This is a genomic window from Sphingomonas sp. Marseille-Q8236 (genome assembly GCF_965112005.1).
In genome coordinates this window covers 1089661-1145475 of the sequence record NZ_CBCOPO010000001.1, presented here as the reverse complement: position 1 = coordinate 1145475, position 55815 = coordinate 1089661, and the positions used below count along the sequence as shown (strand labels likewise).

General features: G+C 67.0%; 55 protein-coding genes (2 of these 55 cut by a window edge). 33 read left to right on the top strand and 22 right to left on the bottom strand.

Translation table 11 applies throughout. The annotated features are described in order from the left end of the window. From ACWPWT_RS05400 to flgB, 13 genes are all read right to left on the bottom strand, one after another. Positions 1 to 888 carry the 5' portion of a flagellar motor protein MotB gene (locus ACWPWT_RS05400; RefSeq protein WP_454278851.1) on the bottom strand. It extends 3 nt beyond the left edge of the window, so 888 of the gene's 891 nt are visible here — the first part of the coding sequence; the start codon lies at positions 886 to 888; the stop codon falls past the left edge of the window. 3 nt (positions 889 to 891) lie between these two features. After that, entirely contained in the window at positions 892 to 1755 is an 864-nt protein-coding gene (gene motA / locus ACWPWT_RS05395) for a flagellar motor stator protein MotA (RefSeq protein ID WP_261268577.1), read from the bottom strand. A 114-nt stretch (positions 1756 to 1869) separates the two neighbouring features. After that, positions 1870 to 2760 carry a flagellar hook-associated protein FlgL gene (flgL, locus tag ACWPWT_RS05390; protein WP_454278850.1) on the bottom strand — a complete coding sequence of 297 codons (891 nt, stop codon included), beginning with the start codon at positions 2758 to 2760 and terminating at the stop codon, positions 1870 to 1872. A 5-nt stretch (positions 2761 to 2765) separates the two neighbouring features. Further along, positions 2766 to 4109, bottom strand: a complete 1344-nt coding sequence (gene flgK, locus ACWPWT_RS05385) for a flagellar hook-associated protein FlgK (RefSeq protein ID WP_261268575.1) — start codon at positions 4107 to 4109, stop codon at positions 2766 to 2768. A 15-nt stretch (positions 4110 to 4124) separates the two neighbouring features. Then, positions 4125 to 4433, bottom strand: a complete 309-nt coding sequence (locus ACWPWT_RS05380; RefSeq protein ID WP_454278849.1) for a rod-binding protein — start codon at positions 4431 to 4433, stop codon at positions 4125 to 4127. Between the two features lie 8 nt (positions 4434 to 4441). Then, positions 4442 to 5539, bottom strand: a complete 1098-nt coding sequence (locus tag ACWPWT_RS05375) for a flagellar basal body P-ring protein FlgI (RefSeq protein WP_454278848.1) — start codon at positions 5537 to 5539, stop codon at positions 4442 to 4444. 11 nt (positions 5540 to 5550) lie between these two features. Continuing rightward, on the bottom strand, positions 5551 to 6210 hold the full coding sequence (locus ACWPWT_RS05370) for a flagellar basal body L-ring protein FlgH (RefSeq protein ID WP_454279888.1): 660 nt from the start codon (positions 6208 to 6210) through the stop codon (positions 5551 to 5553). Between the two features lie 74 nt (positions 6211 to 6284). Then, a complete protein-coding gene (gene flgG / locus ACWPWT_RS05365) occupies positions 6285 to 7073 on the bottom strand; it encodes a flagellar basal-body rod protein FlgG (RefSeq protein ID WP_261268572.1) in 789 nt (262 codons plus the stop codon). Positions 7074 to 7086: 13 nt separating this feature from the next. Beyond that, positions 7087 to 7842, bottom strand: a complete 756-nt coding sequence (locus ACWPWT_RS05360; RefSeq protein WP_454278847.1) for a flagellar basal body rod protein FlgF — start codon at positions 7840 to 7842, stop codon at positions 7087 to 7089. 32 nt (positions 7843 to 7874) lie between these two features. After that, positions 7875 to 9161, bottom strand: coding sequence for a flagellar hook protein FlgE (locus tag ACWPWT_RS05355; protein ID WP_454278846.1), 1287 nt, complete (start codon positions 9159 to 9161; stop codon positions 7875 to 7877). 38 nt (positions 9162 to 9199) lie between these two features. Beyond that, on the bottom strand, positions 9200 to 9901 hold the full coding sequence (locus ACWPWT_RS05350) for a flagellar hook assembly protein FlgD (protein ID WP_454278845.1): 702 nt from the start codon (positions 9899 to 9901) through the stop codon (positions 9200 to 9202). Between the two features lie 2 nt (positions 9902 to 9903). After that, positions 9904 to 10314, bottom strand: a complete 411-nt coding sequence (gene flgC / locus ACWPWT_RS05345; RefSeq protein WP_261268568.1) for a flagellar basal body rod protein FlgC — start codon at positions 10312 to 10314, stop codon at positions 9904 to 9906. Between the two features lie 3 nt (positions 10315 to 10317). Next, positions 10318 to 10674, bottom strand: coding sequence for a flagellar basal body rod protein FlgB (gene flgB / locus ACWPWT_RS05340; RefSeq protein WP_261268567.1), 357 nt, complete (start codon positions 10672 to 10674; stop codon positions 10318 to 10320). 245 nt (positions 10675 to 10919) lie between these two features. Here flgB and ACWPWT_RS05335 point away from each other — a divergent pair, with 245 nt between their 5' ends. From ACWPWT_RS05335 to ACWPWT_RS05295, 9 genes are all read left to right on the top strand, one after another. Then, a complete protein-coding gene (locus ACWPWT_RS05335) occupies positions 10920 to 11609 on the top strand; it encodes a MotA/TolQ/ExbB proton channel family protein (RefSeq protein WP_261268566.1) in 690 nt (229 codons plus the stop codon). After that, positions 11606 to 12154: a hypothetical protein gene (locus ACWPWT_RS05330; RefSeq protein ID WP_454278844.1), complete on the top strand. Its 549-nt coding sequence runs from the start codon at positions 11606 to 11608 to the stop codon at positions 12152 to 12154. Before ACWPWT_RS05335 ends, ACWPWT_RS05330 begins: the two co-directional genes overlap by 4 nt. Beyond that, positions 12151 to 12648 (top strand): flagella basal body P-ring formation protein FlgA, encoded by a 498-nt coding sequence (locus ACWPWT_RS05325; protein WP_454278843.1) that lies wholly within the window; start codon positions 12151 to 12153, stop codon positions 12646 to 12648. Before ACWPWT_RS05330 ends, ACWPWT_RS05325 begins: the two co-directional genes overlap by 4 nt. Positions 12649 to 12741: 93 nt before the next feature. After that, entirely contained in the window at positions 12742 to 13041 is a 300-nt protein-coding gene (flgM, locus tag ACWPWT_RS05320; RefSeq protein ID WP_454278842.1) for a flagellar biosynthesis anti-sigma factor FlgM, read from the top strand. After that, the gene (locus tag ACWPWT_RS05315; protein WP_261268562.1) at positions 13028 to 13339 is read left to right on the top strand and encodes a flagellar protein FlgN; all 312 of its coding nucleotides are present in this window, start codon (positions 13028 to 13030) and stop codon (positions 13337 to 13339) included. Before flgM ends, ACWPWT_RS05315 begins: the two co-directional genes overlap by 14 nt. Before the next feature lie 231 nt (positions 13340 to 13570). Then, positions 13571 to 14428 carry a lytic transglycosylase domain-containing protein gene (locus tag ACWPWT_RS05310; RefSeq protein ID WP_261268561.1) on the top strand — a complete coding sequence of 286 codons (858 nt, stop codon included), beginning with the start codon at positions 13571 to 13573 and terminating at the stop codon, positions 14426 to 14428. 3 nt (positions 14429 to 14431) lie between these two features. Then, a complete protein-coding gene (flhA, locus tag ACWPWT_RS05305; protein WP_454278841.1) occupies positions 14432 to 16513 on the top strand; it encodes a flagellar biosynthesis protein FlhA in 2082 nt (693 codons plus the stop codon). After that, positions 16510 to 17319 (top strand): sigma-70 family RNA polymerase sigma factor, encoded by an 810-nt coding sequence (locus ACWPWT_RS05300; RefSeq protein WP_454278840.1) that lies wholly within the window; start codon positions 16510 to 16512, stop codon positions 17317 to 17319. The genes flhA and ACWPWT_RS05300 overlap by 4 nt, the downstream gene beginning before the upstream one ends. Before the next feature lie 101 nt (positions 17320 to 17420). Further along, a complete protein-coding gene (locus tag ACWPWT_RS05295) occupies positions 17421 to 18650 on the top strand; it encodes an ABC transporter permease (protein ID WP_454278839.1) in 1230 nt (409 codons plus the stop codon). 144 nt (positions 18651 to 18794) lie between these two features. Here ACWPWT_RS05295 and ACWPWT_RS05290 read toward each other — a convergent pair whose 3' ends face one another. Further along, the gene (locus tag ACWPWT_RS05290; RefSeq protein WP_454278838.1) at positions 18795 to 19631 is read right to left on the bottom strand and encodes a flagellin N-terminal helical domain-containing protein; all 837 of its coding nucleotides are present in this window, start codon (positions 19629 to 19631) and stop codon (positions 18795 to 18797) included. A gap of 200 nt (positions 19632 to 19831) precedes the next feature. Continuing rightward, positions 19832 to 20674 (bottom strand): flagellin N-terminal helical domain-containing protein, encoded by an 843-nt coding sequence (locus tag ACWPWT_RS05285; protein ID WP_454278837.1) that lies wholly within the window; start codon positions 20672 to 20674, stop codon positions 19832 to 19834. Between the two features lie 297 nt (positions 20675 to 20971). Here ACWPWT_RS05285 and ACWPWT_RS05280 point away from each other — a divergent pair, with 297 nt between their 5' ends. The 18 genes from ACWPWT_RS05280 (at position 20972) to ACWPWT_RS05195 (ending at position 37074) form a co-directional block, all read left to right on the top strand. Then, on the top strand, positions 20972 to 22255 hold the full coding sequence (locus ACWPWT_RS05280) for a sigma-54 interaction domain-containing protein (protein WP_261268555.1): 1284 nt from the start codon (positions 20972 to 20974) through the stop codon (positions 22253 to 22255). Further along, positions 22252 to 22629, top strand: a complete 378-nt coding sequence (gene fliE, locus ACWPWT_RS05275) for a flagellar hook-basal body complex protein FliE (protein WP_454278836.1) — start codon at positions 22252 to 22254, stop codon at positions 22627 to 22629. Before ACWPWT_RS05280 ends, fliE begins: the two co-directional genes overlap by 4 nt. A gap of 1 nt (position 22630) precedes the next feature. Then, positions 22631 to 24487, top strand: a complete 1857-nt coding sequence (gene fliF, locus ACWPWT_RS05270; protein WP_454278835.1) for a flagellar basal-body MS-ring/collar protein FliF — start codon at positions 22631 to 22633, stop codon at positions 24485 to 24487. Next, on the top strand, positions 24484 to 25512 hold the full coding sequence (gene fliG, locus ACWPWT_RS05265; RefSeq protein WP_454278834.1) for a flagellar motor switch protein FliG: 1029 nt from the start codon (positions 24484 to 24486) through the stop codon (positions 25510 to 25512). Before fliF ends, fliG begins: the two co-directional genes overlap by 4 nt. Further along, positions 25505 to 26329, top strand: coding sequence for a FliH/SctL family protein (locus ACWPWT_RS05260; protein ID WP_454278833.1), 825 nt, complete (start codon positions 25505 to 25507; stop codon positions 26327 to 26329). Before fliG ends, ACWPWT_RS05260 begins: the two co-directional genes overlap by 8 nt. Continuing rightward, a complete protein-coding gene (locus tag ACWPWT_RS05255) occupies positions 26323 to 27660 on the top strand; it encodes a FliI/YscN family ATPase (RefSeq protein WP_454278832.1) in 1338 nt (445 codons plus the stop codon). The genes ACWPWT_RS05260 and ACWPWT_RS05255 overlap by 7 nt, the downstream gene beginning before the upstream one ends. 10 nt (positions 27661 to 27670) lie before the next feature. Further along, a complete protein-coding gene (locus tag ACWPWT_RS05250) occupies positions 27671 to 28111 on the top strand; it encodes a hypothetical protein (protein ID WP_454278831.1) in 441 nt (146 codons plus the stop codon). A gap of 13 nt (positions 28112 to 28124) precedes the next feature. Then, positions 28125 to 29534, top strand: coding sequence for a flagellar hook-length control protein FliK (locus ACWPWT_RS05245; RefSeq protein WP_454278830.1), 1410 nt, complete (start codon positions 28125 to 28127; stop codon positions 29532 to 29534). Between the two features lie 3 nt (positions 29535 to 29537). Continuing rightward, positions 29538 to 30242, top strand: a complete 705-nt coding sequence (locus ACWPWT_RS05240; RefSeq protein WP_454278829.1) for a flagellar basal body-associated FliL family protein — start codon at positions 29538 to 29540, stop codon at positions 30240 to 30242. Between the two features lie 3 nt (positions 30243 to 30245). Next, positions 30246 to 31226 carry a flagellar motor switch protein FliM gene (locus tag ACWPWT_RS05235; protein WP_454278828.1) on the top strand — a complete coding sequence of 327 codons (981 nt, stop codon included), beginning with the start codon at positions 30246 to 30248 and terminating at the stop codon, positions 31224 to 31226. Continuing rightward, positions 31223 to 31513 carry a flagellar motor switch protein FliN gene (gene fliN, locus ACWPWT_RS05230; protein WP_007406148.1) on the top strand — a complete coding sequence of 97 codons (291 nt, stop codon included), beginning with the start codon at positions 31223 to 31225 and terminating at the stop codon, positions 31511 to 31513. Before ACWPWT_RS05235 ends, fliN begins: the two co-directional genes overlap by 4 nt. 8 nt (positions 31514 to 31521) lie before the next feature. Further along, on the top strand, positions 31522 to 31875 hold the full coding sequence (locus ACWPWT_RS05225; RefSeq protein WP_454278827.1) for a FliO/MopB family protein: 354 nt from the start codon (positions 31522 to 31524) through the stop codon (positions 31873 to 31875). After that, complete coding sequence (gene fliP, locus ACWPWT_RS05220) at positions 31872 to 32768, top strand: flagellar type III secretion system pore protein FliP (protein WP_454278826.1); 897 nt, start codon at positions 31872 to 31874, stop codon at positions 32766 to 32768. The genes ACWPWT_RS05225 and fliP overlap by 4 nt, the downstream gene beginning before the upstream one ends. A gap of 146 nt (positions 32769 to 32914) precedes the next feature. After that, a complete protein-coding gene (fliQ, locus tag ACWPWT_RS05215; protein ID WP_261268543.1) occupies positions 32915 to 33184 on the top strand; it encodes a flagellar biosynthesis protein FliQ in 270 nt (89 codons plus the stop codon). A gap of 1 nt (position 33185) precedes the next feature. Then, a complete protein-coding gene (gene fliR, locus ACWPWT_RS05210; protein WP_454278825.1) occupies positions 33186 to 33959 on the top strand; it encodes a flagellar biosynthetic protein FliR in 774 nt (257 codons plus the stop codon). Next, positions 33959 to 35086, top strand: coding sequence for an EscU/YscU/HrcU family type III secretion system export apparatus switch protein (locus tag ACWPWT_RS05205; protein WP_454278824.1), 1128 nt, complete (start codon positions 33959 to 33961; stop codon positions 35084 to 35086). The genes fliR and ACWPWT_RS05205 overlap by 1 nt, the downstream gene beginning before the upstream one ends. Positions 35087 to 35189: 103 nt before the next feature. Then, a complete protein-coding gene (gene fliD / locus ACWPWT_RS05200) occupies positions 35190 to 36653 on the top strand; it encodes a flagellar filament capping protein FliD (protein ID WP_454278823.1) in 1464 nt (487 codons plus the stop codon). Between the two features lies 1 nt (position 36654). Beyond that, entirely contained in the window at positions 36655 to 37074 is a 420-nt protein-coding gene (locus ACWPWT_RS05195) for a flagellar export chaperone FliS (RefSeq protein WP_261268539.1), read from the top strand. A gap of 45 nt (positions 37075 to 37119) precedes the next feature. On the opposite strand, the gene ACWPWT_RS05190 is transcribed toward ACWPWT_RS05195, so the two are convergent. From ACWPWT_RS05190 to argH, 5 genes are all read right to left on the bottom strand, one after another. After that, complete coding sequence (locus ACWPWT_RS05190; protein WP_454278822.1) at positions 37120 to 38073, bottom strand: zinc transporter ZntB; 954 nt, start codon at positions 38071 to 38073, stop codon at positions 37120 to 37122. After that, complete coding sequence (locus tag ACWPWT_RS05185) at positions 38070 to 38843, bottom strand: precorrin-2 dehydrogenase/sirohydrochlorin ferrochelatase family protein (RefSeq protein ID WP_454278821.1); 774 nt, start codon at positions 38841 to 38843, stop codon at positions 38070 to 38072. Before ACWPWT_RS05185 ends, ACWPWT_RS05190 begins: the two co-directional genes overlap by 4 nt. A 124-nt stretch (positions 38844 to 38967) precedes the next feature. Then, a complete protein-coding gene (lysA, locus tag ACWPWT_RS05180; RefSeq protein ID WP_261268536.1) occupies positions 38968 to 40230 on the bottom strand; it encodes a diaminopimelate decarboxylase in 1263 nt (420 codons plus the stop codon). Then, positions 40230 to 40466, bottom strand: a complete 237-nt coding sequence (locus ACWPWT_RS05175) for a hypothetical protein (RefSeq protein ID WP_042487426.1) — start codon at positions 40464 to 40466, stop codon at positions 40230 to 40232. The genes lysA and ACWPWT_RS05175 overlap by 1 nt, the downstream gene beginning before the upstream one ends. Next, positions 40463 to 41830: an argininosuccinate lyase gene (argH, locus tag ACWPWT_RS05170; protein WP_454279887.1), complete on the bottom strand. Its 1368-nt coding sequence runs from the start codon at positions 41828 to 41830 to the stop codon at positions 40463 to 40465. The genes ACWPWT_RS05175 and argH overlap by 4 nt, the downstream gene beginning before the upstream one ends. Before the next feature lie 16 nt (positions 41831 to 41846). On the opposite strand from argH, the gene ACWPWT_RS05165 reads away from it, so the two are divergent. Beyond that, positions 41847 to 42461, top strand: coding sequence for a TlpA family protein disulfide reductase (locus ACWPWT_RS05165; RefSeq protein ID WP_261268535.1), 615 nt, complete (start codon positions 41847 to 41849; stop codon positions 42459 to 42461). A gap of 156 nt (positions 42462 to 42617) precedes the next feature. Here ACWPWT_RS05165 and ACWPWT_RS05160 read toward each other — a convergent pair whose 3' ends face one another. Further along, entirely contained in the window at positions 42618 to 45611 is a 2994-nt protein-coding gene (locus ACWPWT_RS05160; protein WP_454278820.1) for a TonB-dependent receptor domain-containing protein, read from the bottom strand. A 141-nt stretch (positions 45612 to 45752) separates the two neighbouring features. Here ACWPWT_RS05160 and ACWPWT_RS05155 point away from each other — a divergent pair, with 141 nt between their 5' ends. Then, positions 45753 to 47327: a glucan biosynthesis protein gene (locus ACWPWT_RS05155; protein WP_454278819.1), complete on the top strand. Its 1575-nt coding sequence runs from the start codon at positions 45753 to 45755 to the stop codon at positions 47325 to 47327. Then, a complete protein-coding gene (mdoH, locus tag ACWPWT_RS05150; protein WP_454278818.1) occupies positions 47324 to 49123 on the top strand; it encodes a glucans biosynthesis glucosyltransferase MdoH in 1800 nt (599 codons plus the stop codon). Before ACWPWT_RS05155 ends, mdoH begins: the two co-directional genes overlap by 4 nt. A gap of 115 nt (positions 49124 to 49238) precedes the next feature. Here mdoH and ACWPWT_RS05145 read toward each other — a convergent pair whose 3' ends face one another. Continuing rightward, entirely contained in the window at positions 49239 to 50237 is a 999-nt protein-coding gene (locus tag ACWPWT_RS05145; RefSeq protein WP_454278817.1) for a ligase-associated DNA damage response exonuclease, read from the bottom strand. A gap of 19 nt (positions 50238 to 50256) precedes the next feature. Between ACWPWT_RS05145 and ACWPWT_RS05140 the strand changes: the two genes are divergently transcribed. The 3 genes from ACWPWT_RS05140 to ACWPWT_RS05130 form a co-directional block, all read left to right on the top strand. Further along, positions 50257 to 52668, top strand: coding sequence for a ligase-associated DNA damage response DEXH box helicase (locus ACWPWT_RS05140; RefSeq protein WP_454278816.1), 2412 nt, complete (start codon positions 50257 to 50259; stop codon positions 52666 to 52668). 92 nt (positions 52669 to 52760) lie between these two features. Further along, positions 52761 to 54860, top strand: coding sequence for a RelA/SpoT family protein (locus ACWPWT_RS05135; protein ID WP_454278815.1), 2100 nt, complete (start codon positions 52761 to 52763; stop codon positions 54858 to 54860). 380 nt (positions 54861 to 55240) lie between these two features. After that, on the top strand, positions 55241 to 55815 hold the 5' portion of the coding sequence (locus ACWPWT_RS05130; RefSeq protein ID WP_454278814.1) for a M48 family metalloprotease. It continues 841 nt past the right edge of the window; 575 of the gene's 1416 nt are visible here — the first part of the coding sequence; it begins with the start codon at positions 55241 to 55243; its stop codon lies off the right edge, out of view.

Sequence of the window (55815 nt, the reverse complement as noted above, 5' to 3'; positions counted from 1 at the left end):
CTGCCCGAAACTTCCCTTGCGATAGAGCAGCGTGATCGCGACGCGGCGGTTGCGCGGGTCGGACGGATTGTCGGCGATGATCGGCTCGCGATCGGCGACGCCCTCGATCCGCTCGAAGCGCGACTCGGGGATGCCTCCGGCGGCCAGGCGACGACGGGTCGACTCGGCGCGGCTGGACGACAGCATCCAGTTGTTCATCGCACGCGGATCGCCATAGCTCACCGCATCGGTATGCCCGCGGATCATGATCGTGTTGGGCAGGTCGGAAATCGACTTGGCGATGGTACCGATCAGGGTCGACGCCTCGGGCTCCAACTGGGTCGTGCCGCTGGCGAACATCGAATAATCGGCATTGTCGACCAGATCGATGCGCAGCCCGTCCTGGGTCGGTATGAAGCGGACCTGTCGCGCCAGCTTTTTGAGGCTGGGCGTCGATTCCATCTTCTGTTGCACCGCCTTTTGCAGTTCGGCGAAGCTCTTGCGATCCTGCGCCATCGCATTGGGATTGCGCAGCGACCCCTTGGGGCCGGTACCGACCTGCTCGCCGCCCTCGCCCGAAACCTTGGGTACGATCAGCTGCACGAGGCCGGAGGAGCCGCTCTGTCGCTCGCCCGCCCCCGGTCCGCCCGACAGGACGCCGCCGCCGATCCCCATCGAACGGGTATCGAGCAGCGTCGGCGCGAAATAATCGGCAATGCCCTTGCGCTGCTTTTCGGTCGTCGCGCCCAGCAGCCAGAGCAGCAGGAAGAAAGCCATCATCGCGGTCACGAAGTCGGCATAGGCCACCTTCCACGCGCCGCCATGATGCCCGCCATGACCATCCGCAATGATCTTCTTGACGATGACGATCTTGGGCGGCTCGTTCTTGCCGTGCGGTGCGCGCGCCATGGCTTACTTGCCCCGCAGACCGTCGAACACCTCGGCGAAACCGGGCTGGTCCTTGTGCTTGATGCCCGAGCGCGCGGCTTCGATGACCAAAGGCTGGGGATGGCCGTGGAGCGAGGCGATGATGATCTGCTTGACCACGTGATAGATGGCGGCGTCGGCGTCGATCACCTGCTTCAACCGGCCCGCAAACGGGTTGACGATGCCATAGGCGAGCAACACGCCCATGAAGGTGCCGACGAGCGCCGAGCCGATCATCCCGCCCAGCACGCTCGGCGGCTTGTCGATCGAGCCCATGGTCTTCACGATGCCGAGCACGGCGGCGACGATGCCCAGGGCGGGCAGCGAGTCGGCCAGACTCTGCAACGTGCCCTGCGGCCCTTCGACCTCGTGATGATGGGTCTTGATCGCGTTGTCCATGACCTCCTCGACCGCATGCACGTCGAGCGTACCCGACGACACCACGACCAGGCGCAGCGTGTCCGCGATCAGGTTGACCAGCGTATGGTCGGCGGCCAGGCGGGGATATTCGGCGAAGACCGAGGAGGACTTGGGGTCCTCGACATGCGGTTCCAGCGCGATCGGGCCCTCGGTGCGCAGCATCTTCATCAGCTTGGAGACGAGGAAGATGACGTCGAGATAATCCTGCTTCTTGTATTTGGGCCCCTTGAAGATCTTGCCCATCGCGCCGCCCAGCGCCTTCAGCTCGGCGCCGGAGTTGCCGATGACGAGCGCACCGACGGCCGCACCGCCGATGATGAGCATTTCATGGGGAATCGCCTCGAACACGGGCCCCAGCGCGCCGCCAGTGATGGCGAAGCCGCCGAAGACCATGCCGAGCAGAATGACAAGGCCGATGGCAGGAAACATGGTGAACCGATTCTCCAGCAGGGACCGGCACGGAGGCCGTCAGATGTCTGAATTAACCGGATTTGGTCACCATAGGGTTACCGCGCGGAAAAGGAGGCGCGGACCCCATGGCGATTATTTCAGATAATCGAACAGCGACAGGCCCGACAGCTTCGTAAAGCTGGCCTGGGTCGCCTGAAGCACGGTCATGGTCTGTTGCAACTGCGCGATATTGGTCGCGATGTCGACATCTTCGACGCTCGAGCGAAGCGTGGCACGATCGGTGCTGGCGGTCTGCAGCATCGTCTCTTGCAGTTCGACCCGCGTGCCGCGCGCACCGACCGAGGCCTGCACCGCGCCGACATTGTCGTTGGCCGCGTTCAACTGGTCGATCGCGCTGCTGATCGTGGAGGTGGCGCTGCCCGGCGTCTTGAGCGCGGTGATCAGGTTGTTCAGCACCGAGAAGGTGTCGGTGCTGCCCGACTTGAAGACGCGCTCCGCCCCGACCGTGATCTCGACCGACTGGTCGCTGTCGATCGGTATCGCCGACGTCTTGGGATCGGCATAGCTGTAGCTGCCGTTGGACACCTGAACGGGATTGGTGCCGTCGACCGTGCCGAACAAGGGCTGGCCGCGCATGTCGCGCGTATTGCCCAGCGTCACGAGCTGGTCGCGAATGGCGGTCAACTGATCGCCGATCACCGAACGGTCATAGTCGCTGAGCGTGCCGTTGGCCGCCTTGGTCGCCAGTTCGATGGCATTCTGCAACTGGCCGGCGATCGAGCCCAGCGTGGTATCGACCTGCTGGAGCACCGATTTGGCGACCGACACATTGCTCTTATACACCTCGGCATCGGCGTCGGCGCGGTTAAGCTGCGCGACCTGTGCCGAGGCGGCGGCATCGTCGGACGGCTTGAGCAGTTTCTTGCCCGTCGCGTTCTGCGTCATCAGCTCGTTGGCCTTGCTTTGCAGGGCCGTCATGCGACGCGTGGCGCTTTCATACAGGGTGGAGGTCGAAATCTGCATCGCCGTCACCGAATCTCGAGAATGGATTGAAGGGTCTCGCGCGCGACCTGGATGACGCGGCTCGACGCGGAATAGGCCTGTTGGAAACGCATCAGCGACACCGCCTCATCGTCCAGCGTGACGCCGGTCGCGCCGGTCAGGGCGGCATTGGCCCCGTCGCGGATCGCGGTCTGCGCATCCGCGATCGTCTGCCGCTGTTTGAGCGCGGAGGCGTTTTCGGTGATGATCTGGGTGACGCGGGTTTCGAACTGGCCGCTGTTGCGCGCCGATTCCAGCGCGGAAAGATTGTCGGTATTGCGCGGTCCCTGACCGACCCCTGCCGCCGCGATCTTCGAGGCATCGGTCAGCGCGACCGTCATCGATGCGGTGCCTGAGGTCAGGCTGAACATGGCCGTGCCGGTCGCGCCATCGGCATCCTGCCCCTGACGCTGGATCGCGTTGACCGTGTCGGTGAAATCCTTGGCGACCGCGTTGAAACTGTCGCGCATCGTCGCGATTCGCTCCGCCCCGTCGACCAGGCCGCCCAGCGTGCCCCCGGCCGGCACCACCTCGGTCGCCTTGCCCAGCGAAACGACCGTGAAGCTGATCCCCCCGCCGCTCTTCCGAGAATAGCTGACCGAACCGAGCGAATCGGGCGAGGCGAGGACCGGCCCGGCGCGATCGCCCATCCGCACCGTCGCCCGGCCCAGTTCGTCGGTGGTCACGCTGATGTCGGACAGGGCGCTCATCTGAGACAGCAACTGATCGCGCTGATCGGCAAGCTGGGCAGCGGCAGAGGTGCCCGCCTGGGTCCGGCTCAGGCCGTCATTGACCTTGGTGAGCGAGAGCGCGAGCGAAGACAGCCCACGCGCAGCATCGCGTGCCTGGCCGTCGAAATCGGCCTGCATCGAATCGAACGCCTTGTCGGTCGCGGTAAACGCGAAAGCCGCCGAATTGGCGGCTTCCAGCATCGTGGTACGCAGTGCGGACGAGGTCGGGTCCGCCGCCAGGGCGCGCGAGGCGGTAAAGAATGATGTCAGGCGACTGGAAACCTCGTCCCCGGTCATCACGTCCTGGATACGGCTGAGCCAGACTCCACCCGCTTCGGTCCGCTTCAGGTCGGAGGTCGCGGATCGCACCGTCGCCGAGGCATAGGCGTCGCTTGCGCGGACGATGCCGGTGACGGTCACGCCCGCCCCGCCCGACAATCTGTTGGCGGTCAATCCACCAGCGGACGCGACCTCGCTCAACCCGGCCGAACGACGCGAATAGCCGTCCGTGCCGGTGTTGGCGATATTCTCGCCAACCGCCGTCAACGCGGTCTGATACGCGCGGACGCCCGAAGCGCCGATGGAGAGCAGATCGCCCATGCGACTCGGACTACGTTATCCGTGGTTAAGATCGGGTTTCGATTTGGCGAGGAAGGTGGTTACCGCCTTGCCGATCCCCATCGGGGCATGGGCGGCCATGGTCTGTGCCACCTGCTGGTCCTGCATGTCGCGGAAGGTGTCGAGCGCCTTGGACTCGAACAAGGTGTCGCCCAGCTTGGTCTGGCGCATCGCCTTCAGCATCATGCCGTTGAAGATCGCCTCGAACTGGGTGCCCGCCTTGTCCAGATTGGCGCCATTGGCCAGCCGTTTGGTATCGGTGGAAACCGTCCCCGTAATGGGCGAGGTCGATGGGATGGATGACATGCTCTGGGTCACAGGACGATCAACTCCGCCTTGAGGGCACCGGCTTCCTTCAGCGCTTCAAGGATCGCGACCAGATCGGACGGGGCCGCGCCGATCGCGTTCACCGCCTTGACCACATCGGCCAGCTTGGGTCCGGGGTTCAGCAGGAACATCGGGCGACGTTCCTCCTCGACGGCGACGCCCGATTTCTGGGTCACCGCGGTCTGGCCGCCGCTCAGGGGACCGGGCTGGCTGACCCGCTGATTCTCGTCGATCTTGACGGTCAGCTTGCCGTGGGTGACGGCGGCGGGGCCGACGCGGACCGCCGAGTTGATGACGACGGTGCCGGTGCGCGCGTTGACGATCACCTTGGCGGGCGGTTCGGCCGAGGCGACGTTGAGATTCTCGATCTCCGACATCAGCGTGGCGCGGACATCGGCACCCATCGGCGCCCGCACCGCGACCGACACGGCGTCCATCGCCTGCGCGGTGCCCAGCCCCAAGCGCGCATTGATCGCCTGCGCGACATTCTGCGCGGTGGTGAAGTCGGCACGCGCCAGATTGAAGGTCAGCGCCGGCGCGGTGTCGAAACCGGTGGCGACCGCCCGCTCGACAGTCGCCCCCTCGGGGATACGGCCGGTCGAGGGGACGTTGACGACGATCTTCGATCCGTCGGCACCCTCCGCGCCCAGACCGCCGACCGCGAGATTGCCCTGCGCCATCGCATAGATCTGGCCATCGGCACCCTGGAGCGGGGTGAGGATCAGACTGCCACCGCGAAGCGACTTGGCCTTGCCCATCGAAGAGACGGTGATGTCCAGCTTCTGCCCCGGCTTGGCGAAGGGCGGCAGCTCGGCCGTGACCATCACCACCGCCGCATTCTTCATGCCCGGATTGGCGTTGGGCGGCAGTTGCAACCCGAAGCGCGAGACCACGGCCTTCAGCGACTGGACGGTATATTCCAGATTGTCGTCACCCGTGCCCGGCAGACCGACGACGACGCCGTAACCGGTCAGCTGGTTGGTGCGGATGCCCTGGAACCCGCCCAGGTCCTTGATCCGATCGGCCGAAGCCGGAACCGCGATGGACAGGGTGACAAGAAGCGCGAGGAGGAAGCGGAGGATCATGTGCTATTGCCTCAGAACGGGCTGACGGCCTGGAAGAAACGGCTGAGCCAGCCCTGGCGGCTGGCGCGGGCGACGTCGCCGCGCCCGGTATAGGCGATCTGCGCATCGGCGACGCGGGTCGAGGGGACGCGGTTGTCGATGCCGATGTCCGCGCTGCGCACCAGCCCCTTGATCTGGATGAACTCGTCACCCCGATTGAGCGTCACGCGCTTCTGCCCCTGGACCAGCATGGTGCCGTTGGGGAACACCTGCGCCACCGTCACGCTGATCTCGCCCGACAGCGAGTTGGACTGGTCGGCGGCCCCCGAGCCGTTGAAGTTGCGGCTACCGCTCATGCCGAGGTCGGTCGACTTGAGCAGCGATCCCAGCGGCCCTGTGGTGGGCGGGGTCAGGCCGAAATCGCCCTTGGAGCCGAGCTTGGAGCCCGCCGACTTGGACGCCGCCGTCCGTTCGACGAGCACGATGGTCAGCGGATCGCCGACCCGGCGCGCGCGCCAGCCTTCGTACAGCGCGGCATAGCCGTCCGACGTCTGGAAGATCGAGCCCGTGGGCTGGGCGGCGGGCTGGGCGGGATAGGCGTCGGGGCGGGTGGTGGTGAAATCCTCGGCCGGCTTCTTCTTGCCGAAGATGCTGGCCTGTGCCGGGGCCGGAGCCAGCGCCGCGACGACCATCGCGCCTGCGGCAGCGGCCAGCGCCAGCTCGATCCCATAGCCGAAGCGCGGAGGGGAAAGGCGGGTGTCCATCGTCACAGATTCTGGTTCGCGTACTGGAGCATCTCGTCGGTCGACTTGATCATCTTCGAGTTGACCTCATAGGCGCGCTGGGTCTCGATCATGTCGACCAGTTCCTCGACGACATTGACGTTCGAGCCTTCGAGCATGCCCTGGCGGATCTGGCCGCGTCCTTCGAGGCCCGCGACACCCATGTTCGCGACGCCCGACGCGGCGGTCTCGGTCAGGTAATTGTCGCCCTTGGACTGAAGCCCGGCGGGATTGGGGAAGCTGGCGATCTGGATCTGCCCGATCTCGGCGGGTGCGGTCTGGCCCGCCAGCGTCGCCGACACGGTGCCGTCGGTGCCGATGGTGATCTGGGTCGTCCCCTCGGGCACGGTGATGCCCGGCATCACCTGATACCCCTCGGACGTGACCAGCAGCCCCTCGGCCGAGCGCGAGAAATTGCCCGCGCGGGTATAGCCCAGCGTGCCCCCCGGCATCTGCACCTGGAAATAGCCCTCGCCGTCGAGCGCGAGGTCGAGGCTGTTGTTGGTGGTCTGCATCGCCCCCTGGGTGTTGATGCGCGCGGTGCCCTGGACGCGGACGCCGGTGCCCAGGTTCAAGCCGGTGGCATATCTGCTCTCGGTCGAACTCGCCGCGCCGGGCGCGGTGACGACCTGATAGGCCAGGGTCTCGAACGCGGCGCGGTCGCGCTTGAACCCGGTCGTGTTGACGTTGGCCAGGTTGTTCGAGATGACCCGCATGCGCATATCCTGGGCATCGAGCCCGGTGCGCGCGACGTGCATGGCGGCGGAAGACATGACTTTCTAATCCTCAGCTCGGCAGCCGCATCAGCGATGCGCTGTTCTCGTCCATCGACTTGGCCTCTTTCATGAGGTTGGCCTGCACCTCGTAACTGCGCTGGTTCTCGATCATGTCGACCAGCGTCTGCGTCATGTTGACGTTGGAACCTTCCAGCGCGCCCGCCTGGACGGTGGCGTCCATGTCCTGCGGCAGGGCTCCCCCACCCTTGACCCGCAAGAGGTTGTCGAGGCCCTTGACCGTGGTCGACCCGCGCGTGTCGGCCAGCTTGATCCGGTCGATCACCTGCGGCTGCGTATCGGGGCCCGAGCCCAGCGGCACGATCGACACGGTGCCGTCAGGTGCCACGGTCAGCGAATTGTACGGCGGCACCGTGACCGGCCCGGTCTGGCCGATCACCGGATAACCGTCGCCCGTCTGGAGCACGCCGGAGGCCGTGACCTCCAGGTCGCCGCGCCGCGTATAGGCTTCCGACCCATCGGGGGCCTGCACCGCCAGCCAGGCGGTGCCGGTGGCGATCGCCACGTCCAGCGGATTGCCGGTCTGCTGCACCGTGCCCGGCGCGCGGTCGGCATCGGTCACTTCCTCGGCGGTGGGCATCCGCGCCTCGAACGCCGCGCCGCCGCCCTTCAGGTCGATGCGGTCGAACACGACGCGATCGGAGCGGAAACCGATCGTCGAGGCGTTGGCCATGTTGTTGGCGATCGCCGTCTGCGCCGCCATGTGCGCACGCAGACCGGTGGCCGCCGTATAGACCAGCTTGTCCATCGCTCTTTCCTGTCAGCCCCCGTGTCGCGCGCTTAGCTGCGGATGTTGAAGATGGTCTGCGAGATCTGGCTGGCGGTATCGAGCGCCTTGGCATTCGCCTGGAAATTGCGCTGCGCCGCGATCAGGTCGACCAGTTCCTCGGTGATGTCGACGTTCGATCCTTCGATGGTGCTCGACTTGATCGCGCCGTACGTGCCCTCGGCCGGCGAACCGATCGAGGGATTGCCCGACAGGCCGGTCGCCTGCCAATAGCTGTCGCCCGCCTGGCGCAGGCCCGGCATGTTGACGAAATCGGCCAGCGCGACCTTGCCCAGCTTGGCGGTCTCGCCGTTCGAGAAGGACGCGACGACCAGCCCGTCCTCGCCCACCGACACACCGGTCAGCGTGCCGATCGCCTTGCCGTCCTGCGAACGCGAGGCGACCGAGAAGACCGATCCCGCCTGCGACGTACCGGTATAGTCGACCGACAGCGGCTGCGACTTGGTCGAGTTGCGCGAGGTGAAATTGTCGAACGTGATCGGCTGGGTCGGCGCGGTCATGTTGCCGTTCTTGTCGAAGGTCAGCTCGGACGGAGCGGTGGAACCGACTACCTTCATCTGCTCGTCGTCGACGAAGCTATAGACCAGCCAGGTGCTGCTGCCGTCGGCAGGCTGGACCGCATTGCCATTGGCATCGACCGGCAGCGGCTTGCGGACATAATAGTTGGTCAGCGTCATGGCATTGCCCGACGGGTCGTAGATCTTGGTCTGGGTGGTGTTGTTGTAGGTGGCCATGTTGGACCGGTTGAACGCGATGGTGGGCGCGGTCGCCGATGCGGACAGGTTGAGGTCCATCGTCACCTTCGAGGTGGCGATGGGCTGGCCGCTGGTGGCGGGCAGCTGCAGCGACGCCAGGCCGTCGACGCCGGTGGCGGTGACGTTGCCGTCGGCATCGACCGGCAGGATCTGCAAGCGGGCACCGCTCGAATCGGTCACGTAATTCTGCTGATCGACCTGGAACGCCCCATTGCGGGTATATTGCAGCGGCCCCCTGCCCGGGGTCTGCACCGCGAAGAAGCCGTCACCCGAGATGGCGAGGTCCAGCGCGTTGGACGAGCTCTTGTAATTGCCCTCCTTGAACTCCTGGCGGTTCGCCTTGACCACCGTGCCCGATCCGACCTGCTTGGTCGGGTCGGTCGCGAAGTTCGACGCCATCACGTCGGCAAACTGGGCATGGCTCTTCTTGAAGCCATCGGTTCCGACATTGGCGATGTTGTGCGAGATCACGGACAGGTCGGTCTGCGAAGCCTGGAGACCGCTCAGCGAGGTGTAGAAGGACATGGGCGGGATACCTTAGGTAGGAATGGGATGGGGCGGGCTCAGCCGACCGAGCGGACGGCGGCGAGATTGATCTGGCCGAGGCCCGCGACGGTCAGGACGGGGTCGCCGCTGGTGGGCATCGACACCGACTGGACGGGCGCCCAGACCAGCGTGCGGCCCGACACGGCAGAGACGCCGTCATTGGCGTTGAGCGTCACGGTGAAGGGGCCGGTGCCCGCGTCCTCGCCATTGTCGGTCTTGCCGTTCCAGTCGAAGCTGGCGGTGCCCGCCTTCTGCGCACCGAGCGACAGCGTCTTGATCGGGTTGCCCTCCGCGTCGCCGATCGTGACCGAGACGTTCGCCGCCGCCTGATCCAGTTCGACCGCGCCGGCGAGGCCGCCGCTGGTCCGGCCATAGGCGACCGATCCCGGCGTCAGCACCGTCTTGCCGACATAGCTCATCGCGTCGGCCTTGGTCGTGCCGTTCATCTTGGCGGCCATCGCCGACAGGGTGGTGTTCATCTCGGAGATGCCCGCCACGCTGGAGAATTGCGCCATCTGGGCAACCATCTGGGTATTGTCCATCGGCGAGAAGGGGTCCTGGTTCTTCAGCTGCGCGGTCAGCAGCTTGAGGAAGGCGGACTGGTCCAGCGTGTCGGACTTCTTGGCGGCCGTGCTGGTGGAGGACGCGCCACTGGCGGTGCCGGAGCGACGCACGCCGAGCGCGTCGAGCGTCGAGTCCATGGAGGTGGAGGTGGTCATGATCAGCGGCCCAGCTTGAGGGTGTCGAGGATCAGCGACTTGGCCGTCTGCATCACTTCGACATTGTTCTGATAGGTGCGCGCCGTCTCCATCATGTCGACCAGCTCGCGGGTCTCGTCGACGGCGGCCTCGTAGATATTGCCGTCCTTGTCGGCCAAGGGGTTGTTCGGGTCGTGGCGCTTGGTGGGGTCCTCGCCCGCCGTGACGATCCTCTCGACATCCACTGTCGACAGGCCGGTCGCCGCGTCGAAGCTGGTGCGGAAGACCGGCTTCATCGTGCGGTACGCGGTGTCGGCCGATCCGGTGACGTCGCCCGCATTGGCCAGGTTCGACGCGGTGGTGTTCATCCGCACCAGCTGCGCCGACATGGCGCGCCCGGCGACCTGGAAGATGGAAAGGGGTGCGTTCGCCATGGATTACTCGCCCTTCAGCGCGCGGGTGATGGTGGCGATGCGACCGTTCAGGAACGACAGGGTCGTCTGATACTGGACCGCATTTTCGGCAAAGGCGGTCTGCTCCTGGTTCAGCTCGACCGTATTGCCGTCGAGCGAGGTCTGGATCGGCACGCGATACTTCATCGCGGCACCGATGCCCCTGCCCTGCTCCTGCCCCTGTTCTCCCTCGACCGCGGCGAGCGCGGCCTTAAAATCGATGTCGCGTGCCTTGAAGCCGGGCGTGGAGGCATTGGCGATGTTGGACGCCAGCACGCCCATGCGCTGCGCCCGCACCTCCAGCGCTGCTCCATGCACGCCGAACAGTGTTTCATTGGCCATCGTCGATCCTCCTTTCCGGCGCAAACAATCACGCCAGCGGGGATACGCAACCTCCATGCCAATTCCCCCGCCACGAAGGAGACCGCCCCCGGCGGCAGCGAACGGCAGGCGGCATCCGGCAATGGCTTGCCGCTTGCTTGCCGGGCGGCGGCAAAGGGCGGCAAGCCGTCCGGCGATTCCCGCAGAATTTCGCGTGTCGGGACGATGCTGGGCAAATTGGCCCGCCCCTTGCACAGCATGGGCGCATGAACGGATTGCCACCCCTCTCGCAGTTCCTCGACCCCGCCGCGCTGGCCATCGTGCTGGGCGGTACGTTGCTCGCGACGCTGTTGCGCACGCCATGGCGCGATGCGCGACGTGGCGTGCGGGCATTGGGGGTGCTGTTCCGCGCGCCCTATTCCGCCGATCCGCTGCTGGAACAGCTGACCCATCTTTCCCGCATCGCGCAGCGCCACGGCGTGGTGACGCTCGACCGCTCGGTGATCACCGATCCCGATCTGGCCGAGTCGATCGGTGCGATCGTCGATGGCGAACGGCCCGACACCGTCCTGGCGCGCACGCGACAGGCGCGGCTGGCGCGGGTAGAGCGGCATCTGGCGGTGGCGGAGATGTGGGCGGGCGCGGCGGAAGCGGCCCCGGCCATGGGCATGGTTGGCACGCTGATCGGCTTGGCCGCGATGTTCGCGACGATGAACGATCCGCAGCAGATCGGCGGCGCGATGGCAATCGCCCTACTCGCCACCCTTTATGGCGCGCTATTCGCCAATCTGGTGGCCCAGCCCATCGCCGCGCGCCTTCGCCGTGCGGCCCGGATCGAGGCGTTCGAGCGGGCGCGGATCGAGGTGCCCCTCGCCGCGCTGGCCGCGCGCGAGGCGCCGGTCGTGGCGGTCCGCGCGCCGACGCCGCCGCGTCGTCCGCTGGCGACCGTCGCATGACCGAGTTCGACTTTCCCACCCCGCCGCCGTCGCGACCGCTCTGGCTGATCACGCTGGCCGATCTGGCCTTGTTGCTGGTCGGCTTTCTGGTGCTGGTCCAGGCCATGGGGTCGGAGCGGCGGCCCGCGCTGCTCGATTCGCTGCGCGCCGAATTCGGAACCGGCGCTCCCCTCGCCAAAGCCGTCGCTCCCATGCCGGCTCCGTCGCCGGTCATGCCGGTCGCCGCCGCCGCGTTGACCTTCGCGATCGGATCGGCACAGCCGCTCGATCCCGATCCCGCCCTGGCGGAATGGGCGCGCGAGGCGCTGGCCGATCCGCGCGTCCGGCTGTCGATCGTCGCGGCGACCGATGGCAGCGCCGCCGATGTCGATTCGGTGACGCACAGCCCGGTCGTTCTCGCCGCGGATCGCGCGCGCGCCGCCGCCGCGCTGATCGGGCCGGCCGCCGCCAACCGCCTCACCCTGTCCACCGCCACGGCCCCCGGCCGACGAAGCGCGGTGGTCACCCTCGTCTTCTCCGGTGAATCCCAAAGGAAGTCCCGATGATCCTGTCCCTGTTGCTGGCCGGTGCCGCCGGTTTTCAGGATGTCGCCGCGCTCGACGCGGCGGTCACCGCCTTTACCGGCCGTCCGGTCGGGGTAGAGGGCGGGCCCCGATCCCCGATCGATGCGCGGTTGAAACTCGCGCAATGCCCGACCGTCTCGCTATCCTGGCGGACCGAGGCGCATGACGCGGTGGTCGTCGCCTGTTCGACTCCGCAATGGCGCATCTTCGTACCGGTGCTGGCACCCCCGCGCGCGGTGGCCGCCATCGCCGCCGCGCCCGCCGTCGCGGTGCGGCAGGAGCCGGTCATCCGGCGCGGCGATCCGGTGACGGTGGAGGCGGGATCGGACGGATTTTCGATCACCCGCGACGGAATCGCCATGGCGGACGCCGTGCCGGGCGCGCATTTCCCCGTGCGGATCGACGCAAGCCGCCAACCAATTCAGGCGGTTGCCCTGTCCAGCGGTCGTGCCACCCTGCCCGGCTGGACCGAATAACCGCATTGCTACGGGGTTGGGCCGAATTTCTTTCTAAAGAATTTCATCAAACGGCCGTTTCCATGGATGTCAGCGGGACCGATAGGTGCGGGCATGGTGGAAATAACAACTTCAAGGCTGAATGCCGGAGACACGAGGGTCGCGCGGATCGCGACGACCCGCGCGTCGGCGACACCCGAGGCAGCCTCTGCCCCGGCCAAGCTCGACACCGGCGATTCGAGCGTACTGAGCGGCCTGTCCGCCTCACTCGCCTCGCAGCCCCCGGTCAACTCAGAGCGCGTCGCCCAGATCAAGAAGGCGATCGCGGACGGTCACTTTCCGATCCTGCCGGCGACCATCGCCGACCAGATGATCGCCCTGAAGCTGAGCTGGAACAAAAATGACGCGGCGTGACGCCCTGATTCGGGTCATCGAGGCCCTTCATCGTGAAATCGCGGCTCTGAAGGTCAATGACGTCGCGGGTCTGGAACGCGCGACGTCCGACAAACTGGCTGCGATCGAAGAGGTCGCCGCACTGGGCACCGGCCCGGCGGGCCCCGAACTGCGCGAGCTGGCCGATGAAGCCAATCGCCTGAACGAGACCTGCCGCATCTATGTGAACCTGATGGCGGCCAATGTCCGTCGCCGGTTGCAGACCCTGACCGGCGAGTCCGGCGCGGGCTATCGCCCGCTGATGCGCGCCTTCGCCTGATTGCCGTCTGCCGGCGGCAATCGCTTGCCGCTTTGCCGGACCTATGCTTGCCGTGGCGACGCCGCCCACCGCCCCTGATGTTTCCACCGCATCGATGATGTGACGCAAAGCCCGGTTTTCCGGGCTTTTTCTATGCCCGAACCCCGTATCGGGCAGCGCCGGCCAAGCGCCGATCGGGATTGGCACGTCCCTTGCTAGTTATGGCCCGAACCAGGGCTTTAACCAGATAGCATGACCGTCCAACCCGTTTCCCACGCCAGAATTCAATCGGCCATCGCGCTGGCGTCCAGCCGCACGGGGGTCGATTTCGGCTATCTGCTGGGTCAGGCCAAGCTGGAGTCCGGGCTGAACGCCAATGCGCGTGCGGGCACCTCCTCGGCGTCCGGCCTGTACCAGTTCGTCGAGCAGAGCTGGCTTGCCGTGCTCAAGAAGCATGGCGCCGAACATGGTCTGGGCTGGGCGGCGGATTCGATCGGCCAGTCGGGCGGACGCTATTATGTGTCGGGCAATGCGCGCACGGCGATCATGGGGCTGCGCAACGATCCCACCGCCGCCTCGCTGATGGCGGCCGAACATGCCTCGGACAACAAGGCCGCGCTGGAGTCGACGCTGGGCCGCGAGGCAAACGGCACCGACCTGTACATGGCGCATTTCCTGGGGCTGGGCGGCGCCACCAAGTTTCTGGGCACGATGGCCGCCAACCCGCAGGCCAGCGGCGCGGCGCTATTCCCCGCCGCTGCCCGCGCCAACCGCTCGGTCTTCTACGCCGCGAACGGTCAGCCCCGCTCGCTTTCCGACATTTACGACCGTTTCGCCAACAAGCTGGCCGGGACCAGCGCCGACAGCGACGAGACGCGCGCCGCCAATCTCCAGTTCGCGGCGCAGGCGCTCGCGCTGAAGGCAATGGGCGACGACGCGACCGTGGTCACCGGCAACAATGAAAGCGCCGCCGATGCCATCGCCTGGGCGAACAGCACGATGAACCAGCTCGGGATGCGTGGTGCCGCCACCACCGGCGACAGCGTACTGCGCCCCAAACCCGATCATGCGCGCCTGGCGTATATGATGCTGGCGAGCATGGGAGGCTGATAGATGGGCAAGTTCCTCTCCAGCGGCCGCACCATGGCCCTGCCCGCAGCGATCCTGTTGCTCGTCCTCGTGATGGTCGTGCCGATCCCGCCGGCGCTGCTCGACATCTTCTTCGTGGCGAACATCGCAATCAGCCTGGCCGTGCTGATGGTCGCGCTGAACGCCGAAAAGCCGCTCGACTTCTCGGCCTTTCCGACCGTCCTGCTCTTCGCGACGCTGTTCCGTCTGGGCCTGAACGTCGCCTCGACCCGCATCGTGCTGGTGCACGGCCATGAGGGCGAGAGCGCGGCAGGTCACGTCATCGAGGCGTTCGGCACCTTCCTGATCGGCGGCGACTATGTCGTGGGTCTCTTCGTCTTCGCGATCCTGATGATCATCAACCTGATCGTCGTGACGAAGGGCGCGGGCCGTGTGTCGGAAGTGTCGGCGCGCTTCACTCTCGACGCGCTGCCCGGCAAGCAGATGGCGATCGACGCCGACCTGAACGCCGGCCTCATCACCCCGGACCAGGCCAAGGCCCGCCGTCTGGAAGTGTCGACCGAGGCCGATTTCTACGGCTCGATGGACGGTTCGTCCAAGTTCGTGAAGGGCGACGCGGTCGCCGCGATGCTGATCCTGGCGGCCAATGTGATCGGCGGCCTGATCCTGGGCCCGGTCAGCCATGGCATGGGCGTCGGCGACGCCGCCAAGACCTATATCCTGCTCGCCATCGGCGACGCGCTGGTCGCGCAGCTGCCCTCGCTGATGCTGTCGATCGCCGCCGCCGCCATCGTGACGCGCGTCTCGTCCGACAAGGATCTGGCCGGCCAGATCGGCTCGCAGTTCGGTGCGTCCAAGACATGGCTGCCGGTCGCGGTGATCCTGGGCCTGCTGGGCGTGCTGCCCGGCATGCCGCACCTCATCCTGCTGCCCGCCGCCGCCATCGCCGGCTTCACCGCATGGAAGCTGCGCCAGATCGAGAAGCGCCCGGTCGTCACCGCGCCCGCCCCCGTGGCCGAGCCGGTCGACCCGTCGCGCATCGCCTGGGAAGACGTGACCGACGGGATGCAGGTGCATATCGACATCGGTTACGGCCTGGTCCCGCTGGTCGACGAGCGTCGCGGTGCCCCGTTGATGGCGCGCATCACCGGCGTCCGGCGCCAGCTGTCCAAGGATCTGGGCTTCGTCGTGCCGCAGGCGCGGGTCCGCGACGACATCAGCCTTGCGCCCTATAGCTATCGCATCCTCATCAACGGCGTGGTCGCCGCCGAGGACCAGGTGTCGCCCGACGAGATGCTGGCGCTCGACACCGGCCAGGCGTTCGGCACGCTGAACGGCAAGCCGGTCAAGGACCCGACCTTCGGCCTGCCCGCCACCTGGATCATGAAGGGCGACGCCGATGCCGCCACCGGCATGGGTTATCTCGTGGTCGATCCGGGCACGGTGATGGCGACGCATCTCAACCATGTCCTGGGCTCCAACGCGTCCGAACTGCTCGGCCCCGACGAGGTGCAGGCGCTGCTCGACGGGCTGAAGGAGCGCGCGGCGCAACTGGCCGCCTCGCTCTGCCCGACGCCGCTGCCGCTGACCACGCTGACCCAGGTACTGAAGGGCCTGCTGGCGGAGAATATCTCGCTCAAGGAATTCCGTCGGATCGCCAGCGCGGTCGCGGTCGCCGCGCAGCGGACGGTCGATGCCGAAGAGATTATCGAGATGATCCGTCCCAGCCTGGGCGCGCTGATCATCCAGAAGCTGTGCGGCGTTCGCGAGCCGTTGCGCGTCATGACCCTGGACGGACAGCTCGAAGGGCTGCTGGGCCAGGCGATGCGCGCCGACGTATCGCGACGCCATGTCATCGAGCCCGATCTGGGCCAGCGCATCACCACCGCGCTGACCCAGGCCGCCCAACCGCTGATCGCCGAGGCCAAGCCCTTTGCCCTCGTCGTCCAGCCCGGCGTGCGTCTGGCCATGCGCAAGCTGCTCCGCACCTGCCTGCCCGACGTGCCCGTCCTCTCCTTCTTCGAAGTACCGGAAGACAAGCCGGTCGAAGTCGTCGCCGTCATCGGCGCCCCCCATCACTCCCAGCAACAGGCGATTGCTGCATGACCTCGCACCCTCTCAGCGGCGCTTTCATGAATGCCCAGCCGGTCAACCCGGTCAGCTTCGACCCCGCGCTCGTCAATCCGACGCTGGCGGACCAGCCCCTTACCTATCGCCCCGCCGCGCGCGGGATCGGCCGCGACACCAGCGCGCTGATCCGCCAGCACCTGCCGCTGGTCCGACGCATCGCGTGGCATGTCCACGGATCGATGTCGAACCTGGTCGAGATCGAGGATCTGGTTCAGGTCGGGCTGGTCGCGCTGGTCGAGGCCACCACCTCGTTCGAGGAGCGCGGCGTCGAGTTCGTCCATTATCTGCGGGCGCGGCTGCGCGGCGCGATGATCGACGAACTGCGGCGCCAGGCCACCACGACGCGCGGCGCGATGCGCCGCCGCCGCGACTATGCCAAGGCGGTCGCCGCGCTGGCCCAGTCGACCGGCCAGGTTCCGACCGACGAGGCGGTGGCGCAGAAGCTGGGCGTGCCGGTCGACCGTCTCCGCACCGAATACAAGACGGCCGAAGCGGTGCGGATGGAGGCGATCGACGATGTCTATTCGGACGATCTGCCCTGGTTCGCCGACGACACCCCCGATGCCTTTGAGCAACTGGCCGAAAGCGACCTTCGCGAGGCGTTGATCGCCGCCATCTCCGCCCTGCCCGAGCGCGAGGCGATGGTGATCCAGCTTTATTATGTCGAGGAACTCAACCTCGAGGAAATCGGCCAGGTGCTGAACGTCGGCGCCGCGCGCGTCTGCCAGATCAAGAGCGCTGCGCATGCCAAGCTGAAAAAGGCGCTCGCCGAACAGGCGTGACGCCGGGCGCGGCGGGGCTCGCCACCCCGCACGCGCCATGATTTCGCTTTAACGGGGCACGACCTTGCGCCTAAGCCTTCCCCCTAATCCGGGGGAAGAGCATGTTCGCGACCTACGAACGTCGACTGATCGCACGCTATCTCTGGCCCGGCGCCGGTGGGCGGCTGGTCCTGCTGGTGGGCGCGATCGGTTGCATCGGCGTCGCGATCGGCGTTGCGTCGCTGGTGTTGGTCGTCGCCGTCATGAACGGTGCACAGGCCAAGCTGGCCAGCAGCGTCGCACCGATCGACGGGCATCTCAGCATCACCGCCGCCGCGCATCAACGGATGGACGAGGCGCGGGTCGCCGCCATCGTCGCCCGCCTGCCCGGCGTCGCCCGCGCGGAACCGCTGCGCGAGATGACCGCCGCGCTCAGCATCGATGGGCGGGTCAGCCCGATTCGCTTGCAGGGCCTCTATCCCGATGGTCTCGCGCGCCATCCCGCGCTGGCGCACTTGGCGATGGGGCGCCGTCCCGATTTCCCCGACAGCATCGTGGTGGGCGAGAATGCGGCGCTGCAACTGGGGCTGCTCCCCGGCATGCCTGTCGCGATCGGGCGAGTGGAGGTCGCTCCAGACCAGGCGGTCGCGCTGCAGCTCTTCGACGCACGGGTCGCCGGGCTGTATCATGACGACGAGGCGTCGGGGGGCCAGCCGCCGGTCGTGATCGGCCCGGTCGAAGGATTGCCGGTCCTCAGCGAATCGGCCGCGGTGACCCGCCGCGTCGCCGTGACGCTGGCCCACCCCGCCGATGAAGCGCGGGTGGCGGGCGAAATTCGCGAACGGCTGGGCCCCGCTTATCGCATCACCAGCTGGACCCAGAGCAATCGCGCCCTGCTCTCCGCGCTGGCGATGGAGAAGATCGGCATGAGCATCGCGGTCGGCCTGGTCACGCTGGTCGCGCTGTTCAACATCCTGTCGTCGATGACATTGCTCGCCCGATCGAAGCGGCGCGAGATCGCGGTGTTGCGCAGCATGGGCGTGTCGGCGCGAAGCATCGCGCGCATCTTCACGACGGTGGGCACGGTGATCGCGACGATCGGCGCGTCGGCGGGGCTGGCCTTTGCCGGCGGCGTCCTGACCCAGCGCGCCCATATCACCGCGCTGGCGTTGTGGATCGCACCGTCGCGGGAGGCGGATCTGGACGTCTTCCTGTCCCTGCCGATCGGCATCGCCGCCCATGAGGTGGCGATCATCGCGGTCGTCGTGCTGGCGGGCGCGGTACTGGCCAGCCTCTATCCGGCCCGTCGGGCGGCGCGTGTGCCGCCCGCCCTGGTCCTGCGCGGCGAATGATCGTGTTCGCCGGACGCGAGTAAACCCCGGCGGCCCGAAGACCGCCGGGGTTTTTCCTGCAAACCGTGCCGCGCGCGAAGGCGAAGCCGGTTGGCCCCGGCACCCGAGTGGGGGCGCGGTGCCAGGGCGCTCAGGAAACCGGTGTTACTGTCCGAGCAGCTTGAGCACGCCTTGCTGCGACTGGTTGGCCTGGCTCAGCATGGCGGTCGACGCCTGGCTGAGAATCTGCGCCTTGGCGAGCGCGGTCGTTTCCGCCGAGAAATCGGTATCCTCGATGCGGCTGCGCGCGGCCGAAAGATTGGTGGCGTTCGACGTCAGATTGTTGATCGCCGACTGAAGACGGTTCTGCACCGCGCCCAGGCCCGACCGGAAATTCGCCACCTTGGCGATCGCCGTGTCGAAATCCTCGAGTGAGGGCGGCGTCGTCGCTTGCAGCTTTTGATTGGTGAAATCGATGATCGTGGTCAGGGTCGAGTCGGTCTTGAGATTGCCGAACGTCATGGTCAAGGCGTCCGTGGAATAGGCGCCCGCCTGGATCTGCACCGACCCGGCATTGCCCGCGGTGCCGTCGAACAGCTTCTGGCCGTTGAACGTGGTGTTGGTCAGGATGGTCGAAATCTGCGCCGACAGGGCGTCCTGCTCGACGGTGATGCTAGTCTTGTCCTGCGACGAATAGGTCGCGTTGGCCTTCTGCACCGCCAGTTCGCGCATCCGCTGCAGCATGTTGCTGACTTCCTGGAGCGCGCCTTCGGCCGTCTGCGCCATCGAGATGCCGTCATTGGCGTTGCGAACGCCCTGATTCATGCCCCGGACCTGTGCGGTCATCGAGGAGGTGATGGCCAGCCCGGCCGCGTCGTCCATGGCGGAATTGATCCGCTTGCCCGTCGAAAGGCGGTTCATCGAAACATCCAGCCCGGTCTGGGCGGCTATCGACGCATTGGCGGCGCGTAAGGCCGAGATATTGGTGGCGATCACCGTCATGGTTGTTCTCCAAAGCTGGAGCTCTCCGCCGCCCCCAAGGCGAAGGTCGAGCTGCCACAACGGAAAACGGCCGCCTTTCGCCGCACTTTAGGAAAAAAGTGCAGCGGGCGACGATTCTTTTTGACTGCCCCCTGCCATCTCTTTGAAATGGCAGGGGAACAGTTATCGGGGGTTCAGGGGATCAACCCCCGATCCGGGGGTTAGCCGAGCAGCTTGAGCACGCCCTGCTGCGACTGGTTGGCCTGGCTCAGCATCGCGGTCGACGCCTGGCTCAGGATCTGCGCCTTGGCGAGCGCGGTGGTTTCGGCCGAGAAGTCCGTGTCCTCGATGCGGCTCTTGGCTTCCGACAGGTTGGTCATGGTCGAGGTCGTGTTGTTGACCGCCGACTGAAGCTGGTTCTGCGTCGCGCCCAGACCGGCACGGGCCGTCGCCACTGCGCTGATCGCCGCATCATACTGGGCAAGCGTTACCGCTCCGACCGTAGTGGCAGTCGGCGCGGTGCCACCGACACCACCGGTGACCGCCTTCATCGCGGCATTGCCGGTCGAGGTGAAATCGGTCGACTTCAGCGTCACCGTGTCGCTGGAACCAGCACCGGTCTGGATGGTGTAGCCGGAGGCTGCAGTGGAGTCGAACAGGCCCTTGTTGTTGAACTTGGTGTTGCCCAACACACTGTTGATCTGGTTGGCCAGCGCCAGCTGCTCGTTGTTGATGTTGGCGGTGTCGGTGGTCGAATAGGTGCCGTTGGTCGCCTGGACCGACAATTCGCGCATCCGCTGCAGCATGTTGTTGACTTCGTCCATCGCGCCTTCGGCCGTCTGGGCCATCGAGATGCCGTCATTGGAGTTGCGGATACCCTGGGCCATGCCGCGGATCTGGGCGGTCATGGATGCCGAAATTGCGAGGCCCGCCGAGTCGTCGGCTGCCGAGTTGATACGCTTGCCGCTCGACAGGCGCTCCATCGAGGTGCTCAGCGCATTCTGGGCCAGGGCGCCGGCAGTGCTGGCGCGCATCGCATTCACGTTCGTCGCAATAACAGTCATCGTTCTTCCTCCGAGTAGCTCGACGGGTCCCTCGCTGTCCCCTGGGACCGTCGAGCCGTCGAAGTGGAGAACGGCCGCATTCCGGCAGGTTTTAGCCGCCGACCGGCAAATATCTGCCCTAAAGTTTTGCCGGTTTTGCCGTTTCGCGAGCGGGCGGGCGCGCGGGCCCGTGCCGGCGCGGGGGCGGGCGCCCGCGCTCGCCTGCGCCCGGAAAAAAGTTGCCGGTGCCGTTGCCGAATTAACCGCGGTTTTACCAAAGAGGCCGCATTGACGAGTCACGAAAGGACTTGTCAGCCGATGCCGTCGATTCTTCCCTCTCCTGCCCTGGTTAAGCAGAAATATGCGCTGATCTCGGCGCTTCGTGCCCAGGGTCTGGCGATTGCCGAACCGGGTGCCGCACCGCAGGCCGGCGACATGTTCCTGGTGACGCCGGAAGACGCGGTCACGCACCCGACACGTACCGTGATCGTCGGCGACGGGGCAGAGCCCGCCATCATCCCGATGGCCGATGGCCGCCCGACGACCGTCATCTATCCCGCCAGCGAGGCCGGTGTCGGCAACAGCTTCGTCCGGGCGCTGGTCGCCGGGCCGGAAATGCCGACCGCCGCCGATCCGGAGAGCCTGGCGCTGTTCACCCTGGCCGAGCGTGTCGCGCAGTCGGACATCACCGTCCTGATCAACGGTCCGACCGGCACCGGCAAGGAAGTGCTGGCCCGCGCCATCCATGCTCAGTCCACCCGCGCCACCAAGCCGTTCGTCGCAATCAACTGCGCCGCGCTGCCCGAATCGATGCTGGAGGCCTTGCTGTTCGGCCACCAGAAGGGCGCGTTTACCGGTGCGGCCCAGGCTGGCGAAGGTTTCTTCCGCGCAGCGGACGGCGGCACCCTGCTGCTCGACGAGATCGCCGAGATGCCGCTCCAGCTCCAGGCCAAGCTGCTCCGCGTGCTCCAGGAGCGCGAAGTGATCCCGCTCGGCGCGTCGATGCCGCAATCGGTCGATGTCCGCGTCATCGCCTGCGCCAATCGCGATCTCCAGGCCGAAGTGGCGGCAGGCCGGTTCCGCGCCGACCTTTACTATCGCCTGTCGGTCTTCCCGTTGACCACCAAGCCGCTGGCCGAGCGTCGCATGGACATTCCCGCGCTGGCCGCGACGATGATCCTGCGCCACGCCGCCGGTCGCACCGTGATGCCGTGGCCCAGCATGGCCACGATCGAAAAGCTGTCGATGCACAACTGGCCCGGCAATGTCCGCGAGCTGGAAAATGTGATCCAGCGCGCCCTGCTCTTTGCGGGTGGCGCGACCATCGAACCCGATCATATCGTGTTCGACCGCCCGATGGTCGCCAACGACACCGATGACACGCCGCTGACCGTGACGACCGCGGAAGCGACGCTGGGTAAGGTCGTACAGATGAGCGAATTCGCCGCGATCCGCGAGATGCTGGCGGCCTGTGGCGGCAATCGTTTGGAAACCGCCAAGCGCCTGGGCATTTCGGAGCGCACGCTGCGCTATCGCCTGGCCAAAGCCCGCGAGCAGGGTGAAGAGATCATCCGCCCGTCTAGCCGGGCCGTGATGGCATGAGCGTCGGCGGTGTCGGCGGCGCGATGAGCGTCGACCGGGTGATGGCGCTTCGCGCCCAGATCCTGGAACGTAATCAAGCGCTCAAGGCGGCAAGCCAAGCCGGTGCCAACCAGGCGGCACAGGCCGCCCAGACTCAAGCTCCGGCGGCCCCGGCGAACAGCTTCTCCGACACGCTGGAAACCGCGCTGAAGGGCGTGAACGAAGGCCAGCAACAGGCCGCCCGCCTGTCCGAAAGCTATGAACGCGGCGAAACGGTCGACATCGCCAAGGTGATGATGGCCCGCCAGCAGGCATCGGTCGGGTTCGAAGCGACGCTGCAGGTCCGCAACAAACTCCTGTCCGCCTATAAGGACATCATGAGCATGCCGGTGTAAGATGAGCACTGCCCTCACCCCCGCATCGACCAATCCCGCACCGGCCTTGCCGCCGTTGCCGGAAAAGTTCGCCAACCCGCTTCGCCAGATCAAGTCGGTGATGGCGCAGCCCGCCGTCCGCCGGTCCGCGCCGATGGCGCTGCTGATCGGACTGATCGCCGCCGCCGCGCTTGCCTGGATGGCGCTGTCCAGCCCGCCGCAAAAAACGCTGTTCGAGAATCTCTCGGACGCGGACAAGCAGGCGGTGACGACCGCGCTGTCCGCCGCGAACATCAAGAGCAAGATCAACGACGGCACCGGCGCGCTGACCGTCAACGAAGAGGATTATTCGCGGGCACGGATGCTGCTGGCGGGCCAGGGGCTCCCGAAGCAGGCGCCTGGCGGCTATGCGATCCTCGACCAGTTGCCGATGGGCGTCAGCCGCGCGGTGGAGGGCGAACGGCTTCGCCAAGCCCGCGAAAGCGAACTGGCCCGCTCGATCGAGGAGATCGACGCGGTGGCCGAGGCGCGCGTCCACCTCGCCATGCCGGAGGCTTCGGTCTTCGTGCGCGACCATGCCTCGCCGTCTGCCTCGGTGGTGCTCAAGCTCAATGCCGGACGCTCGCTGTCCGACGCGCAGGTCCAGTCGATCGTCAACCTCGTCGCCTCGTCGGTGCCGGGGATGAAGCCCGAGGATGTGACCGTCGTCGACCAGATGGGCGGCCTGTTGTCCAAGAAGGGTGCCGACGGCGCGAATGGCGACGATCGCCGCATCGATTTCCAGCGTCGCCTGGAAGAGAAATACCGCACCCAGCTCGTCCAGCTGCTGACCCCGCTGGTCGGCGCGGGCAATTTCACCGCGGAGGTGCAGGCCGAGGTCAATCTGGACGAAACCAGCGCGACCCGCGAAACCTATGACAAGGAAGGCGTGCTGCGCGCCGAAACCGGCAACTGGACCGGCAACCAGAAGGATCCGACCACTCCGGGCGGCATTCCGGGTGCGCTGTCCAACACCCCGCCGCCCGCCAGCACCCTGCAACAGCCGCAGCCGGCAACGGGTGCGCCGGGCACCCCGCCCGCCGACCAGAAGCCGGTCGCCGGTGGTCCGGGCGTGAACCCCGAAAAACAGTCCGACAGCTTCCAGCGCGCCTATGACCTGGGCAAGGAAGTCTCGGTCACCCGCGCCGCGCCGGGTTCGATCAAGCGGCTGACCGTCGCGGTCCTGCTGCGCGATCCCGCCACGGGCAAGCGCAGCCAGATGGAGATCGGCCAGATTTCCGATCTGGTGAAGTCGACCGTCGGCTTCGATCAGCAGCGCAACGACAATGTCACCGTCATCAGCCGCAAGTTCGCCGACGCGTCCATGGAGAGCAAGCCCGCCTGGTACGACAATAGCTGGCTGCCCATCGTCGCCCGCAACGCGACCGCGCTGATCATCGCGCTGCTCGTCCTGCTGCTGGGCGTGCGCCCGCTGCTGAAGGCGATCACGAAGAAGAAGGACGAGGACGCCGCCACCAGGGCGCTGCCCATGGGGGCTGCCGACGGCGCGAGGTCGGGCCAGTCCGGCCAGCCGGGGCAGATCGTGACCGGCCCCGACGGCACGCCGATGATCATCGGGCTGGACGGCGTGGCCGTGCCGATCGACGCGACCGTGCTGTCCGCACTGGCCGCCGCCGGGATCAGCGTGACCCAGGCCAACCCCGCGCTCGGTTCCAGCGATCAGATCGCGGTGAACCCGACCGTCACGCTGGACGAGATCGAGTCATCGACCGTGCTCGACGAACGGATCGGCAAGGTACGCGGCTTTACCCGCGACAATCCGGCCCGCGCCGCGCTCGCCATCCGTGACATGATCCGCACCCCGGAGGCTGCGGCGTGACGACTGCGACGGAATCTCCCCGCGCCTATTCGGGGGTGGAACGCGCGGCGATGCTGATGATGCTGGTCGGCGAGGAAGAAGCCGCCGCCATCCTTCAGAAGCTGGACCCGGATGAGGTGCGCGAACTGGGCAAGGCGATGTACTCCATCGCCGATGTCAGCGAGGACGATGTTGGTGCGGTGCTCGACAATTTCGTCGGCTGCGCACGCGCGCGGACCTCGATCGCGTTCGAGCCCAAGCCGCTCGTCGAAAATCTGATGAACCGTGCGCTCGGCCCCGAACGCGCCGACAGCGTGTTGTCGCGCATCGTGCCCCCCGAGGCGCAGTGCGAGATCGAGATGCTCGACTGGCTCGACGCCGCCGACATCGCCAAGATCGTCGAGAAGGAACATCCGCAGATCGGGGCGGTCCTGATCGCCAATTGCGATCCGGCGGTGGCGGGCCAGGTGCTCGAACTGCTGCCCGACGTGATGCAGCCCGACATTCTCCACCGCGTCGCGCGGCTGGGACCGGTGACGCCGCAGGCGATCGAGTCGCTGAACGCGATCCTGTCGCGTCGGGCGAGCGGCGGCAGTGGCGGCAGCGGCACGAGCAAAGGCCTGACCATGGGCGGTTCGCGCGAAGCGGCCAAGATCCTGTCGAGCGCCCGCAAGTCGACCGAGCAGCGGGTCATGCCCAAGCTGTTCAAGATCGACCGCGACGTCGCCAAGCAGATCGAGGAGGCCCTGTTCATCTTCGAGAATCTGCTGGAGATGGACGACAAGAATCTGGGCGCGCTCATCCGCAACGTCGATGGCGAAGTGCTTATCCGCTCGCTCAAGGGCGCGGACGAGGCGGCGCGCGAACGCTTCCTGGGCTGTATGTCGGCGCGGGCGGCGGCGGGTATCCGCGACGAGATCGACTCGCGCGGCCCGATGAAGCTGACCGAAGTGCTGGAAGCGCAGAAGGCAATGATCGCCGTGGCCCGCAACCTGGCCAAGGAAGGGACGATCATGATGGGCGGCGGGGAGGACGATTATGTCTGATTTCGTCGCCGGCTTTTCCGCGCGGCAAAATGCCGCCGCCGCCGCGCTGCAACAGGCGTTCGCCCCGCCGGGCGCCTTTGCCCGGTCGGACCTGTCGGGCATGGCCATGGCGCCGGGAACGGGGGCCGGGGTGGGATTCGACATGGGCGCCGATCCGGTGTCCTTCCGGCCCCGCTCGCCCATGCCCGGTGGCGATGCACCCCGCGATCCCGATATGCAGGCGCGGCCCCGCCACTTCCATCCGGCCAACCCCTCCCAGGACCCGACCCAGGGCTGGGACCCGTTCGCCGCGTGCGAGGAAAGTGCCGAACCCGCCGCCGACCCGATCGCCGCAGCGCGCGCCGCCGGCCATGCCGAAGGCTATGCCCAGGGTGTCGAGGATGCGACCCGCGAGTTCCAGGCGCTGACCGAGGCGCAGTCCCGCGACGAACAGTTGATCGGCGGCATCTCGCACGCGCTCTCCTCGCGGATCGACCGCGACATGATGGCCAACCAGTTGCGTCATACCGTGATGGCGCTCGTCACCCGTCTGGTGGGCGAGACCGGCATCGACGCCGACCGGCTGACCAGCCGGATCGAGGGCGCGATCGACCTGCTGGCCGAGGCGCATGAATCGGCGATGTTGCGCGTTCATCCCGATGATGTCGCCCCGCTCGAAGGGCGGCTGCCGCAGACGATCTTCCCGGTCGGCGATCCGACCGTCGAACGGGGCGGCTTCGTGCTGGAAAGCGCCTCCACCATCGTAGAGGACGGACCGCGCCTGTGGCTGGATCAGCTGGCGGCGGTCATCGACAAGGTGCCGGTCCCTTCATGCTGAGCCGCTTCACCGCCGATTATCTCGAAACGCTCGCCCAGGCCGATTTTGCGCCGCGCGCGACCGTGTCGGGGCGGCTATCCTCCTATGACGGCCTGTTGATGGAGGCGGTCGGCCTGTCCTTGCCGGTCGGCACCGTCTGCGCGATCGGCGATGCGGCGAGCGAGCGGGTGGAGGCCGAGGTGATCGGTTTCCGCAATGGCCGCACGCTGCTGATGAATCTGGGGGGCCCGGCGGCCCTTCTCCCCCGTGCGCCCGTCCGTCCGCTCGGACCTCCGGGCGAGGCGGAGGTCGGGGCGGCGATGCTGGGCCGCGTGGTCGACGGATCGGGCAAGCCGATCGACGGCCTGGGCCCCATTCGCGGTGCGGGCCGCTGGCCGCTGGCGGGCAAGATGCAGTCGCCGCTTGATCGCGGTCGGGTGCGCGAGCCGCTCGACGTCGGAGTCCGGGCGATCAACGGGCTGCTGACCATCGGTCAGGGGCAGCGCGTCGGCATCATGGCGGGATCGGGCGTCGGCAAGTCGGTGCTGCTGGGCATGATGGTCCGCGCCGCCCGCGCCGATGTCATTGTCATCGGCCTGATCGGCGAGCGCAGCCGCGAAGTCGCCGACTTTCTGGAAACCAAGGTCGCGGGCGAGGCGCGCGCGCGCTCGGTCGTCGTCGCGGTGCCCGCCAATCACTCGCCGGTGCTGCGTATCCGCGGCGCGCTTCGCGCCACCGCCATTGCCGAGGCCTTCCGGGCCGAGGGCAAGAAGGTGCTGCTTATCATGGATTCGCTGACCCGCGTCGCCCATGCCGGTCGCGAGATCGGACTGGCGCTGGGCGAGCCGGCCTCGGCGCGCGGGTATCCGCCGTCGGCCATTGCGATGCTGCCCAATCTGATCGAGCGTGCGGGGGCGGACGCCCATGGCACGGGGTCGATCACCGCCATCTACACCGTGCTGGCGGATGGCGACGACGGCAACGACCCGGTGGTCGATTCGGCGCGTTCGATCCTGGACGGCCATATCGTGCTCAACCGCCATCTGGCCGAGCGCGGCGTCTATCCGGCGATCGACATCGGCCCCTCGGTCAGCCGCGTGATGACCGACATCGTCGGCAAGCCCCATGCCATGGCGGCACGGACGTTGCGTCGTCATCTGGCGACCTATGAGGAAAATCGCGACCTGGTGTTGATGGGCGCGTACCGTGCGGGCGCGGATCCCGCGGTTGACGCCGCCATCGCCTGTCACCCGGCGGTGATGGAATATATCCGTCAGGATGCCGACGAGATCGTGCCGCTCGACCATGCGGTCGAGGAACTGGTCGGCGTGTTCGGCCAGCCTGGCGTCTGAAGGATAGGCCATGCCCAACCGGCAACAAGCTATGCTGAACCGGCTGCACCGGGTGCGCACGCTGCAACTCAACCTGACCATGGCCGAGGAATCGCGGGCGCAGCAGCGCGTGACGACCGAGCGGCAGCTATCCGATCGCATCGCGCAACTGGTCGAGGCGGTCGCCCCGACGCCCACCCCGCCGACATCGGCGGCGGCGCTGATGGCACGGGCGCATTTCCGCCACCGCCTGAACGAGTCATCGGACGCCGCCGCCAGCCGTGTCGCCGCCGCCGAGCATCAGGCGAGCCGCGCCGCGGAGCAGACTCGCGATGCCAAGCGCGACCAGACGGCGGTCGAAAAGCTGCTGGAACGCGCTCGCGCCGCCGCGATCCGCGCCGAAATGCGCGCGCTGGAGGATATGCCCGCCGCATCGCCGCGCCGTTCGCAAAACCGGCACGATCCTTGCTGACGGGTATCATGCCATGTCAGCCATCGCTTCATCCCTCTCGGTAGATACCCCGCATCCTCGCCGCAGCCTGTCCGCCAAGCCGCACGGTGCCGCGTCGGAAGGCGCCGGAAATCCCGGCAAATTCTCCGATCTCCTGGCGATAGGATTGCCGTCCGCCGACACGGGCCCGGTCTCGCTGATACCCGGCGACGAGGATGCCGCACCGGACATCGGCGACAAGGCGGCAGCGGACTCCGGCAATGTCTTGCCGACCGGCATGCCGATCGCCTTGCCGGCCTTTGCGGAACTCGTGGCACCGCCGATCCAGCCTGCGCCGACCATCGAAAACATCGTCGCCAGCCCGGCCATCGTTGCGAAGGCGACGACCCTGGTTGCGCTCTCACCAGACGGCATCCCGACGGTTCCGGTTCCGCAGGATGGCAAAGCGCAAGGCCAGGAGGCCATTGCCTTGCCGACGCTCGCCGCATCCGCATCAAGCGCGATCGTCCTGCCCCCGCCATCCGGTTCCGATACGGCCGCCGCACCGCAACCGGCCGGCAGCCCCGCACCGGATAGCCGCGTCGTACGCGCGGATTCGAACGCGACGCTGGTCAAGCCGATCGATACCGCGATGCTCGATGCATTAACCCGCGCCACCGCTCCGGCCGCGGGGACCACGCCCCCGGCACCGCAAGCCGCCGGCGGAGCGGGCTTTCGACTGGTCTTCGCCGACCCCCGGGTCGAGCCGATCGTCACAACCCCCGCCGCCCCTGCCCTGCCCAGCGGTCCACTGAGCGTGACGCAACCGGCGCAGGGCGCGGCGACGATCGGCCTGCTCGCGGGCGCGCTGCGCAGCCTATCGACCGCATCCGAGGATCGCGACGACGCGACCGAACCCCTCGCCCCCGGCGTGACGGGGCAGGTCGATCCGATCGCGCTGGCCGGCACCGACGGGGCGCGGCCGGTGGTGGCGACGACGGCCACCGCCGACCAGTCGCCGCTCGACATGACGCATCAGCATTGGCCGCAGGCGATGATCGACCGGATCGACCGGATGCGCGAGGATGCCGCGACCGCCGACACCCGGATTCAGCTTTCCCCCGACGCGCTTGGCGGGATCGCGGTCGCCATCAGGCGCGACGACGACCGGACTCATATCCACTTCACCGCCGAGCAGTCCCATACCGCCACGATGCTGGCCGACGCGCATGCGACGCTGGCCCGGCTGGCCGAGGACAAGGGGTTGCGGCTGGGCAGCATGGCGGTGAATGCCGGCGCCTTCAGCGGTTCCGATCTGGGCCAGTCGGCGCGGGATCAGCACCAGCCCACCCCAGCCGCCCCCATTCCGGCGGCCCCCCGCGCCCGATGCCGACCCATTCCGCGAAAGCGCGACGGGCATGCCCGCCGACGCCGCCGCTTCCACCCGAATCGCCTGAGGAACTGAGATATGAGCGACGCGAAAGACACGCCCGAAGCCGATGGTGCGTCCAAGAAGAAGAAGGGCAAGCTCGGCAAGATCATCGTCATGGCCGCCGGGGTCGTCGTCCTGCTGGGCGGCGGCGTCGGGGCCGGGCTCTATGCCGCCAATTCCGGCCTGATCGGCGGCCATGAAGCCTCCGCCAAGGACAAGGCCGCAGCGGAAGAGGCCGAGGCCGACGCCAGCCATCCCGGCCCCAAGCTGGTCCCCAAGTCCGAGCAGAAGCGCGCCGGTGAAGGGGGCGAGGGCGGCGAAGGCGGTCATGGCGGCGGCGAAGGTGGCGGCGAGGGCGGCGAAGGCGGCGAGCACCACGAGAATGTCGGCATGAAGACGCCGATCGGCGACGGTGGCGAACGCTATGCCAGCAATTACTACCAGATGCCCAAGGACTTCACGTCCAACATGCGCAACTCGGTCCACATCATCCAGGTCGGGCTGGCCGTATCGACCCCCTATGACGACACGGTCATCAACAATCTGAAGACCAACGACCTGGCGGTCCGTTCGGCGATCCTGATGACGCTGGGCGATGCCGATGAGGAAGCGGTCTTCTCCAGCGACGGCAAGCGCCAGCTGCAACGCAAGCTGGTCGACTCGATCAACGAGATTCTGCGGCAAAAGGAGGGATTCGGCGGCATCGCTAACGTCTACTTTACCAATTTCGTTGTTCAGTGAGGCATGGTTAACGCCGCCCCTCAGGCCGAACGACGCGAGCGCAATCGGGAACAGCCCGTCGCCGATCATGGCGTGCTGGGTTCGACGAACCTCAACCCGTTCGGCGATCTGCATACGATGCAGCATCTGTCCGCGCGCCTCGCGCGGACGCTGCGGGGGCTGTTCGAATCCCTTCTGCGCGAGGAACTGCGCTGCTGGGCGGAGCCGCTGGTCGTCCAGCGCTTCGCCGATTATCGCGCCGAGCGTGGCGACGGCCTGAGCGCCTGGCTGCCCATGGCGATGTCCTCGCCAAGCGGATCGCCTGCCGACGCACAGGCGCTGATCGTCATAGAGGGCGGCTTCGGCCTGTCGATGATCGACCTGTTCTTCGGCGGCACGGGCGCCGCGCCCGATACCCTTCCGGCCGAATTCTCGCCCGCCGCCGAGGTGATGATCTCGCAACTGGGCGATATGCTGGCCACGCCGTTGCGCAACGCCTGGGAATCGCTCGCCAAGCTGGACTTCCGCGCCGGTCGCCCCGAATCCTCGCCCGCCATGCTGTCGGGGGTCGAGGGCGAGGATGCGATGATCGTGACCCGTTTCGGGATCGCCGGACAGTCCCGCCGCCCGACCATGCTCGACATCCTCTATCCGGTCAGCGCGTTGAAGCCGCACGGCTCCGCCTTGACCGGCAAGGTCGTCGACCGGCAGGCGGAGGTCGATCCCACCTGGCGCGGCGACCTGACCCGCGCGGTGATGACGGTGCGCTTCCCGGTCCGCTCGGTCCTGGCCGAACCCGTCGTTTCGCTCAGCCGCCTGATGGACCTGAAGATCGGCGACGTGATCCCGATCAGTTTCGGGCCGGAAGTGCCAGTGATGGTCGGCGGCGATCTGCTCGGCATGGGCACGGTCGGCACCGCCAATGGTCGCGCCGCCGTCCAGCTTACCTCCCTCAACCGGTCCATCGACGGACTGGCCCGCGCTCACGAAGGATTCGAACAATGAACGATATGGCCGGGGGCTTCCCCGTCGACACATCGGTCGCCGCCAATTTCCGGCTGCTTCAGGATGTCGACGTCAAGCTGACCGTCGAGATCGGATCGACCCAGTTGTCGCTGCGCGAGCTGCTGGCGCTGTCCGAATCGAGCGTGATCGAACTCGACCGTCAGGCCAACGAACTGCTCGACGTGCTGGTCAACGGCACGCTGATCGGACGCGGCGAGGTGGTGACGGTCGGCGACCGCTTCGGCGTGCGCATGACCGAGCTGGTCAATCCCGACAAGCGCGGCTGAACCACCCCATGCTCTGGTCCTATATCCTGAAGCTCGTCATCCTGCTGCCGCTCATCTGCGGCCTGATGATCGGCTGCCTCTATCTCTGGCGGCGGCTGGAAAGCCGGATGCCGGGCCGCCCCGCCACGCGGCTGATCCATGTGCGCGAGACGATGATGATCTCGCCCGGCCTGCGTTTGGCGGTCATCGAGTTCGAAGGGCGCAACCTGCTCGTCTCGGTCGGGCGCGGTGGCGTTCAGCTGGTCGACAAGGTCGAGGGGCCCGCAGGCTCGCCGGTGCCGCCCGCCCCGGTGCCGCCGCCCCCGCCGCGCCGTCCCACCGATTTCGTCTCGCGCTTCGCGCCCAAGAAGTTCGATCAATGACCATCTCCGTGACCCGCCGGGGAACCGGCCCCGCGCTGATCCGGGCGCATGGCCGCGCCGCCAGCCCCGCCGGCCTGTCCGGGCGCAGCCTGAAGCCGCTGTGGATCGTCCTGGCCCTGCTGCTCGCGCTGATGATCGCGATGCCCGCCTTCGCCCAGGCGGCCCCCGCCGCCGCTCCGGCCGCCGCGCCCGCACCGGGGGTCGGCGATGCGGTCGACCGCGCGATCGGGCAGCTTGGCGGCGGCGGCAATGGCGGCTCGGGCTCGCTGAGCCTGTCGCTCCAGGTCCTGATCATCATGGGCCTGCTGACGATCCTGCCGGGCATCATCCTGATGATGACCAGCTTTACCCGGATCGTCATCGTGCTGGCCATCCTGCGCCAGGCGCTGGGCCTGCAACAGACGCCGCCCAACCAGGTGCTGATCGGCCTGTCGGTCTTTCTGTCGCTGTTCATCATGGCGCCGACGATCAGCCAGATCAACGCCAACGCGATCGAGCCCTATGCGCAGGGGCGTCTGCCCGGCACCGAGATGATCAAGGCCGCCGGTGCTCCGCTCCACGCCTTCATGGCCAAGCAGACGCGGATCAAGGACGTGACGATGTTCGCCGAAATGGCGAAGTCGGGCCCCTATGCCAGCCCCACCGACATTCCCTATTCGGTCCTGCTTCCTGCCTTCGTCACCTCAGAGCTGAAGACCGCGTTCCAGATCGGCTTCCTGATCTTCCTGCCCTTCATCGTCATCGATCTGGTCGTTGCGACCGTGCTGATGGCGCTGGGCATGATGATGCTGTCGCCGTCGATCATCTCGCTGCCGTTCAAGCTGTTGCTGTTCGTACTGGTCGATGGATGGGCGCTGACCATGGGCAGTCTGGCGAACAGTTTCGCGACGTAAGGACGGGGCGGGGGCTTCGACTTCGCTCAGCGGAATCGGCGGTCAGGACAGGCCTTCGTTAACCAATCTCGACCATATGATCCGTTCGGCCCGAGCGAAGTCGAAGGCCACGGGACACCCTTTCCCACGGAAAGCACGCGAGCATCATGGACGCCGATTATTTCCTGACGCTGGCCAACCAGACCATGTGGGTGCTGGCGCTCGCCGCCGCGCCGATCCTGTTGCCCGTGCTGGTCTCCGGCCTGGTGATCGGCATGGTGCAGGCCGCGACCTCGATCAACGAACAGACGCTGTCCTTCGTGCCCAAGCTGATCGTCGTCGCCTTTTCGATCCTGATCTTCGGCGGCCTGATCGTCGGGCTGCTGAGCGACTTCATGGTCAGCATGTTCGAGCGTATCCCGGATCTCGTGAAATAGCATGCTCGGCTTCGGCCTCTCGATCGAGCCGCAAGCCTGGGCGATCCTGTTCATCATGATCCGGATCGGGGCGGCGTTCATCACCGCGCCCGTGTTCGGCGCGGTGTCGATCCCCCTGCCCGTGCGCGTCAGCCTGGCCGGGGCAATCGCCTTTCTGGTCAACTCGGCGCATCCGGTGGTGCCGCCGCCGGTCATCTTCTCGGTCCCCACCATCATGTCGGTCGTGGCAGAGGCGATCGTCGGCCTGGCGCTCGGCCTGATCCTGCAGGTCGCCTTCACCGCGCCGCTCGTCGCCAGCGAGCTGATCGGCGGGTCGATGGGGATCAACTTCGCCGCGACCGTCGATCCGCTCAACGGCCGCTCCACCCAGGCGCTGGGCCAGTTCTTCACGGTCATGCTGACCCTGTTGTTCCTGTCGGTCGACGGGCACCTCGTCCTGGTCGACACGATCGTGAAAAGCTATGAGGCGCTGCCGCCCGGACAGGCCTGGATGGCGCCGGCGCAGTTCCGCGCCATCGCGCTGTTCGGCGGCTATGCCTTCCTTGCCGGGCTCCTGCTGGCGCTGCCGGTCGGGTTCCTGCTGCTCTGCCTCAACCTCGTCATGGGCATGATGAGCCGCGCCGCGCCCTCGCTCAACCTCTTCTCGGTGGGTCTGCCCGCCGCGCTGTTCGTCGGCGTCATCGCCATCGCGATCGCCTTCCCCGCCATGGGGGACTATATGCTCGTCATCATCCGCGAGGCATTGGCCGCCACCGAAACGCTGGTGCTCGGCTGATGTCGGAGGGCGGCGAAAAGACAGAAGCCCCAACCCAGAAGCGCCGCGACAAAGCGCGCGACGACGGGCAGATCCTGCGCAGCCGCGACCTGGCGGCCGCGCTCGTCATGATGGCGGGTATCGCCTGGCTGATCTTCGCAGGCCCCACGCTGCTGGGCGCGTGCAAGGCGGTGATGGCCGCCAGCTTCCAGTTCAGCCATGCCGATGTCGAGGATTTCGAACCCTTCCGCCCGTTGATGGAGGCGGGGTGGAAGCTGGCCCCCTCGCTCGCCTCGCTCTTCGCGGTGACCATCGTTGCCACCGTCGCGTCGCAGGCGGGGCTGGGTTCGCTCCACTTCAATCCCAAGGCGATCGCGCCCAAGCCGTCCAAGCTCAACCCCGCCTCGGGCCTGAAGCGCATCTTCGGGATGCAGGGCTGGACCGAACTGGGCAAGTCGCTGCTCAAGGTCGTGCTGCTCGGCGCGATCGGCGCCTATATGCTGTGGAAATCGTCGCGCACCACCATGGGGCTGGCGCAGAGCGACCTGAACAGCGCGATCGGGTCGCTGGGCGGCACCTTCATCTCGGTGTTGCTGGTCATGGGCATGGGGCTGGTGCTGATCGCGGGCTTCGACGTGCCGCTCCAGATCTTCCAGCTGCTCTCCAAGCTCAAGATGACCAAGCAGGAGGTCAAGGACGAGCATAAGGAAAGCGAGGGCAATCCCGAGGCCAAGGCGCATATCCGCGCCAAGCAGCGCGAAATGTCGCATCGCGCCGTGCGCGCGGCGGTGCAGGAGGCGCATGTCATCCTGACCAACCCGACCCATTTCGCGGTCGCGCTCCGCTACGAACGCGGGCAGGACGAGGTGCCGGTCGTCGTCGCCAAGGGGCGCGGTGCGACCGCGCTGGCGATCCGCGAGATGGCGGGCGAATATGCCAAGCCGGTGCTGGAATATCCGCAGCTCGCCCGCGCCGTCTATTATACCAGCCGCGAAGGACAGGAAGTCCGCGCCGATCTGTATCAGGCGATCGCCGTCGTGCTCGCCTTCGTCTTCGGCCTGAATGCAGGGGCGGGCGGCACGTCGCAGCCGCCGGTCGAGGTTCCGGTCGGCGCCCGCTTCGACGAAAACGGCATGCCCCAGCCGTGAACGCCACCATGAATCGCGCCGCCGCGATCGGTTGGTCGCATATCGTTAAATATTCCCGGCACCCCGCCGTTAAGGATGACGAACGCGTGCCGGAGTCCCGTCGATGACGACCATATCCTCAACCTCATCGACGACGGCCAGCACCACGTCGACCCAGTCGACCGCGGACGCGACCAAGACCGCGGCGCAGGCGCTGTTCACCTCGCTTCAGACCGGCTCCGGCATCGACCTGTCCTCGCTCGTCCCCTCGTTGGTGCAGGCGCAGTTCGCGGCCCGCACCGCTGCGCTGAAGGCCAAGGCGGAAACCCTGACCACGCAGATTTCGGCGACCTCGAAGATCATGAGCTCGATCACCGATTTCGCCAGCTCGCTCGCCACGCTCACCAAGGGCGGGACGCTGGCGACGCAGGCGACCAGCAGCAATGCGGCGGTGTTCAGCGTGACGACGGCGGCGGGCGCAAAGCTTTCCGGGCTGAACAAGTCGATTACCGTCAACGCGCTGGCCACCGCGCAGACCAGCGTCACGAGCACCAGCTATGACCGGACGGCGTCGATGGGCACCGGCAGCCTGTCGATCAAGGTCGGCTCCAACGCCGCGGTCGACATCACGTTCGACGACGGGACGAGCCCGACGATCGACGACGTGGCCGCCAAGATCAACGCCGCCAAGACCGGCGTCACCGCCTCGGTCATCACCGATGTCGATGGCAAGGCCTATCTGTCCTTCACCGGCGCGACGGGTGCCGCCAACAGCTTCACCGTGACGGCGACCGAGGGCGATACGGCGGGCCTGTCGCGCCTGAATGTCGGCGGCGACGCGACGGGCACCCGCACCACATCGACCGCGACCAATGCCAAGCTGACCGTCGACGGCGTGAACGTGGAGCGCGCCAGCAACGCGATCAGCGATCTGGTCAGCGGCGTGAACATCACGCTCAACTCGGTGTCGACCAATCCGGTCTCGCTGACGGGCACGCGACCGACCGCCGCCCTGACGTCGATCGTGTCGGACTTCGTCGCCACCTTCAACGACAAGATTGCCGAGCTCAACAAGGAACTGGACCCGCAAACGGGTGACCTGCGCAACGATGTCGCCGCGCGGACGCTGTCGCAGTCGCTGGGCCGGCTGACGACCATCAAGATCGTGCCCGGCGACGACAGTTCGCCGGGGCCCAAGACGCTGGCCGACCTGGGGGTGGGTACGCAGAAGGACGGCACGCTGAAGGTCGATACGGTCCGGCTGGCGCAGGTGATGGCGCAATATCCCGATGCGGTGGAGCAGATGTTCCAGGCGAGTGGTGACAATCTCGTCGGCCTGTCGGCGCAGATGAACAAGATCCAACTGGCGGCGACCAGCACCATCAGCGGGCTGGGCGCCACTTCCAAGCGATTGGGCGAGGCACAAAGCGCCAACACGCTGGCCCAGAGCGACTTGAGCGACGATCAGAATGCCGCGCAGGACCGGATGACGGCGCAATTCTCCGCGATGAACGCCCGCGTATCGAGCTACAAGTCGATACAGAATTTCATGGACCAGCAGGTCAAGATGTGGACGAAGAGCAGCTGACATGGCCTATGCAACCGGACTGCTGGCCGATCCTGCCGCCACCTATCGCCAGATCGACGTCGTCGGCCGCACTGCGATGGCGGACGGCCCTGCGCTCGTCCAGCTCCTCTACGAAGAACTCATCTCGGCGCTGCGGTCGGCGGCCTGGGCGACCGAGCATGGCCAGCTTGCGCGCAAGAGCGAGCGGGTGACGCGCGCCACCGCGATCCTGTTCGCCCTGGAGGCGGGCCTGGATTTCGAGCATGGCGGCGACATATCTAGGACCTTCGCCAAGCTCTATGTCGGGGCGCGGCGGCAGATCGTCGATGGCTCGCTCGACCAGAATCCGCAGGTGTTCCGCGACGTGGCGACCAACATCGCCGACATTGCCGAGGCCTGGGAGACGGTCCGCAAGATGAATACGGCCAAGCCGGCCTCCTGAGCCCACCGCGCCCCAAATTCGCGGTGAGGTCGCTCGACAGTGGCCTTACCGCCGGAACCAGTGCCGCTGCACGAAATAGATGACGATCCCTGCCGAAATCAGCGCGCAAGCACCCAGGATCGCATCGAACGCCCACGGCTCCTCGGCATAGGGCAGGTTCTTGACGTTCATCCCATATAGGCCGGTGATGAAGGTCAGCGGCAGGAACACCATCGCCACGATCGAGATGACCAGCGCGCGATTGTCGATCTGTTCGGCGCGCAGATCGGTCAGCGTTTCGTGGATCAGCGCGGAGCGTTCGCGGATCGACTCCAGTTCCTCGGCCATGCGCGCCGCACGATCGGCGGCGGCCGAGAGATGCAGCCGGTCGTCATCGGCCAGCCAGTCGCCCGGCAGCGCCGCCAGCTTTTCCAGCGCCGCGCGCTGCGGATTGAGGAATCGGCGATATCCGATCGCGGCGACGCGCACCCGGCTGACCGTACGGCGGAGCTGGAACACGCGGTGCTCGTCCAACTGCTCCTCGCAATCGTCCAGATCGTCGCCCAGCGCGGCGACATCGGGGTCGAGGTCGCTGGTGATCGCGGTGGCGAAGGCGGTGATGAGGTCGCCGGGATCCTTCACCTCGCCCCGCTCGACGCATTGGCGCACCGTGTCCACCGCGATCAGCGGGCGCCGGGTGACCGAATAGACGCGGCCCCTGACCGCCCAGATACGCACCGAGGCGAGCAGGTCCGAACTGTCGAGCGGCTCGCTGCTGCGTCCGCGCATGTTGAGAAACGCCCCCTCGCCCATCGCCTCGCAACGGGGGCGCGTCTCGGTGGCGGTCAGCGCATCGACGACATAATGCGACAGATGCGCCTCGTCGCGCAGCCAGGCTTGTGCGGCCTCGCTGTTGGTTTCCAGATGCACCCAGACCAGCCGCGCCTCGACCGAAACGGCCTCGCGCACATCGACCCGTGCCGCCTCGCCGCCGTCGATGCGATAGGCGAAACCGGTCACTCGCGCTGGTCCATGGACAGGTCGACCACCTGCCCATCGCCCGGATCGGCGGGCGCGGCGTCGCTGGCGATCCGCACCGCATCGGCGCGGGCACGATCGAGGATCGCGGGCGGAACGTCGGCGCGATGATAGACCCGGTCCGCGGCGGCCAGCGCGCGGGCTTGGCGAAGGGTCAGATCGTCGGGATCGGGCGAGGTCAGCACGAACGCCTCGAAGCGCGCCGCCGGCCGGTCCGCCCCCGCCAACCAGTCGGACACATCGCCCTCCGCGCGCAACGGATCGAGCGGTCCGCCGGGCGACAGCGCCGCCCCGATCGCGCGCCGCCGCTCCGCCCCGTCCGGGAACCGCGCACGCAAGGCGGCGCGGGCGGCATAGAGCCCTTCCGCCAGCGCTCCCAGGCGAGCGGGCAACAAGGCCTCCAATCGCTGGCGCAAGGCCGCCGCCAGCCCGGCCGACACGCCACCGGTGCCGATCGCCACGATGACCGGCCCCCGCTCGACGATGGCGGGCAGGGTGAAGTCGCACGCCGCCGGGCGATCGACCGCGTTGACCAGCACGCCGCGCGCCTTCAGCCGCGCGATCGCGGCTTGCGCTTCGTCCTCATCCTCGATCGCGACGATGGCGAGCGCGGCCTGGGCGTCCTCGCCCACCACCTGCGCGCCCGCCCGTTCGAGCAGGCGGCGCTTGGCCTCGGCGGGCTCGCCATCGCCCAGCAGGATCACCGGACGCCCGCCCAGCCGGACGAACAGCGGTAGGCTGGCGAGGCTCAACGCCCCGCCCCCGTACCGTCGCCCCAGCGCAGGCTGGGGCCTATGGCGACGGAGGCACCGAAAGCCGCCAGAGATCCCAGCCTGCGCTGGGATGAAGGCTGAGACGGCGACCCCGCCCGGCGCGTCACTTCTTCAGCCACTCCGGCACGCGCTCGGCGGCGATGATCGTCTCGGCGGCGATGCGGTCGGCGACGACGGCGAAGCGGTCGCCCTCCACCATCACCTCGGGCACCAGCGGGCGGCTGTTATAGGTCGACGCCATGGTCGCGCCATAAGCGCCCGCGGTGCGGAATACGGCGAGGTCGCCCGACTTCACCACATCGATCTCGCGGTTCATGCCGAAGGTGTCGCCCGTCTCGCACACCGGCCCCGCGATATTCGCCATCATCGTCTCGCCGGTCGGGCGAACCGCGACGAAGTCGTGATGCGCGTCATACAGCGCGGGCCGCATCAGGTCGTTCATCGCCGCATCGACGATGACATAGGGGTTCGCGACGCCGGGCTTCACCCAGACGACCTCGGTCGCCAGCACGCCGGCATTGCCCGCGATCACCCGGCCCGGCTCAAACATCAGTTCGACATCCCAGTCCTTCGTGACGCGCGCGACCATCTCGCCATAAGCGGCGGGGGCGGGCATCACGTCGCCGGGCTTGTACGGCACGCCCAGCCCGCCGCCCAGGTCGACGCGGCTAATCCGGTGCCCCGCCCCGCGCAGCTCGGCGACCAGCTCGCCGACGCGCTTATAGGCGGCCTCCAGCGGCGCGAGGTCGCCCAGCTGGCTGCCGATATGGCAGGCGACACCCTTCAGGTCGATGCCGGGCAGGCCCGCCAACCGGTCGAACATGCCGAGCGCCTGGTCGATCGGCACGCCGAACTTGTTCTCCTTGCGGCCCGTCGAGATCTTGGCATGGGTCCCGGCATCCACGTCCGGATTCACCCGCAGCGTGGCGGGGGCGACCAGCCCGCGCTCATGCGCCAGCTCGGCGAGGACCGCGCCCTCTTCCTCCAGCTCCAGATTGAACTGGCCGATCCCGGCCTCCAGCGCGGCGATCAGCTCGGCGCGGGTCTTGCCCACGCCCGAGAAGACGATGTCCTCCGCCTTCATCCCCGCCGCCAGCGCGCGGCGCATCTCGCCGACTGAGACGACGTCGGCGCCATAGCCTTCATCCGCTAGGACGCGCAGCACGGCGAGGTTCGGGTTCGCCTTGATCGCATAGGCCAGATGGACGCGCGGCAAGGCGCTCAGCCCTTCGCGGAACACCTGTGCATGGCGGCGGAAGGTGGAGGCGGAATAGATATAGACCGGGGTGCCGACTTCGGCGGCTATCCGGGATACGGGCACATCCTCCACATGGAGTTCGCCGTTCGAGAAATGAAAATGGTCCATCAGCGGGGGGGCAAATCGAATTCGTCCGAACGCCGATCCTGCGACTGGGTCATCAGTTCGTCGGAGCGTTGCGGGCGTTGTTGAGGGGTAGCCGTCAGCAATTGCTGCGGCGTCGGAGTGGCGGTGGCGCCGCGCGGCGCGACGGGCAGGCTCTCGCCCTTGGCCGGTTGCAACCGGTTGGCCGCGCCACAGCCGGTCAGCGCCAGCGCCACCAGCAGAGCGAGTGCGGGCTTCACGGCCGCAGGCCCCGCGCCGTCGCGATGGCGGCGCGGACATTTGCGGGCGCGGTGCCGCCGAAGCTGACCCGGCTGGCGACCGAGGCATCGACCGACAGCACGTCATAGATGCTGTCGTTGATCCGCGTGTCGATGCCGGTCAGGTCGTCGATGGACAGCTGGTGCAACATCACGCCCTTCTCCTCGGCCAGCTTCACCGCGCGCCCGGTGATGTGATGCGCCTCGCGGAAGGGGATGCCGCCGACCCGGACCAGCCAGTCGGCCAGATCGGTCGCGGTCGAGAAGCCCGCCTCCGCGACGCCGCGCATCCGCTCCGTGCGGAAGGTGGCGCTCTGGATCATGCCGGTCATCGCCGCGATCGACAGCGCCAGCAGGTCGTGTGCCTCGAACACCGGCGGCTTGTCGTCCTGCATGTCCTTGGAATAGGCGAGCGGCAGGCCCTTCATCGTGACCATCAGGCTGGTCATGCATCCCATGATCCGTCCCGCATGGCCGCGAACCAGTTCGGCCGCGTCGGGATTGCGCTTCTGCGGCATGATCGAGCTGCCGGTCGACCACTGGTCGGACAGCGCCACGAAGCCGAAGGGTTGCGACGCCCAGAGCACGAATTCTTCCGCAAGCCGCGACAGGTGCAGCGAGCAGTTGGTCGCTGCCTGGAGATAGTCGATCGCGAAGTCGCGGTCGCTCACCGCATCCAGCGAGTTGCGCGTCGGTGCGTCGAAGCCCAGCGCCGCCGCCGTCATGTGCCGGTCGACGGGGAAGCCCGTCCCCGCCAGCGCCGCCGAGCCCAGCGGGCACTGGTTCATCCGCGCGCGCGCGTCCGCAAAGCGGCTGGCGTCGCGCACGATCATCTCGTGATAGGCCATCAGGTGATGGCCCAGCGTCACCGGCTGCGCGGACTGGAGGTGCGTGAAGCCCGGCATGACGCTGTCGGCATGCTCTTCGGCGCGAGTCAGCAACGCCTCACGCAGCGCGCCGAGCGCGGTCAGCGTCTCGTCGATCGCGTCGCGCACCCACAGGCGGAAATCGGTCGCCACCTGGTCGTTGCGCGACCGTGCGGTGTGCAGCCGCCCCGCGACCGGGCCGATCAGCGCGGCCAGCTTCGCCTCGGTCTGCATATGGATGTCTTCGAGGGTCAGATCCTCGGCCACGCCGTTCGCGGCATAATCCTCGGCGACTTGGTCCAGCCCGGCGGAAATCGTCGCGGCGTCCTCTGCCGACACGATGCCCTGTTTGCCCAGCATGGCGACATGCGCTTTCGACCCGGCGATGTCCTGTTTCCACAATCGCTTGTCGAAGGGAATGGACGCGTTTATCTCGCGCATCACCGCGGCGGGACCTTCTGCGAAGCGCCCGCCCCACATTGCGTTGGAGCCGCCCATGTCGTCGCGTACCGTGATCGCCTGTCTCCTGGGGCTGATGGTCGCCGGGTGCGATAAGCAAAGCCCCGCCCCGGAGCAAGCCGCCAACACCTCTAGCGGTGAAGTTTCGAGCGGCGAAGTGACCGGTGGCGAAGTGACTGGCGGCGAAGTCGCCTCCTCCTCACCCGAAGCCCCCAAGCCCGCCGGCGCGGTCGACCGCAGCCATAAGGGCGACGCGGCACCGACGCTCGGCTTCACCACCCTTGACGGCAAGCCGGCGACGCTGGCCGATTTTCGGGGCAAGCCGGTGCTGATGAACCTGTGGGCGACCTGGTGCGGGCCATGCGTGGCGGAAATGCCGACGCTTGCCGCCACCGCGGCACGTCTGAAGGGCAAGGTCGCGGTGATCGCGGTGGCGCAGGACGACGCGGCCAAGGTCAAGCCGTTCCTGGCGGGCAAATCGCTGGACGCGCTGCCCATCTATCTCGATCCCAAGCTGTCCCTGAGCGTCCATTACAAGGCGAACCTGCCGACCACGATCCTGTATGGCGCGGACGGCAAGGAAATCTGGCGCGTCACCGGCGGCTTCGACTGGGCCGGGGCGGAGGCGACCAGGTTGCTGGACGAGGCGTAAGCCACCGGACCGAACCGCTGCCACCTCATCACCCGGCGGGTGGAGCGTCGTCCCTGACACAAAAAGACCCCGCCCGGCGTGAGCCGGACGGGGCAGGCTGGGGTTGCATGGTCGGACCGGATCGGGGGCGGCGCTCCGGCCACCCCCTCTCCTTCCTTAGAATTCCGCCGTCAGGCCGATGAACACCGACCGGCCGACCGCGTCGTACATGCCCGGATAGGTGTTGCCGTTGCCGAAGGAGGACAACAGGCCCTGCGCGATGATCGGCGGGTCCTTGTCGAGCAGGTTGTTCACACCGGCGCGGAAGGTGATGCCGTCCTGCACCTTGGCGGTCGCCGCCAGATCGAAATAGCTGTACGCCTTGATCCGGCTGTTGAAGATGGACGGCGTGCCGGTCAGGTTCGGGTCGGACGAATTGTTGGTCAGGGTCGTCGCGCCGATATAGCGCCAGTTGAGCGAGATGGTCCCCACCTTCGACGCGTCGGTCCAGGTGAAGCGCGACTGGTGCCGCCATTCGGGCGTCGGCTGGCCGCAAACGGGGCCGAAATAGCCGACGCAGTCATAGGAACCCAGGCCCGGTACCGGCTCGTTCACCAGCTTGCGGTTCCAGGTGCCCTGGAAGTCGATCGCCAGCGACCCCACCGCTCCGAGCGGCTGGGAATAGGCCAGGCCGAAGTCTACGCCCGAGGTGCGCAGCGAACCGGTATTCTGCGTCGTCGAGACGATATAGCCCTGGTCGCCAAAGATGATGCCGCCGCGCGGATCACGCTTGAACAGGTTGCAGAAGAACGGATTGCCGGTCGCGATGCACTGGCTGATCGTCTGGTTGACCGAGATCGATCCGATATAGTCGCGCACCTTGATGTCGAAATAATCGACCGAGAAGGACAGCCGTCGCAGGAAGCTGGGCGTCAGCACCAGACCGGCGGTGAAGGTATCCGCCGTCTCGGGCTTGAGCGCCGGATTGCCGCCGAACTGCGCGGTGCAGGTTTCCGCCGGGCAGTCGGTGATGCGGCCATATTGCGCCTGGGTCACGCCGGTACGGGCGCACTGGGCGAAGGTCGCGGTCGGCGTCGCGGTGGCGCAGGGGTCCTGAGCGCTGACATTGCCGTTGAACTGCGGGCCGAACAATTCCGAGACGTTGGCGGCGCGGATCGCACGGTTATAGCTGCCGCGCAGGCGGATATCGCTGCTCGGCGCCCAGGACAGCTCGGCCTTGTAGGTCGAGACGATCTTGGACAGGTTGCTGTAATCCGATCCGCGATAGCCCGCGTTCAGCGACAGCTCCTTGAAGAAGGGGCGATTCTGGATCAGCGGCACTTCGATTTCGGCGAACAGCTCGTTCACGTCGAAGCGGCCCTGGGTCTCCTTCGTCCCCTTTTGCAGCGCCAGCGCGTCGGCCTTGAACTCCAGGCTTTCATAGCGATGCTCGATACCGAGCACGACACCGATGCCGTCGTCCGACCAGGGCGACTTGACGCCATAGGTGCCCAGATCCGCGCTGATATTGCCGCTCAGCACCGTTTCCTTGTCGACGCCGCGGGTCGAGGTCGGTGCGTAGATATAGCTGAACGCCGCGTCCGAAATGCCGTTGTAGCGGAAGATGTCGAGCGGAACGCACTGCGGATCGCTGCCATCGACCACCGACTTGCAGGTCGGGGTGCCGTTGACGTTGACCACCTGGATACCGCGATTGGCGCGGGTGGGGTCGATGTCGTTCTCATAGGTCTCGTTATAGAGAACCGTCGAGAACAGCGCGTTGGCGTCATAGCGGATGCCCGGCGCGATCTCGCCGCGCACGCCGCCCGAGAAGCGGTAATCGGTATGGCGCAGATCGTCGCGACGCGGACGGGCGTTGCCCGCCACCGGGCGATAGCCGATGTAAAGCTGCTGCGTGGCGCTGGTGCCATAGGCCGATCCGCACAGGATGTTGCCCTGCTGCGCGCTGAGGAACGGATTGTCGCAATTGACCGAGTAGGTATAGCCCTGGAACAGCGCGGACGGGGCGACCTGCGAATTGGTGTGGTCGTCCATGAACATCACGCTGCCATAGGCTTCGACCGACGGCGTGATCTCGTAACGCGCAAAGGCACCGGCGGTGTAGCGCGTGTCGTTGCGCTGGAAATAGTTCAGCGGCGCGTAGTTATAGCGGAAGCTGGAGTCGTAGGGCACCCAGGTCCGGTTGCCGTCCCGCGTGTTGTTGAACCGGCCGGTATCGGCGTTCGGGCCGGTGATGGGGTCGAACAGACCATATTGATTGTTGCTCGACCCGCCGCAGATCAGCGTCGAGTTGCCCGCGCCATCGGGATCGAACGCGCAGGACGACACGTCGCGATTGCCCTGCAGGACCGGCTTGGTGTCCCGATAGCCGAAATAGGCGGTCACATTGCCGCGATTGTCGGGGAAATTGGTGCCGAAGGCGACGTTGACGTCCAGCTTCTGCCCGTCGAGCACGTTGCGATTGGCGAGGCGGTAATTGGCCTGGCTCTGGATGCGGCGGGCGAACGCATTGTCGTTCTGATGCTGGGCGAAGCCGTACTGGATGTCGGTCCGCACGCCTTCCAGATCGTCGCGCAGGATGAAGTTGACCACGCCCGAAATCGCGTCGGAACCATAAACGGCCGAAGCACCGCCGGTCACCACGTCGATCCGCTTGACCAGCGCGGAGGGGATGAAGTTCAGGTCGTTGGCTTGCACCGGCAGCATGCGCTGTCCGTTGATCAACACCAGGTTGCGGTTGCTGCCCAGGTTACGCAGGTTCACGCGCGCGGTACCGTCCGAGCCGTTCGAGGCGTTCTCGTTCGCGTCCGGGGTCACCTGCGGCAGGCGGTTCAATACGTTCTCGACCTGGACCGCGCCCTGATAGCGGATCTCGGCGGCGTCGACGACGGTCAGTGGGCTGTTGCTGGTCAGGCTGGGGCGCTGGAGGCGCGTGCCGGTGACGACGATCGCATCACCACCCGAAGCATTGGAGTCGCCCGACGATGGCGTAGCGTCGGGCGGACAGGGCCTGTCCGGCGCTGGCACGCAATCGACCGTATCATCCTTGGCGGCACCCGGTGCCGTCTGTGCCAGAACCGGCGAAACCGACAGCAGCGCAATCGCAATCGCGCCGGCTGAACAGGCCAGCCGCCTGTAATTTACGTTCATGTGGGAGCCCCTCTTTGGTTTATGGTATTATTTCTACCTGAAAACCCGGAACCGTCAAATATATTATACCGTATGCATCGAAACATCTGGTGGCGTTCCGGCAACCGATCGTCGCGTGTTGCGTTGCACAACGGGTCGGACTTGGCGCAGCCACGGGGGATCGCCCGTCCATTGCAGGAGATGCTGGAACCGATGATCCACGCCAATCGTCGAGAGCTGGTCGCGGCCTTTGCCCTATTGGGCCTGTCCCCCGCATGGGCGGCCCGTGCCGCCGCGCAGGTCGCTTCGGGCGGGGCGAAGATGAGCGCACCCAAGCCCTTTTCCTGGTCCGCGCTCCAGTCGCAGGCCGAAGCACTGGCCCGCCAGCCCTATCGCCCGCAGGCCAAGATCGAGGCCGCTGCCGCGATCGACTATGACGCGGTCGGGACGATCCGCTATCGCGACGACCGGACACTGGCCGGGGGAATCCGGCTGTTCCCGCTGGGTCGCTATGCGCCCCATCCGGTGGGGATCAACATCGTCGAGAATGGCCAGGCCCGCGCCGTCCCCTTCTCGCCCGGCCTGTTCACTGCCGAGGCGGGCCATGCGCCGCCGCTCGGCATTGCCGGCTTCCGCGCGATGACGGCGGACGGCAAGAGCGACTGGCTGGCCTTTCAGGGCGCGTCCTATTTCCGTACGGCGGGCGCGCAAGACCAATATGGCCTGTCGGCGCGCGGCATCGCGATCGATACCGGCATTGACGGGCGCGAGGAATTTCCCGCCTTTACCGACTTCTGGATCGAGCGGACGGGCCCACAGGCCTATACCGTCCATGCGCTGCTCGACGGGCCGAGCGTGACCGGTGCCTACAGGATCGAGTCGCAAAAGGGCGCGACCGGGGTGGAGCAGCGGGTGTCGGCCGTGCTGTTCTTCCGCCGTGATGTCGAGCGGCTGGGCATCGCGCCCGCGACCAGCATGTTCTGGTATGGCGAAGGCAATCGCGCGGCGGGCAGCGACTGGCGGCCCGAGATTCACGATTCGGACGGCCTCGCGCTCCTCACTGGCGCGGGCGAGCGGCTGTGGCGACCCCTGGTCAATCCGCCGCGCCCGACGCTCGACAGTTTCGCCGACACCAATCCGCGCGGCTTCGGCCTGCTCCAGCGCGACCGCGACTTCGATCATTATCAGGACGACGGGGCCTTTTACGACCGCCGCGCCAATTTGTGGGTCCAGCCGCAGGGGGATTGGGGCCGGGGCCAGGTGATGCTCTACGCCTTTCCCACCGCGTCGGAGACGGTCGACAATATCGTCGCCTTCTGGAACCCCGCCGACGCGCCCAGGGCGGGGCAGAAGCGGCAGTTCGATTACCGGTTGAGCTGGGGGTCGACCGACCCGACCTTGGTGCCCGCCGTCGCCCATGCGGTCGATCAGTGGACCGGCGCCGCCGGACGGCCCGGAGCGGAACCCACGCCCGGCGCGCGCAAGCTGGTGGTCGATTTCGTCGGCCCGGCACTGGCGGGGCTTAACCGGCAAAGCGGCGTCACCGCCGATATGTCGGTCACGCGCGGCAAGCTGCTGACCCAGGCCGCCTATCCGGTGGTCGGGCAGGCCAATCGCTGGCGCATCACCGCCGACATCGCGCCCGAAGGGCAAGGTCCCGCCGATGTCCGCCTGTTCCTGAAGCGCGGCAGCAAGGCGCTGACCGAGACGGTGCTGGTCCCTGTCTTCCTGCCATGACCGACACGCGCGCCATGATGCCGCCGCCGGCCCCGCTGACCATGGCGGTCCAGCGGTTCGACGGCCCGCCCCCTCCCCATGATGCGCCCGAACCGCGCGCCGGGGTCAATCTGGCGCCCGACGACATATTGACGCGGCGTCTGCTGCTCGTGCTGCTGACCGGATTGCTCGCCACCGCCGCCTCCGCCTCGGTCAAGGAAGCGTTGCTCAGCGACGGATTCAGCCTGCTCGACGGTGTGTTGCTGCTGCTGTTCTTTCCGCTCTTCGCCTGGATTTCATTCGGCTTCGTGACCGCGGCGATCGGGTTCGTCCTGCTGATCTCGCGCGCGCATCCCGGCATCGTGGCGGCCCCGCGCCACGGATCGCCGCTGACCGCGCGCACGGCGGTGCTGGTGCCGGTGCATAACGAGGATGTCGACGCCGTCTTCGACCGGATCGCGCGGATGGCGGTGATGATCGACCGCGCCGGCGCCGCCGACCGCTTCGCCTTTTTCGTCCTGTCCGATTCGGGCGAGGCGGCGGAAGCGGAGGAACGCGCCGCCTGGGCCAGCCTCGCCCCCCGGCTGCGCGTGCCGCTCTATTATCGCCGCCGGACCGAGAATGTCGGCCGCAAGCCCGGCAATGTCGCCGACTGGATCCGCAACCAGGGTGCGGCCTACGACTTCATGCTGATGCTCGACGCCGACAGCCTGATGGGCGGCGACACGATCGTCGGCATGGCGCAGATCATGGAGCAGCGCCCCTCCATCGCGCTTCTCCAGACCGTACCGATGATCATCGGCGCGACGACCTTCTTCCAGCGCTGGATGCAGTTCGCCAGCCGTTTCTACGGGCCGATTTCGACGGCGGGGCTGGTCTGGTGGTCGGGGTCCGAATCGACCTTCTGGGGGCATAATGCGCTGATCCGCATCCAGGCCTTTGCCGAGAGTTGCGGCCTGCCCGACCTGCCCGGACGCCCGCCCTTTGGCGGCACGATCATGAGCCATGACATGGTCGAGGCCGCGCTGCTGCGGCGGCGCGGGTGGCGGCTCCACATGCTGATGGTCGAGGACAGTTTCGAGGAATTCCCCCCCACGCTGATCGATCAGGCGGTGCGCGACCGGCGCTGGGCGCAGGGCAATACCCAGCATCTCAAGCTGCTGGGATCGAGCGGTTTCCACTGGATCAGCCGGTTGCAACTGTTCATCGGCGCGCTCGCCTATCTGATGTCGCCTGCCTGGTTGATCCTGATCGCCACCTCGATCACGCAAAGCCTGTCCGATGATGCCGCGACGGTACGCGCGGTCACCTCGACCCAGGTGCTGGTGGTGACTTTGGTCCTGTTGTTCGGGCCGAAGATCCTCAGCATCATCTGGGCCGTGGCGGACCGCGACCGGCGGGCGAGCTATGGCGGCGCACGGGGCATTTTCGCATCGGTGGCGCTCGACGTGCCGCTGTCGATCCTGACCGCGCCCGCCATCGCGCTGACCCAAACGGTCGACCTGATCAACATCGTGCGCGGCAAGCCGTCCGGCTGGAACCCGCAGAGCCGGGTGCGCGACGGGCTGGCGGCGGCGGACGCGATGCCGCGCTATCGCTGGCATCTGGGGGTGGGTGTCGTTCTGCTCGGCGTGTCGTTTTTGAACCCGATGCTGGGGGCGTGGCTGTCACCAGTGACCTTGGGGCTGTTGCTGGCACCGTGGCTGGCGATGCAGACGGCAAAGGTGCGGCCGGGCGAAAGGCTGGCGAAGAAGGGTGTGTTCGCCGTGCCGGGATCAGCGGTAGCGGAACCGGCGCGGCCATTGGCGATGGCCTAATGGTAGCGTTGGGGCGTGGGCTTCGACTTCGCTCAGCCTGAACGGAATTTGGTATCCAGCCCCATTCCCAACAGCCGTTCAGGCTGAGCGAAGTCGAAGCCCACGCTACGCCATCTCAATCATCCTCATCCTCGAACCCGACCAAGGCCAAGGCCCGCGCCTTCATCTGCCGGGTCTCGCACCAGTGGACCAAGGCCTCCTCGCGCCCATGCGTCACCCACACCTCGCGCGGCGCGATCTCGGTCAGCGTGGTCGTCAGCTCATCCCAATCGGCATGGTCGGACAGGATCAGCGGCAGCTCGACATTCTTCTGCCGCGCGCGCTGGCGCACCCGCATCCAGCCGCTGGCCATGGCGGTGATCGGATCGGGCAGTCGCCGCGACCAGCGATCGTTGAGCGCGCCGGGCGGACACATCACGACATGCCCCGCCATCTCCGCCTTGGGCGTGTCGGCCACCATGCGGAGCTCGCCCAGATCGACGCCCAATTCCTGATAGAGTGCACATAGCCGCGCCAGCGCACCGTGGAGATAAATGGGTGCCTCATGCCCCCGCACACGGAGTTCGGCGATCACCCGTTGCGCCTTGCCCAGCGCATAGGCGCCGACCAGCACGCAGCGCGTCGGATTGGCATGGAGCCGCGCGATCAGCTTGTCGATCTCGTCGCCCGTTTCGGGATGGCGAAAGACGGGCAGCGCGAAGGTCGCCTCGGTGACGAACACGTCGCATTTCACCGGCTCGAAGGCCGCACAGGTCGGGTCGGCGCGGCGCTTATAGTCGCCCGACACCACCACCCGCTCGCCCCGATAGTCGAGCACGATCTGCGCCGATCCCAGCACATGCCCGGCGGGGACGAAACTCACCTCCACGTCACCCAACCGGATCGTCTCGCCATACCCGACCGGCACGCCGGTCTGCGGGCCATAGCGCGCCTCCATGATCGCCAGCGTTTCCGGCGTCGCCCAGACGGTGCCATGCCCGCCGCGTGCATGGTCGGCATGGCCATGGGTCACGAGCGCGCGTGGCTCCGGTTCGGACGGGTCCACCCACACATCGGCGGGGGCCACGTAAATCCCGTGTTTATGGGGCTGTATCCAGTCGCCGAGCTTGGCCATGCTACCTATATCCTTGGATATGCCTCCCGGTTCCCTTCCGCCCGCCCTGACCGACTGGTTCGCCGCCAAGGGCTGGCACCCGCGCACCCATCAGCTGGCGATGCTGGAGGAAGCGCGCGCAGGCCGCCACGCGCTGCTGGTCGCCACCACGGGTGCGGGCAAGACGTTGGCGGGGTTCCTGCCGACCCTGACCGAGTTGATCGCGCAGCCGAGCGAGGGGCTGCACACCCTCTACGTCTCGCCCCTGAAGGCGCTTGCGGTCGATATCCGCCGCAACCTCGTGACCCCGATCGAGGAGATGGGCCTCGACATAAGGGTCGAGACGCGGACCGGCGACACCTCGTCGGACAAGAAGGCACGGCAGCGGGTGAAGCCGCCGCAGATATTGCTGACCACGCCCGAATCGCTGTCGCTTCTGCTCAGCTATCCCGATGCCGAAACGATGTTCGCGGGGCTGAAGACCATCGTGGTGGACGAGGTCCACGCCTTCGCCACCGGCAAGCGCGGCGACCTGCTGTCCTTGTGCATGGCGCGGTTGCAGCGGCTATCGCCTAATCTGCGACGGGTGGCGCTGTCAGCGACGGTGGCGGACCCGGACGGCTATCGCGCCTGGCTCGCCCCCGATGGCGATATCGACGCGGTCGGCCTCGTCACCGGCGAGCCCGGCGCGCCGCCGGACATCTCCATTCTGCTGCCCGAGGACCGCGTCCCCTGGGCGGGCCATTCGGGCCGCTATGCCGCCGCGCAGGTCATGCGCGTCATCGAGGCGAACCGGACGACCATCGTCTTCTGCAACACGCGCAGCCTGGCCGAGCTGATCTTCCAGGATCTGTGGAAGGCGAACGACAAGAGCCTGCCGATCGGCGTCCATCACGGCTCGCTGTCCCTGGAAGCCCGCCAGAAGGTCGAGGCGGCGATGGCCGACGGGCAACTCCGCGCGCTGGTCGCGACCGCGAGCCTCGACCTGGGCGTCGACTGGGGCGATGTCGATTGCGTGATCCAGATGGGCGCGCCCAAGGGATCGTCGCGCCTGCTCCAGCGGATCGGCCGCGCCAATCACCGGCTGGACGAATCGAGCCGCGCGATCCTGGTCCCCGGCAACCGCTTCGAATATCTGGAGGCGCGCGCCGCGCTCGACGCGGTGGAGGCGGGCGAGTTGGACCCCGACCTGTTCCGCCCCGGCGCGCTCGACGTGCTCGCGCAGCATGTCATGGCCTGTGCCTGTGCCGCGCCCTTCGAACAGGGCGCGCTGCTCGACGAAATTCGTTCGGCCATGCCCTATTCGGCGTTGGACAATGCGACGTTCGACCGGGTGCTGCGCTTCATCGCCGACGGCGGCTATGCCTTGCGCGCCTATGACCGGTTCAAGCGGCTGGTACAGCAGGCGGACGGGACATGGCGCGTCACCCATCCGCAATTCGTCGCGCAGCACCGCCTGAACGCCGGGATCATCGTGGAAGCGACGATGCTCAAGGTCCGCTTCCGCAACGGCCGCCAGCTGGGCCGGGTGGAGGAAGGATTCGCCGCGACCCTGGCGCCGGGCGACACCTTCTTCTTCGCCGGATTGAGCCTGGAGGTGGAATCGATCGATGGCGAGGACCTGATCGTCCGCGCCACCTCCCGCCCGGCGCGCATCCCGACCTATGGCGGCAGCCGGATGCCGCTGTCGACCAGCCTCGCCGACCGGGTGCGCGAATTCCTGGCCGACCGGGGCGAGTGGGATCGCTTCCCGGCGGACGTGCATGCCTGGCTGGAGATGCAGGACCGCCGCTCGGTCCTGCCCCGGCCCGGCCAGTTGCTGGTCGAGACCTTCCCGCGCGAAGGGCGGCATTACATGGTCGCCTACAGCTTCGAGGGGTGGAACGCGCACCAGTCGCTGGGGATGCTCGTCACAAGGCGGATGGAGGCGCAGGGGCTCAAACCGCTGGGCTTCGTCGCCAGCGACTATGCGCTGGCCTGTTACGGGCTGGAGAAGGTGACCGACCCGGCCAGCCTCTTCTCCCCCGACATCCTCGAAAACGAGTTCGTCGACTGGGTGCAGCAATCGCACCTCCTCAAGCGCGCCTTTCGCGAGGTGGCGGTGATCGGCGGGCTGGTCGACCGCCAGCATCCCGGCAAGCGCAAGACCGGGCGGCAGGTGACCTTTTCGACCGACCTGATCTACGACGTGCTGCGCAAGTACGAGCCCGGCCATCTGCTGCTTCAGGCGGCATGGGACGATGCCCGCGCGCGGATGACCGATGTGGGGCGCCTGGCGAATTTGCTCGACCGGGCGGGCGGCACGATGCTGCATGTCGATCTGGAGCGGGTGAGCCCGCTCGCCGTGCCGGTGCTGGTGCTGATCGGGCGCGAGCGCGTGGCGACGGGGAGCGCGGACGACGACCTGCTGATCGAGGCGGAGGCTCTGGCGGCGGAGGCGATGGGAGACTGAGGCCCGTGGCCCTCAACCCAACAAATCATCCGATCACCCTGATCGCATCAAAAATCTTGCAATGCGTACCCCTACCCCGCAAATCTGATTTCGTGCTCCGCCAGTATGAACTCGTCGACCGCGTGCTCGACTATGACCCCCAGGCCGATGAGGCGCTGTTGAACCGCGCCTATGTCTTCTCGATGAAGGCGCATGGCAGCCAGAAACGTGCCTCTGGCGATCCCTATTTCAGCCATCCGATCGAGGTGGCCGGCATCCTGACCGACATCCATCTGGATGACGAGACGATCGCCACCGCCATCCTGCACGACACGATCGAGGATACGGTCGCGACCTATGAGGAGATCGAACGACTCTTCGGTCCCAATGTCGCGCGGCTGGTCGACGGCGTCACCAAGCTGTCCAAGATCGAGGCGCAGACCGAGAGCGAGCGCGCCGCCGAGAATCTGCGCAAGTTCCTGCTCGCCATGTCGGACGATATTCGCGTCCTCTTGGTGAAGCTGGCCGACCGCCTCCACAATATGCGCACCCTCCATCACATCGCGAAGCCGGAAAAGCGCCGCCGCATCGCGAAGGAGACGATGGACATCTACGCGCCGCTCGCCGAGCGGATCGGCATGTACGAGTTCATGAAGGAGATGCAGATGCTCGCCTTCCAGCAACTCGAACCCGAGGCGTATGAGTCGATCTCCCTGCGCCTCGCCCAGATGAAGGAGGGTGGCGGCGACCGGATTTCTCGGATCGCGTCGGGCCTGAAACTCCTCATGTCGCGCGGTGGCGTTGAGGCCGAGGTGACGGGGCGCGAGAAATCGGCCTTCTCGATCTTCCGCAAGATGAACGAGCGGCACATCAGCTTCGAGCAGCTGTCCGACGTCATGGCCTTCCGCGCGATCGTGCCGACCGAAGAGGATTGCTACCGCGCGCTGGGGCTGATCCATCGTCGCTGGCCGATGGTGCCGGGGCGGTTCAAGGATTATATCTCGACGCCGAAGCGCAACGGATACCGCTCGCTCCACACCAGCGTCATCCATGCCGACAATGCGCGCATCGAAATCCAGATTCGCACCCCCGAAATGCATGCCGAGGCCGATTTCGGTCTGGCGGCGCACTGGACCTATAAACAGGCGACCCGCCATGATGCGCAGGTCAGCTGGATTCGCGACCTGGTCGAAATCCTCGACACCTCGGACAGCCCCGAGGAGCTGATCGAGCATACGAAGATGGCGATGTACCAGGATCGCATCTTCGCCTTCACCCCCAAGGGCGAGCTGATCCAGTTGCCCAAGGGCGCGACGCCGATCGACTTCGCCTATGCCGTGCACACCGATCTGGGCGACCAGGCGGTGGGAGCCAAGCTGAACGGCCGCGTGGTGCCGCTATCGACCGTCATCTCCAATGGCGACCAGGTGCAGATATTGCGCTCGGCCGGACAGACGCCGCAGGCCAACTGGCTGAACCTGGCGATCACCGGCAAGGCACTGGCCGCGATCCGCCGTCATCTGCGCCATGCCGAGCGCGCCGAGCAGGTCACTTTGGGCACCAAGCTGTACGAGGATATCGTCCGCCGCCTGCCCGCCCAGATCGGGCCGGATGCGCTGACCCATGCGCTTCAGCGGTTGAAGATGCCCGACGAGGCGCATCTGATGATCGCGATCGCCAGGCGTACCGTGTCCGACGCGGCGGTGATGGAGGCACTGATGCCCGGTTCGGCGGGCGCGGATGTCGTCGCCCTGCCGCCGCAGTCGAGCGCGATCTCGATCAAGGGGCTGACCCCGGGCGTCGCCTATGACCTCGCGCAATGCTGTCACCCGGTGCCCGGCGACCGCATCGTCGGCCTGCGCCGCCCCGATGCGGGGATCGAGGTGCACGCCATCCAGTGCCCGGTGCTGGCCGAGCTGGCCGACCGGACCGACGAGGAAACCGACTGGGTCGACGTGTCCTGGGGCGACGACAGCGAAGGCGCGACCGCGCGCATCTCGGTCATGGTCAAGAACGAACCGGGCGCGCTGGGCATATTGGCGACGATCATCGGCCAGCATAAGGCCAACATCATCAACGTCCGGCTGGATACGCGCGATACGCGCTTCCACACCAACCTGATCGATGTCGAGGTGCACGATCTGCAACACCTGATGCGCCTGATCGCGGCCTTGCGCGCGGCGGATGTGGTGAGTTCGGTCGAGCGGGTTTAGGTTCGCGCGGAGGCGCGGAGAACGCAGAGAGGTCCGGCGCGCGGAAAGCGCGTCCTGTTATCTTCGACGCTGCATGATGACCGTCGCCAAGGTGGTTGAACGAACCCCCTCTGCGTCCTCCGCGCCTCTGCGCGAACTAAATCTTCTTCGTTCCCCGGCGAAGGCCGGGGCCCAGTAGGGGTGAATGATCGAGAACGCGGGGCGTTTGCCTCCCACGCATCGTTTCGCGCGCCTTTGGCCGCGGGGAAACTGGACCCCGGCCTTCGCCGGGGAACGATGCGGCATTGGATTTCCTGACACCCGGATGACGCCTGCGTAACAAAAAGCTGGAACCCCCGACGCGCCTGCGCTTTGGAGACCCCGAACAGGGGAGCCTTAACATGCGTTTCGTCACCGCCGCCGCCATGCTCGCGCTCGTCGCCACCCCCGTCGTCGCCCAGACGACGCGCGCCATCTCCGCCTCGGACAAGGCGCAGGGGGCACAGGCCAACCCGGAACTCGTGAAGCAATATGGCGGCCGCTACACCGGCCCGCAGGCCGCGTTCGTCGAGCGGGTTGGAAAGCGGGTCGCAGTCCAGTCCGGCCTGTCGAACGCGCAGGGCGACTTCACCGTCACGACGCTGAACTCGCCGGTCGAGAACGCCTTCGCCATTCCCGGCGGCTATATCTATGTCACCCGACAGCTTCTCGCGCTGATGAATTCCGAGGCCGAACTCGCCTCGGTCCTGGGCCATGAGGTCGGCCATGTCGCCGCGCGCCATTCGCAAAGCCGCAATACCCGCTCGACCATCGGCTCGATCCTGGCGGCGGGCGCGGGGCTGCTGACCGGCAGCAATATCGCCACCCAGTTGGTGGGCACCGGCGCGCAGCTCTACACGCTGAAATATGGCCGCGATCAGGAATATCAGGCCGACGGCCTCGGCATCCGCTACATGACCGCCGCGGGATATGATCC

Excerpts from the sequence above, each read along its gene's own strand:
- mdoH (WP_454278818.1), top strand. The coding sequence starts at position 47,324 with ATGACCGACACGCGCGCCATGATGCCGCCGCCGGCCCCGCTGACCATG.
- lysA (WP_261268536.1), bottom strand. The coding sequence starts at position 40,230 with ATGGACCATTTTCATTTCTCGAACGGCGAACTCCATGTGGAGGATGTG.
- flgK (WP_261268575.1), bottom strand. The coding sequence starts at position 4,109 with ATGGGCGATCTGCTCTCCATCGGCGCTTCGGGCGTCCGCGCGTATCAG.
- ACWPWT_RS05240 (WP_454278829.1), top strand. The coding sequence starts at position 29,538 with ATGAGCGACGCGAAAGACACGCCCGAAGCCGATGGTGCGTCCAAGAAG.
- ACWPWT_RS05290 (WP_454278838.1), bottom strand. The coding sequence starts at position 19,631 with ATGACGGTGATCGCCACCAATATCTCGGCCTTACGCGCCGCCAATGCG.
- fliF (WP_454278835.1), top strand. The coding sequence starts at position 22,631 with ATGAGCACTGCCCTCACCCCCGCATCGACCAATCCCGCACCGGCCTTG.
- flhA (WP_454278841.1), top strand. The coding sequence starts at position 14,432 with ATGGGCAAGTTCCTCTCCAGCGGCCGCACCATGGCCCTGCCCGCAGCG.
- ACWPWT_RS05235 (WP_454278828.1), top strand. The coding sequence starts at position 30,246 with ATGGTTAACGCCGCCCCTCAGGCCGAACGACGCGAGCGCAATCGGGAA.
- ACWPWT_RS05330 (WP_454278844.1), top strand. The coding sequence starts at position 11,606 with ATGACCGAGTTCGACTTTCCCACCCCGCCGCCGTCGCGACCGCTCTGG.
- fliE (WP_454278836.1), top strand. The coding sequence starts at position 22,252 with ATGAGCGTCGGCGGTGTCGGCGGCGCGATGAGCGTCGACCGGGTGATG.
- argH (WP_454279887.1), bottom strand. The coding sequence starts at position 41,830 with ATGTGGGGCGGGCGCTTCGCAGAAGGTCCCGCCGCGGTGATGCGCGAG.
- flgL (WP_454278850.1), bottom strand. The coding sequence starts at position 2,760 with ATGCAGATTTCGACCTCCACCCTGTATGAAAGCGCCACGCGTCGCATG.
- fliQ (WP_261268543.1), top strand. The coding sequence starts at position 32,915 with ATGGACGCCGATTATTTCCTGACGCTGGCCAACCAGACCATGTGGGTG.
- ACWPWT_RS05370 (WP_454279888.1), bottom strand. The coding sequence starts at position 6,210 with ATGGTCGTCGCGGCGCTGGCTCCGGCCCCGGCACAGGCCAGCATCTTC.
- ACWPWT_RS05140 (WP_454278816.1), top strand. The coding sequence starts at position 50,257 with ATGCCTCCCGGTTCCCTTCCGCCCGCCCTGACCGACTGGTTCGCCGCC.
- ACWPWT_RS05325 (WP_454278843.1), top strand. The coding sequence starts at position 12,151 with ATGATCCTGTCCCTGTTGCTGGCCGGTGCCGCCGGTTTTCAGGATGTC.
- ACWPWT_RS05375 (WP_454278848.1), bottom strand. The coding sequence starts at position 5,539 with ATGATCCTCCGCTTCCTCCTCGCGCTTCTTGTCACCCTGTCCATCGCG.
- ACWPWT_RS05195 (WP_261268539.1), top strand. The coding sequence starts at position 36,655 with ATGGCCTATGCAACCGGACTGCTGGCCGATCCTGCCGCCACCTATCGC.
- fliP (WP_454278826.1), top strand. The coding sequence starts at position 31,872 with ATGACCATCTCCGTGACCCGCCGGGGAACCGGCCCCGCGCTGATCCGG.
- ACWPWT_RS05205 (WP_454278824.1), top strand. The coding sequence starts at position 33,959 with ATGTCGGAGGGCGGCGAAAAGACAGAAGCCCCAACCCAGAAGCGCCGC.
- flgC (WP_261268568.1), bottom strand. The coding sequence starts at position 10,314 with ATGGCGAACGCACCCCTTTCCATCTTCCAGGTCGCCGGGCGCGCCATG.
- ACWPWT_RS05260 (WP_454278833.1), top strand. The coding sequence starts at position 25,505 with ATGTCTGATTTCGTCGCCGGCTTTTCCGCGCGGCAAAATGCCGCCGCC.
- ACWPWT_RS05360 (WP_454278847.1), bottom strand. The coding sequence starts at position 7,842 with ATGGACAAGCTGGTCTATACGGCGGCCACCGGTCTGCGTGCGCACATG.
- flgM (WP_454278842.1), top strand. The coding sequence starts at position 12,742 with ATGGTGGAAATAACAACTTCAAGGCTGAATGCCGGAGACACGAGGGTC.
- ACWPWT_RS05310 (WP_261268561.1), top strand. The coding sequence starts at position 13,571 with ATGACCGTCCAACCCGTTTCCCACGCCAGAATTCAATCGGCCATCGCG.
- ACWPWT_RS05300 (WP_454278840.1), top strand. The coding sequence starts at position 16,510 with ATGACCTCGCACCCTCTCAGCGGCGCTTTCATGAATGCCCAGCCGGTC.
- ACWPWT_RS05280 (WP_261268555.1), top strand. The coding sequence starts at position 20,972 with ATGCCGTCGATTCTTCCCTCTCCTGCCCTGGTTAAGCAGAAATATGCG.
- ACWPWT_RS05380 (WP_454278849.1), bottom strand. The coding sequence starts at position 4,433 with ATGTCATCCATCCCATCGACCTCGCCCATTACGGGGACGGTTTCCACC.
- ACWPWT_RS05160 (WP_454278820.1), bottom strand. The coding sequence starts at position 45,611 with ATGAACGTAAATTACAGGCGGCTGGCCTGTTCAGCCGGCGCGATTGCG.
- fliN (WP_007406148.1), top strand. The coding sequence starts at position 31,223 with ATGAACGATATGGCCGGGGGCTTCCCCGTCGACACATCGGTCGCCGCC.
- ACWPWT_RS05295 (WP_454278839.1), top strand. The coding sequence starts at position 17,421 with ATGTTCGCGACCTACGAACGTCGACTGATCGCACGCTATCTCTGGCCC.
- ACWPWT_RS05285 (WP_454278837.1), bottom strand. The coding sequence starts at position 20,674 with ATGACTGTTATTGCGACGAACGTGAATGCGATGCGCGCCAGCACTGCC.
- ACWPWT_RS05245 (WP_454278830.1), top strand. The coding sequence starts at position 28,125 with ATGTCAGCCATCGCTTCATCCCTCTCGGTAGATACCCCGCATCCTCGC.
- flgG (WP_261268572.1), bottom strand. The coding sequence starts at position 7,073 with ATGTCTTCCGCCGCCATGCACGTCGCGCGCACCGGGCTCGATGCCCAG.
- ACWPWT_RS05350 (WP_454278845.1), bottom strand. The coding sequence starts at position 9,901 with ATGACCACCTCCACCTCCATGGACTCGACGCTCGACGCGCTCGGCGTG.
- ACWPWT_RS05225 (WP_454278827.1), top strand. The coding sequence starts at position 31,522 with ATGCTCTGGTCCTATATCCTGAAGCTCGTCATCCTGCTGCCGCTCATC.
- ACWPWT_RS05255 (WP_454278832.1), top strand. The coding sequence starts at position 26,323 with ATGCTGAGCCGCTTCACCGCCGATTATCTCGAAACGCTCGCCCAGGCC.
- flgB (WP_261268567.1), bottom strand. The coding sequence starts at position 10,674 with ATGGCCAATGAAACACTGTTCGGCGTGCATGGAGCAGCGCTGGAGGTG.
- ACWPWT_RS05335 (WP_261268566.1), top strand. The coding sequence starts at position 10,920 with ATGAACGGATTGCCACCCCTCTCGCAGTTCCTCGACCCCGCCGCGCTG.
- fliR (WP_454278825.1), top strand. The coding sequence starts at position 33,186 with ATGCTCGGCTTCGGCCTCTCGATCGAGCCGCAAGCCTGGGCGATCCTG.
- motA (WP_261268577.1), bottom strand. The coding sequence starts at position 1,755 with ATGTTTCCTGCCATCGGCCTTGTCATTCTGCTCGGCATGGTCTTCGGC.
- ACWPWT_RS05145 (WP_454278817.1), bottom strand. The coding sequence starts at position 50,237 with ATGGCCAAGCTCGGCGACTGGATACAGCCCCATAAACACGGGATTTAC.
- fliD (WP_454278823.1), top strand. The coding sequence starts at position 35,190 with ATGACGACCATATCCTCAACCTCATCGACGACGGCCAGCACCACGTCG.
- ACWPWT_RS05355 (WP_454278846.1), bottom strand. The coding sequence starts at position 9,161 with ATGTCCTTCTACACCTCGCTGAGCGGTCTCCAGGCTTCGCAGACCGAC.
- ACWPWT_RS05250 (WP_454278831.1), top strand. The coding sequence starts at position 27,671 with ATGCCCAACCGGCAACAAGCTATGCTGAACCGGCTGCACCGGGTGCGC.
- ACWPWT_RS05165 (WP_261268535.1), top strand. The coding sequence starts at position 41,847 with ATGTCGTCGCGTACCGTGATCGCCTGTCTCCTGGGGCTGATGGTCGCC.
- ACWPWT_RS05315 (WP_261268562.1), top strand. The coding sequence starts at position 13,028 with ATGACGCGGCGTGACGCCCTGATTCGGGTCATCGAGGCCCTTCATCGT.